The sequence below is a fragment of the Stenotrophomonas sp. HITSZ_GD genome (assembly GCF_029543105.1).
Classification (GTDB): Bacteria; Pseudomonadota; Gammaproteobacteria; order Xanthomonadales; family Xanthomonadaceae; genus Stenotrophomonas_A.
Genome location: NZ_JARQXB010000024.1, coordinates 1 through 41,186 on the forward strand (window position 1 = coordinate 1; position 41,186 = coordinate 41,186).

33 protein-coding genes are annotated in these 41,186 nt (G+C 69.5%); 19 read left to right on the forward strand and 14 right to left on the reverse strand.

Annotated elements, in window-relative coordinates; all coding sequences use genetic code 11:
- Positions 1-219: 219 nt before the first annotated feature.
- From yeiP to P6166_RS16300, 6 genes are all read right to left on the reverse strand, one after another.
- Complete coding sequence (gene yeiP / locus P6166_RS16275) at positions 220-786, reverse strand: elongation factor P-like protein YeiP (protein WP_277765485.1); 567 nt, start codon at positions 784-786, stop codon at positions 220-222.
- 30 nt (positions 787-816) lie between these two features.
- Entirely contained in the window at positions 817-1,587 is a 771-nt protein-coding gene (locus P6166_RS16280) for an SDR family NAD(P)-dependent oxidoreductase (RefSeq protein ID WP_277765486.1), read from the reverse strand.
- Positions 1,588-1,659: 72 nt separating this feature from the next.
- Positions 1,660-4,215 (reverse strand): EAL domain-containing protein, encoded by a 2,556-nt coding sequence (locus P6166_RS16285; protein ID WP_277765487.1) that lies wholly within the window; start codon positions 4,213-4,215, stop codon positions 1,660-1,662.
- Positions 4,212-5,105 carry a hydroxymethylglutaryl-CoA lyase gene (locus P6166_RS16290; protein ID WP_277765488.1) on the reverse strand — a complete coding sequence of 298 codons (894 nt, stop codon included), beginning with the start codon at positions 5,103-5,105 and terminating at the stop codon, positions 4,212-4,214. The genes P6166_RS16285 and P6166_RS16290 overlap by 4 nt, the downstream gene beginning before the upstream one ends.
- Before the next feature lie 31 nt (positions 5,106-5,136).
- Entirely contained in the window at positions 5,137-5,517 is a 381-nt protein-coding gene (locus P6166_RS16295; RefSeq protein WP_277765489.1) for a VOC family protein, read from the reverse strand.
- A 1-nt stretch (position 5,518) separates the two neighbouring features.
- Positions 5,519-6,313: an enoyl-CoA hydratase-related protein gene (locus P6166_RS16300; protein ID WP_277765490.1), complete on the reverse strand. Its 795-nt coding sequence runs from the start codon at positions 6,311-6,313 to the stop codon at positions 5,519-5,521.
- A gap of 114 nt (positions 6,314-6,427) precedes the next feature.
- On the opposite strand from P6166_RS16300, the gene P6166_RS16305 reads away from it, so the two are divergent.
- From P6166_RS16305 to P6166_RS16315, 3 genes are read left to right on the forward strand one after another with little or no spacing between them, the layout of a single operon-like run.
- Complete coding sequence (locus P6166_RS16305) at positions 6,428-6,676, forward strand: FeoA family protein (RefSeq protein WP_277765491.1); 249 nt, start codon at positions 6,428-6,430, stop codon at positions 6,674-6,676.
- Complete coding sequence (feoB, locus tag P6166_RS16310; protein WP_277765492.1) at positions 6,673-8,532, forward strand: ferrous iron transport protein B; 1,860 nt, start codon at positions 6,673-6,675, stop codon at positions 8,530-8,532. Before P6166_RS16305 ends, feoB begins: the two co-directional genes overlap by 4 nt.
- Positions 8,529-8,777 (forward strand): DUF6587 family protein, encoded by a 249-nt coding sequence (locus P6166_RS16315; RefSeq protein ID WP_277765516.1) that lies wholly within the window; start codon positions 8,529-8,531, stop codon positions 8,775-8,777. The genes feoB and P6166_RS16315 overlap by 4 nt, the downstream gene beginning before the upstream one ends.
- Positions 8,778-8,826: 49 nt before the next feature.
- Here the strand turns inward: P6166_RS16315 and P6166_RS16320 are convergent, their stop codons facing one another.
- A complete protein-coding gene (locus P6166_RS16320) occupies positions 8,827-9,588 on the reverse strand; it encodes a 3-oxoacyl-ACP reductase (protein WP_277765493.1) in 762 nt (253 codons plus the stop codon).
- A gap of 311 nt (positions 9,589-9,899) precedes the next feature.
- On the opposite strand from P6166_RS16320, the gene P6166_RS16325 reads away from it, so the two are divergent.
- From P6166_RS16325 to P6166_RS16360, 8 genes are all read left to right on the forward strand, one after another.
- Positions 9,900-10,589, forward strand: coding sequence for an MOSC domain-containing protein (locus tag P6166_RS16325; RefSeq protein WP_277765494.1), 690 nt, complete (start codon positions 9,900-9,902; stop codon positions 10,587-10,589).
- Between the two features lie 54 nt (positions 10,590-10,643).
- Entirely contained in the window at positions 10,644-11,366 is a 723-nt protein-coding gene (gene dapB / locus P6166_RS16330; protein WP_277765495.1) for a 4-hydroxy-tetrahydrodipicolinate reductase, read from the forward strand.
- Positions 11,367-11,560: 194 nt separating this feature from the next.
- Positions 11,561-12,691: a glutamine-hydrolyzing carbamoyl-phosphate synthase small subunit gene (carA, locus tag P6166_RS16335; protein WP_277765496.1), complete on the forward strand. Its 1,131-nt coding sequence runs from the start codon at positions 11,561-11,563 to the stop codon at positions 12,689-12,691.
- Positions 12,692-12,814: 123 nt separating this feature from the next.
- Positions 12,815-16,057, forward strand: coding sequence for a carbamoyl-phosphate synthase large subunit (carB, locus tag P6166_RS16340; protein WP_277765497.1), 3,243 nt, complete (start codon positions 12,815-12,817; stop codon positions 16,055-16,057).
- Between the two features lie 8 nt (positions 16,058-16,065).
- Positions 16,066-16,530 (forward strand): transcription elongation factor GreA, encoded by a 465-nt coding sequence (gene greA, locus P6166_RS16345; protein WP_207221066.1) that lies wholly within the window; start codon positions 16,066-16,068, stop codon positions 16,528-16,530.
- Positions 16,531-16,533: 3 nt separating this feature from the next.
- Positions 16,534-17,454 (forward strand): phosphoglycerate mutase, encoded by a 921-nt coding sequence (locus P6166_RS16350; RefSeq protein WP_277765498.1) that lies wholly within the window; start codon positions 16,534-16,536, stop codon positions 17,452-17,454.
- Positions 17,451-19,181 (forward strand): single-stranded-DNA-specific exonuclease RecJ, encoded by a 1,731-nt coding sequence (recJ, locus tag P6166_RS16355; RefSeq protein WP_277765499.1) that lies wholly within the window; start codon positions 17,451-17,453, stop codon positions 19,179-19,181. Before P6166_RS16350 ends, recJ begins: the two co-directional genes overlap by 4 nt.
- 133 nt (positions 19,182-19,314) lie before the next feature.
- Positions 19,315-20,049: a DUF481 domain-containing protein gene (locus P6166_RS16360; protein WP_277765500.1), complete on the forward strand. Its 735-nt coding sequence runs from the start codon at positions 19,315-19,317 to the stop codon at positions 20,047-20,049.
- A 16-nt stretch (positions 20,050-20,065) separates the two neighbouring features.
- Here P6166_RS16360 and P6166_RS16365 read toward each other — a convergent pair whose 3' ends face one another.
- The 4 genes from P6166_RS16365 to P6166_RS16380 all read right to left on the reverse strand — a co-directional run bounded on the left by P6166_RS16365 (position 20,066) and on the right by P6166_RS16380 (position 26,053).
- Positions 20,066-20,764: a hypothetical protein gene (locus tag P6166_RS16365; RefSeq protein WP_277765501.1), complete on the reverse strand. Its 699-nt coding sequence runs from the start codon at positions 20,762-20,764 to the stop codon at positions 20,066-20,068.
- Positions 20,765-20,907: 143 nt separating this feature from the next.
- A complete protein-coding gene (locus P6166_RS16370; RefSeq protein ID WP_277765502.1) occupies positions 20,908-21,459 on the reverse strand; it encodes a hypothetical protein in 552 nt (183 codons plus the stop codon).
- A 115-nt stretch (positions 21,460-21,574) separates the two neighbouring features.
- Positions 21,575-25,393: a transporter substrate-binding domain-containing protein gene (locus tag P6166_RS16375; protein WP_277765503.1), complete on the reverse strand. Its 3,819-nt coding sequence runs from the start codon at positions 25,391-25,393 to the stop codon at positions 21,575-21,577.
- Positions 25,394-25,399: 6 nt separating this feature from the next.
- The gene (locus tag P6166_RS16380; RefSeq protein ID WP_277765504.1) at positions 25,400-26,053 is read right to left on the reverse strand and encodes a response regulator transcription factor; all 654 of its coding nucleotides are present in this window, start codon (positions 26,051-26,053) and stop codon (positions 25,400-25,402) included.
- A gap of 390 nt (positions 26,054-26,443) precedes the next feature.
- On the opposite strand from P6166_RS16380, the gene aqpZ reads away from it, so the two are divergent.
- The 7 genes from aqpZ (at position 26,444) to P6166_RS16415 (ending at position 34,742) form a co-directional block, all read left to right on the forward strand.
- Entirely contained in the window at positions 26,444-27,184 is a 741-nt protein-coding gene (gene aqpZ, locus P6166_RS16385) for an aquaporin Z (protein WP_277765505.1), read from the forward strand.
- A gap of 37 nt (positions 27,185-27,221) precedes the next feature.
- Positions 27,222-27,386 carry a hypothetical protein gene (locus P6166_RS16390; RefSeq protein WP_277765506.1) on the forward strand — a complete coding sequence of 55 codons (165 nt, stop codon included), beginning with the start codon at positions 27,222-27,224 and terminating at the stop codon, positions 27,384-27,386.
- Positions 27,387-27,407: 21 nt separating this feature from the next.
- Complete coding sequence (locus P6166_RS16395) at positions 27,408-28,154, forward strand: DNA-binding response regulator (RefSeq protein ID WP_277765507.1); 747 nt, start codon at positions 27,408-27,410, stop codon at positions 28,152-28,154.
- A 304-nt stretch (positions 28,155-28,458) separates the two neighbouring features.
- Positions 28,459-29,584, forward strand: a protein-coding gene (prfB, locus tag P6166_RS16400) for a peptide chain release factor 2 (RefSeq protein WP_277765508.1) whose coding sequence is annotated in 2 segments (ribosomal slippage) — positions 28,459-28,533 and positions 28,535-29,584 — 1,125 coding nt in all. Because the reading frame shifts where the segments join, the coding sequence is not laid out codon by codon here.
- A 95-nt stretch (positions 29,585-29,679) separates the two neighbouring features.
- Entirely contained in the window at positions 29,680-31,197 is a 1,518-nt protein-coding gene (lysS, locus tag P6166_RS16405; protein WP_277765509.1) for a lysine--tRNA ligase, read from the forward strand.
- A 210-nt stretch (positions 31,198-31,407) separates the two neighbouring features.
- A complete protein-coding gene (locus P6166_RS16410) occupies positions 31,408-32,547 on the forward strand; it encodes a two-component system response regulator (RefSeq protein WP_277765510.1) in 1,140 nt (379 codons plus the stop codon).
- Entirely contained in the window at positions 32,544-34,742 is a 2,199-nt protein-coding gene (locus P6166_RS16415) for a response regulator (protein ID WP_277765511.1), read from the forward strand. The genes P6166_RS16410 and P6166_RS16415 overlap by 4 nt, the downstream gene beginning before the upstream one ends.
- Before the next feature lie 9 nt (positions 34,743-34,751).
- On the opposite strand, the gene P6166_RS16420 is transcribed toward P6166_RS16415, so the two are convergent.
- Both P6166_RS16420 and P6166_RS16425 read right to left on the reverse strand, forming a co-directional pair.
- Positions 34,752-35,621 (reverse strand): crotonase/enoyl-CoA hydratase family protein, encoded by an 870-nt coding sequence (locus tag P6166_RS16420; RefSeq protein WP_277765512.1) that lies wholly within the window; start codon positions 35,619-35,621, stop codon positions 34,752-34,754.
- Between the two features lie 178 nt (positions 35,622-35,799).
- Entirely contained in the window at positions 35,800-37,485 is a 1,686-nt protein-coding gene (locus P6166_RS16425) for a long-chain fatty acid--CoA ligase (RefSeq protein ID WP_277765513.1), read from the reverse strand.
- Positions 37,486-37,583: 98 nt separating this feature from the next.
- Here P6166_RS16425 and P6166_RS16430 point away from each other — a divergent pair, with 98 nt between their 5' ends.
- Positions 37,584-38,036: a nuclear transport factor 2 family protein gene (locus P6166_RS16430; protein ID WP_277765514.1), complete on the forward strand. Its 453-nt coding sequence runs from the start codon at positions 37,584-37,586 to the stop codon at positions 38,034-38,036.
- A gap of 43 nt (positions 38,037-38,079) precedes the next feature.
- On the opposite strand, the gene acnA is transcribed toward P6166_RS16430, so the two are convergent.
- Positions 38,080-40,842, reverse strand: a complete 2,763-nt coding sequence (gene acnA / locus P6166_RS16435) for an aconitate hydratase AcnA (protein ID WP_277765515.1) — start codon at positions 40,840-40,842, stop codon at positions 38,080-38,082.
- Between the last annotated feature and the right edge of the window lie 344 nt (positions 40,843-41,186).

The window sequence follows — 41,186 nt, forward strand, 5'->3', positions numbered from 1 at the left end:
GACCGTAGGCGACATGGATGTCGCCTACGAGCCTCCATGGATGGATTCACGGCGTGTCCCGAAAGGGCCCCGCCCCCACGGCCCGCGCGCGGAACACGGGCAGCCGATCCACGCAGCAAGTCGCAAACCGGCCATCCCCGGCAAAACCCAAGCCAAAAACAAAAAGGGCGGCCAACCCTGGCCGCCCTTTTCAAACAAAACCTACCCGCAGGAAAAAAATCAATCCGCCCGACCGCCAAACTCCCCGGTGGTCGTATTGACGAGGATGCGCTCCCCGTTGGTGATGTACTCCGGCACCATGATCTCGATGCCCGTATTGAGCTTGGCCGGCTTCGGCCGCTTGGTCGCCGTGCCGCCCTTCAGTTCCGGCGGCGTATCGACCACTTCCAGCGTCACGTGTTGCGGCATCTGCACCGCCACCGGCTGATCGTCGATCACCTGCACGTACAGCCCGCTCAGCCCCTCGGTGATGTAGCCCGCGTCCTCGCCGACCACGTCCGCGTCCAGCGTGTAGGGCGTGTAATCCTCATCGTCCAGGAACACGAAGGCCTCCCCGTCCTTGTAGGAGAACGTCGCCTGCCGGCGCAGCAGCTCCACCTCGGTCAGGTTGTCGTCCGCATCGAAGCTCGCGTCCAGCTTGGTGCCGCCCGGCACGCTGTACATGATGAAACGGAAGCGCACGTTGCCCCCGCGCCCCTGCGGCGAGCTGCGCTCGATGTCGCGGATCTGGTACACGCCGTTGTTGTATTCGACGACGTTGCCTTTCTTGATGTCGTTGGCTTTCATGTCTGGAATCGTGGCAAAGGTGACAGGGAATTATTTGGCCGCCAGCCGCACCGCCCCGTCCAGGCGGATCGTCTCGCCGTTGAGGTAGCGGTTGCGCAGAATGAAGGCCACGGTGTCGGCGAACTCGTCCGGCTGGCCCAGACGCGAAGGGAAGGGGATCGAGGCCGACAGCGACTGCTGCACCGCCTCCGGCATCCCGTCCACCATCGGCGTCCAGAAGATGCCCGGCGCGATCGTCATCACCCGGATGCCGAAGCGCGACAGCTCGCGCGCCATCGGCAGCGTCATGCCCACCACGCCCCCCTTGGACGCCGAATACGCCGCCTGGCCGACTTGGCCCTCGAACGCCGCCACCGAGGCGGTATTGACGATCACCCCGCGCTCGCCGTCTTCACCGGCCACGTTGTGCTGCATCACGTCCGCCGCGGCCTTGGCGACATTGAAACTGCCGACCAGGTTGACCAGCACGGTGTTGCGGAAGGTCGCCAGCGGCATCGGCGCTTCCTTGCCGAGTACGCGGCCCGCGCCGAGGATGCCCGCGCAGTTGACCAACGTGTTGAGGCCGCCGAGGAAGGCGGCCGCGTCGGCCACGTTCGCGGCGACCTGCGCCTCGTCGGTGACATCGGTGCGGAAGTAGCGGGCGTTGGCTTCGCCGAGCTGCGCCACGGCCGCGGCCGCCTTGTCGTCGTTGACGTCGAACAGCGCCACGCGGCCGCCATCGGCGACCAGGCGCGCGGCCACCGACAGGCCCAGGCCGGAGACGCCGCCGGTGACGATCGCGCGTACGGATTCAGGCTGCATGAGGGGATGAAAGTCCGGGAACAAAGAAGCGAGATTCTAGCCCAAGCCCCGCCGGCGCCGTGCTGCGCGGCATCAAGGCGTGAGCTGGGGCAACTGCAGTTCTTCCAGCCGCCGCGCGAATTCGTCCGGCGGCAGGCCGGGCGCGAACAGGAACCCCTGGCCCACCGGCACCCCGAGCTTGAGCAAGAATTGCCGCTGCGCCTCGGACTCCACGCCCTCGGCCACCAGCCCCAGCCCCAGGCTGCGCGCGATGCCGCACACCGCCTCGCACACCGCCACGTCCGAGCGGTTGCCCGGCACGCCTTCCACGAACAGCTGGCTCAGCTTGAGGCCGTGGATCGGCAGCCGCCGCAGGTAGTTCAGCGCGCTGTAGCCCTCGCCGAAATCGTCGATGGTCAGCACCACGCCCATGTCGCGCAGGTCGGCGAAGGTCTGCAGGGTCGAGGGCGCGTCCTCGATCAGCACCCGTTCGGTGAACTCCAGCTCCAGCGCCGAGCCCGGCAGCCCGAACTCGGCCAAGGCTTCGCGCACCTGCTCGGCCAGATCCTCGCCGACGAACTGGCGGTAGGACACGTTGATCGCCACCCGCACCACGCCCAGGCCCTGGTCCATCCACTCGCGCACCTGGCGGCAGGCCTCGTGCAGCACCCAACGGCCGATGCGCACGATGTCGCCGGTGCTTTCGGCGTGGCTGATGAACAGGTCCGGGCGCAGCTCGCCAAGCTGGTGGTTCTGCCAGCGGATCAGCGCCTCGGCGGCCACCACGCGGCCGTGCCGCAGGTCGACCTGCGGCTGGTAGACCAGCCGGAATTCCTCTTCGTCGGTGGCGCGGCGCAGCTGCGACTCGATCTGCAGCCGGTCCTGCTGGGCCCGTGCCAGTTCCGCGCTGAAGCTCTGCCAGCCGTTGCGGGTGCGGCGCTTGCAGTCGTACATCGCCATGTCCGCGTTCTGGATCAACTGCTGCGGGCGCGTGCCGTCCTGCGGCGCGCGCGCGATGCCGATGCTGGCGGTGACGGAGAACTCGTCCTTGCCGAAGCGGAACGGGGACGCGAACTGCTCGGTGATCGCCTGCGCCAACCGCTCCGGCTGGTCGGGCAGGTCGCGCGTATCGCACACCACCAGGAATTCGTCGCCGCCGAAGCGCGCGATCAACCCTTCGGTGCCCACCGCGCGCGAGATGCGCTGGGTCGCTTCGATCAGCAATTCGTCGCCGGCGTTGTGGCCGAGCACGTCGTTGATGGTCTTGAAGCGGTCCAGGTCGATGTACAGCACCGCCACCCGGGCATGCGTCGGGTTGGACAGCCGCGCGGCCAGGTCGCACAGCGCCGCGTCGCGGTTCATGATGCCGGTGAGCGGATCGGTACGCGCCTGGATGCGCAGCGTCTCCTCGGTCTGCTTGCGCTCGGTGATGTCCTGCAGCGTGCCGGCGATGCGCGTGGAGGCCAGGTCGCCGCTCTCCACCTCGCCGATCATGCGAACCCAGAACGAATGCCCGTCGCCGCGCTGGCCCTGCAGTTCCAGCTCGAAGCCCGATTGCCGCGCCACCGCGTCGATCAGCGCCGCCTCCAGCCGCGCCTGGCCGTCGCCGCGCAGGCAGGCCAGCAACTGGGTCATGGTCTGCGGCGGGTCGGGCTGGCCGAGGATGCGCAGCGATTCCTCGGTGAGGTACAGCCGCTGCTGGCTGCGGTTCCATTCCCAGCCGCCGATGTGCGCCAGCGATTGCGCGCGGTCGAAGATCGCGCTGTCGCGCTTGAGCTCGGTGATGTCGGAGAACAGGGCGAAGGCGTGGTCGGGCTGGTCGCGGCCGGTGGAGAACACCGGCACCGAGGTGACCGAGATCCAGATCATCCGTCCCTTCGGGCGGTGGTACAGGCCCATCGTGGTGCTGGCGATGATCTGCCCCTCGGCGAACGCGCGGCTCATCGGCCACTGTTCGCGCGGCAGGTGGCGGCCGTGCTGGTCCACGACCACCCAGTCGTCGGGCTGCAACAGGTCGCCCAATGCTTCGTTGGCGGCCACGCCGAGGATGCGGTGCGCGGCCGGGTTGGCCGAGACCACGCGGCGGTCGTGGTCGAACAGCACCACGCCCTTGTCGATGGATTCCATCAGCAGGCGGTAGCGCGATTCGGCCTGCCAGCGCCCGCTGAGGTCGCGCGCCACGGCCACGATGCACGGCTTGCCGTCGAGCTGGAACCCGGCCGAATGCACCTCCACCGGGAAGCGGCTGCCGTCGCCGCGCATGTTGGTGACTTCGATGACGTAGGTCTCGCCGCGCTTGAGCGTTTCCCACACCGGGTCCAGGTGGTCGCGCGGCAGATCCGGGTTGAGCAGCTCGATCGGCTGGCCGACGATGGCCTCGCGCGGGCGCTGGTAGGCGGCGATGCCGGCCTTGTTGAGGTCCAGCACGATGCCGGTCTCGCTGAGGATGCTCACCGGGTCGGGCACCGCGTCGAACAGCGCCTCGTAGCGCGTGTGCGAGGAATGCAGCGCTTCGGCGCAGCGCGCCAGCAGCGGGGCGGCGGGGTCGTCGGGATGGACGGCCAGGAAGCGCTCGATCTCGGCCAGCGTATCCGCCGGCGCGATGTCTGCACCGGGGGCGGCGGAACCGGAACGGGCGCCGGCGTTCATGTCGCCGCCAACGCGCGGCCGGCCTTGCTGCCGGTCTCGCGGCCGAGCAAGGCCGCCAGCCAGCGGCCGGTGGCCGCCAGCGCCTGCAGGTCGATGCCGGTGTCGATGCCCATGCCGTGCAGCATATACACCACGTCCTCGCTGGCGACATTGCCGCTGGCGCCGCGGGCGTAAGGGCAGCCGCCGGCGCCGGACACCGCGCTGTCCACCACGCGCACGCCTTCTTCCAGGCAGGCGGCGATATTGGCCAGCGCCTGGCCGTAGGTGTCGTGGAAATGCACCGCCAGCGCGGCCATCGGCACCTCGGCCGCGACCGCGGCGAGCATCCGGCGCGCCTTCAGCGGCGTGCCCACGCCGATGGTGTCGCCCAGCGAGATCTCGTAGCAGCCCAGTGCGTGCAGGCGGCGCGCCACGTCCACCACGGCCTGCACCGCCACCTCGCCCTGGTACGGGCAACCGAGCACGGTGGAGACGTAGCCACGCACCTTCACCCCCTCGGCGCGCGCCCGCGCCAGGATCGGGCGGAAGCGCTCGATCGACTCGTCGATGCCGGCATTGGTGTTGGCGCGGTTGAAGGCTTCCGACGCGGCGGTGAACACCGCCACTTCCGCCACGCCGGCAGCGCGCGCGCGGTCGTAGCCCTGTTCGTTGGGCACCAGCACGGGGTAGGCGATGCCGGGGCGGCGGTCGATGCCGGCGTACACCTCGGCGGCGTCGGCCAGCTGCGGCACCCAGCGCGGGCTGACGAAGCTGGTCGCCTCGATGGTGCGCAGGCCGGTGGCGGACAGGCGGTCGACCAGCGCGATCTTGTCGGCCGTGGCGACGGCGACTTTCTCGTTCTGCAGGCCATCGCGCGGGCCGACCTCGACCACGCGCACGAAATCGCTCATTGCAGGGCTCCTGTCCTTGGCGCCGGGCCGGTCACGGGCGGTGGCAGACCGCCTCGATGTTGTTCCCGTCCGGGTCCAGCACGAAGGCGCCATAGTAGTTCGGGTGGTAGTGCGGGCGCAGCCCGGGCGTGCCGTTGTCGCGGCCGCCGGCGGCCAGCGCCGCGCGGTGGAAGGCATCGACCTGCGCGCGGCTGTCGGCCGCGAAGGCGACGTGGGTGCCGCCGGCCGCCGCGGCCTGGGTGCGGATCCAGAACAACGGCTTGTCGCGGCCGAAGCCGGCGTGGTCGCCGGCGCCGGTCTGCTCGGCGGTGACCGACATCACCACCGTCAGCTGCAGCGGCGCCAGCGCGGCGCGGTAGAAAGCCAGGCTGGTGGCGAAATCGCGGCAGCCGATACCGATGTGGTCGAGCATGTCAGTCCTCCTGGGGCACCCAGGCCGCGGGGCGCTTGTCGAGGAAGGCCGACAGGCCTTCCTGGCCTTCCGCGGACACCCGCAGGCGGGCGATCAACGCGGCGTTGTCATGGTCCAGCCGGTCGCGGTCGCGGCCGGCGGCGACCTCGCGCACCAGCGTCTTGGCCGCGCCGACGGCGTGCGGCCCGGCCGCCATCAGCAGCCGGACCTGGCGCGCCACGGCCGCGTCCAGCTCCTGCGCCGGCACCACTTGGTGCAGCAGGCCGATCGCCTGCGCGGTGGCCGCATCGAAGGTTTCGGCGCTGGCGAACCAGCGCCGCGCCTGGCGCGGGCCGATGGCCGCGATCACGTAAGGCGAAATCACCGCCGGCAGCAGGCCCAGGCGGCTCTCGGTCAGGCCGAAGCGGGCCTGCTCGGTGCCGATGGCGATGTCGCAGCAGGCGACCAGCCCGACCCCGCCGCCGTAGGCCGCGCCGTGGACGCGGGCGAGGGTGGGGCGCGGCAATTCGTCCAGCGTGCGCATCAGTCGCGCCAGCGCCTCGGCGTCGCGGCGGTTTTCCGCTTCGCTGGCCGCGGCCATGCCGCGCATCCATTGCAGGTCGGCGCCGGCCGAGAAGGACGCACCGGCACCGGCCAGCACCACCACGCGTACGGACGCATCGGCGCCCGCCGCTTCCAGCGCGGCGGTGAGCTCGGCGATCAGGCGGGCATCGAAGGCGTTGTGCAAGGCGGGGCGCTGCAGGCGCAGCGTGCGCACCCCCGCCGCGTCTTCGATCGACAGTACCGCCTCGTGCATGGCATCCCGCTCCTGGAACGATGCATCCATGATAACCAGCGGGGTGGGAGTGGCCATGACGCGGCGCGGCGCGTGGTACAGTTGAGAACCATTCCTATCCTCACAGGGCGTTCTGTGACGCTGTCCGATATGCCGCTGCACCAGCCCGCCCTCGTCGAATCCGTGCACGACCGCCACGCCAACGACGCCATCGCGCGTCGCCTGCGCGAGCTGGGCTTCGTGGCGGGCGAGGAGGTGAAGGTCGTGGCGGTCGGCCCGGTGGGGCGCGAGCCGCTGCTGGTGCAGGTCGGCTACACGCGCTTTGCCCTGCGCCGCAGCGAGGCGGCGCGGGTGCAGGTGCGCCAGGCCGGAGAAGCGGCATGAACGCCGCCGCGACGCCGCTGCGCCTGGCCCTGGTGGGCAATCCGAACTGCGGCAAGACTGCGCTGTTCAACCAGTTGACCGGCAGCCGGCAGAAGGTCGCCAACTACACCGGCGTGACCGTCGAGCGAAAGGAGGGCCACCTGCGTGCGCCGTCCGGGCGCGAATTCGCCGTGCTCGACCTGCCCGGCGCCTACAGCCTCAACCCGGCCAGCCTGGACGAGGCGATCACCCGCGACCTGTGCCGCGGCTTCTACCCGGGCGAGGCCGCCCCGGACGTGTTGGTCTGCGTGATGGACGCCACCAACCTGCGCCTGCACCTGCGCTTCGCGCTGGAGCTGCGCGAGCTGGGCCGGCCGATGATCGTGGCGCTGAACATGGTCGATGCCGCGCAGCGCCGCGGCATCGTGATCGACCGCCAGGCGCTGGAGCAGGCGCTCGGCGTGCCGGTGGTGGAGACGGTGGCGGTGCGCCGCCATGGCGCGCAGGCCCTGGTGGAGAAGATCGACGCCCTGGCCCCGCACCTGGCCGCGCCGACCGCCGCGCCGCCGGAGGATGGCAACTATCACGCGCTGGTGCGGCAGATCCTGGCCGCCGCGGTACAGATGCCCGAGCGCACCAGCCGTATCGACGACGCGCTCGACCGTTGGCTGCTGCACCCGGTGTTCGGGCTGGCGACGTTCATCGTGCTGATGTTCCTGATCTTCCAGTCGGTCTACGCCTGGGCCACCCCGGTGATGGACCTGATCGACGCAGGTACCAGCGCGCTGGGCGCCTGGGTCGGCTCGGTGTTGCCGGAGGGGCCGCTGACGAGCCTGTTGACCGACGGCATCATCGCCGGCGTCGGCGGCGTGATCGTGTTCCTGCCGCAGATCCTGATCCTGTTCGCCTTCATCCTGGCGCTGGAGGAATCGGGTTACCTGCCGCGCGCGGCATTCCTGCTGGACCGGCTGATGTCGGCCGCCGGGCTGTCGGGTCGCTCGTTCATCCCGCTGCTGTCCAGTTTCGCCTGCGCGGTGCCGGGCATCATGTCCACGCGCAGCATCCAGGACCCGCGCGACCGCCTGGCCACCATCCTGGTCGCGCCGCTGATGACCTGCTCGGCGCGCCTGCCGGTGTATGCGCTGCTCATCGGCGCCTTCATCCCGCAGAAAACGGTCTGGGGCATCTTCAACCAGCAGGGCCTGGTGCTGTTCGGGCTGTACGCGGCGGCGATCGCCAGCGCGCTCATCGTCTCGTGGGTGATGAAGAAGTGGCGCCGCGACAAGAGCGAGCACCCGCTGCTGCTGGAGCTGCCGTCCTACCGCATCCCGCATCCGCGCGACCTGGCGCTGGGGCTGTGGGAGCGCGGCATGATCTTCCTCAAGCGCGTGGGCGGCATCATCCTGGCGCTGACCATCCTGCTGTGGGTGCTGCTGTCCTTCCCGGGCGCGCCGGCCGACGCCACGCTGCCGGCCATCGACTACAGCTTCGCCGGGCGCATCGGCCACGCGATGACGGCGATCTTCGCGCCGCTGGGCTTCAACTGGCAGATCTGCATCGCGCTGATCCCCGGCCTGGCCGCGCGCGAGGTGGCGGTGTCCTCGCTGGCGACGGTGTACGCGCTCTCGGCGGCCGACGACGATGCCGCCGCGCAGGCGCTGTCGCCGCTGATCCATGACGGCTGGTCGCTGGCGACCGCGCTGTCGCTGCTGGTCTGGTACATCTACGCGCCGATGTGCCTGTCCACGCTGGCCACGATCAAGCGCGAGACCAACTCGTGGAAGCAGATGGCCTGGGCGGCCACCTACCTGTTCGCGCTGGCCTACGTGGCCGCGCTGATCACCTACCAGCTGGCCAAGGCGATGGGAGCGGGCTGACCATGGGCCTGTGGCTGCAATATCTCGTCATCGCGCTGGCCGCCGTGGTCAGCGCGGGCGTCGTGTGGAAGAAGCAGTTCCCGAACAGCTGGCGGCGCACCCGCTCGGCACTGGCATTGGCGTTGCTGCGGCGTTCCTCTGCGCGGGCGCAGCGATGGGGGCGCCGGCTGGCGCCGCCGGCCAGCGGCAACGCAGGCGCCTGCGGCGGCTGCGACAGCTGCGGCCCCACGCCGCCCAAGCCCTGACTCCGGCGGCGGCACGCGGCACGCGGCGCGCATCGCCGCCGGCCGCTCGTCAATCGCGCACCAGGCCGCCGTCCACCACCAGGTTCTGCCCGGTCACCGCGCGCGACCATGGCGAGGCGAAGAACAGCACCGCATCGGCGAATTCCGCCGGGGTGGTGACGCTGCGCAGCGGCGTGGCCGCGGCGATGTAGTCGAACACCGCCTCGGGCGTGGCCGCGCTCGCATCGGTGGTGCGCAGCAGGCCGCCGGAGACCATGTTCACAGTGATGCCGTCCGGCCCGAGGTCGCCGGCCAGCGTGCGCGTCAGCGACAGCAGGGCGGCCTTGGCGGCGGTGTAGTCGTGGTAGGGCACCACGGGGTTCTGGAAGAGATTGGTGCCCACGTTCACCACGCGGCCGAAATGCCGCTCGCGCATGCCGGCCAGCGTGGCCTGCACGGTGTTGAGCGCGCCGCGCACGCTGCCCTCGAACTGCGCGGCGAAATCCGCCCAGCCGATGCTGTCCGGCCGCGCGCGTGCGTCGCCATTGAAGGAGAAATCGGCCAGCGCGTTGTTGACCACCGTACTCACCGGTTGGCCGAAGTGCGCCTGCGCGCGGGCGACCAGCGCCTGGACCGCGGCCGGGTCGGTGACATCGGCGGCCAGCGCCAGGGCGTGGTCGCCCAGATCAGCGGCGAGCGCTTCGGCGGCCTCGCGGCTGCGGTGGTAATTGATCACGACCCGCGCGCCCTGGGCGGCGAAGGCGCGCGCGATGGCCTGGCCCAGGCCGCGCCCGGCACCGGTGACGAGAACGAGCTGCTGGTTGAGCTGCATGGAAGCATTCCAAGGGGGATGCGACAGCTTAAGGGCTTTTCCGGGACTCATCCGGGCACCGCAGGATGCGGCGCACGCGGGTGGGGCGTCGGTGATGCTGGCGTGCTTCAGGTGGATTGCCGGCATGGGCAGCGGGGCGGGAGTTCGCACGCACGGAGGCGGTCACGCAGCGCGTCTGCTGCACAGGCGCTGGCGGATGCGGGTCGGCGTGCCGTGCTCGGCCCAACGCCGAGCCGCAATCACGATGCACGCTGGCCAGGCGCGCGTCGGCCCGGCGGTCGCATAATCGGCTGTCAGCGTGGAGGAATGCGATGGACGTGCGAATCGAACAGGTGCGGGTGGGCAAGGTCGTGGACTTCACCCGGCCTGGCAGCCGCAGCGCGATCGACAAGCGCCGGGTGGACGGGCCGGTGGCGGTGGGCGAGCTGGGCCTGGCCGGCGACGAACAGGGCGACCGGCGCGTGCATGGCGGCCCGGACAAGGCCATCCACCATTACCCGCATGATCACTACGCGGCCTGGCGCGCGGCGCTGGGCGATCATCCGCTGCTCGCCGCCGGCGGCGCGTTCGGCGAGAACCTCTCCAGTAGCGGCCTGACCGAGGCCGACGTCTGCCTGGGCGATCGCTTCGCCCTGGGAACGGCGGTGGTGGAGGTCTCGCAACTGCGCCAGCCGTGCTGGAAGCTGTCCGATCGCTTCGGCGTGGCCGACATGGCGCGGCGCGTGCAGGACACCGGGCGCACCGGCTGGTACTACCGGGTGCTGGCGCCGGGGCACGTGGCGGCAGGCGATGTCCTGGTGCTGAAGGCGCGGCCGCATCCGCATTGGCCGTTGGCCCGGTTGGCGGAGCTGCTGTACCGGCGCGGGGTCGAACCGGCCTTGCTGGAGGAGGTGTTGCGCCTGCCGCTGGTGCCCTCGTGGCGTACGCTCTTCGAGCGCCGCCTGGCACAGGGGCAGGTGGAGAGCTGGGACAAGCGCCTGCATGGCGCGACGCCGGGCTGACGCATGCACGCCGCAGGGCTTCCCAGTGTCTCTCCCAGCCGCTAGCCTGCGCCCATGAATACGCCGACCGCCCCCCTCAAATTGCTGATCCACGGCGCCTCCGGGCGCATGGGCCAGGCCCTGTTGCGTCTGGCCGCCGAGGATCCCGCGCTGGCGGTCGTCGCTGCGGTGGTCGGGCGTGCGCCGTCGCAGCGGGTTGTCGACGGCGTGCCGCATTTCGCCGCCAGCGAGCTGGCGGGCGCGCCGCCCTTCGATGTCGCGGTGGACTTCAGCCTGCCGCAGGGCTTCTCGCCATTGCTGGCGCTGTGCGTGCAGCGGGGCGTGGCGCTGGTCTCCGGCACCACCGGGCTGGCGCCGGAGCAGCGCGAGGCGCTGGCCCAGGCCGCCGCGCAGATTCCGCTGGTGTGGGCATCCAACTTCAGCCTCGGCGTCGCCGTGCTGGCCGACCTGGTCGAGCGTGCCGCCGGCACGTTGCCGGGTTGGGATTGCGACATCGTCGAATCGCACCACATCCACAAGCAGGACGCCCCTTCGGGCACGGCGCTCACGTTGGGGGAGGCGGCCACCGGCAGCGGTGCGCAACCGCGTTTCGCCAGCCTGCGCGCCGGCGATATCGTCGGCGAGCACCTGGTGCAGTTCACCGGCCTGGGCGAGCGCATCGAGCTGGTGCACCGTGCCACCAACCGCGACATCTTCGCGCGCGGCGCGCTGCATGCGGCCAAGCGGCTGCACGGCCGCGCGCCGGGGCTGTATCGCGTGCGCGATCTGCTTGGCTGAACGCGGCGCACGCCACGCCGCGATGGAATAGCGGCATTCCGTATTCACACTGGCAGTGCCGGGCGCTTGCCGCTACAATTCCCGCTTGCCCGAACCTAGCGTCGGACCGGTCCCCAGCACCGCGTCCGCGCTTTGCTGCAACCGGATTTTGGCCGGTGCATCTCGGAGTCCCCCGCAGCCACAGCGAGATTCCCGTGACCCAACCCGCAATCCTTGTCCTCGAAGACGGCACCGTGTTCGAGGGTGAATCCGTAGGCGCCTCCGGGCTGTCGGTCGGCGAAGTGGTGTTCAACACCGCCATGACCGGCTACCAGGAAGTCGTCACCGACCCGTCCTACGCCCGCCAGCTGGTCACGCTGACCTACCCGCACATCGGCAACACCGGTTTCACCGACCAGGACGACGAGGCCCGCAAGGTCTGGTCGGCCGGCCTGATCGTGCGCGACGTGCCGCGCCGCCCGAGCAACTGGCGCAGCCAGGCCTCGTTGCCGCAATGGCTGCAGGCGCGCGGCGTGGTCGCCATCTCCGGCATCGACACCCGCAAGCTCACCCGCATCCTGCGCGAGAAGGGCGCCCAGAACGGCGCGCTGATGGCCGGCGACGACATCGACGTCGACAAGGCGCTGGAAGCGGCGCGCAAGTTCCCGGGCCTGAAGGGCATGGACCTGGCCAAGGTGGTCAGCACCGACAAGGCCTACCCGTGGACCGAGGGCCAGCTGGACCTGGACCGCAATGAATTCGTCAACGCCGCGCCGAAGTACAAGGTCGTCGCCTACGACTACGGCGTGAAGCTCAACATCCTGCGCATGCTGGCCGAGCGCGGCTGCGAGGTCACCGTGGTGCCGGCGCAGACCCCGGCGGCCGAGGTGCTGGCGCTCAAGCCCGATGGCGTGTTCCTCAGCAACGGCCCCGGCGACCCGGAACCGTGCGATTACGCCATCGCCGCGATCAAGGAATTCGTCGCGCGCAAGGTCCCGACCTTCGGCATCTGCCTGGGCCACCAGCTGCTGGCGCTGGCCGCCGGCGCGAAGACCGTGAAGATGGGCCACGGCCACCACGGCGCCAACCACCCGGTGCAGGACCTGGACGATGGCCGGGTGATGATCACCTCGCAGAACCACGGTTTCGCGGTGGACGAGGCGACCTTGCCGGCCAACGTGCGGGTGACGCACCGTTCGCTGTTCGACGGCACCAACCAGGGCATCGCGCTGACCGACGCGCCGGCCTTCAGCTTCCAGGGCCACCCGGAAGCTTCGCCGGGCCCGCGCGACGTGGCGCCGCTGTTCGACCGCTTCATCGCGCTGATCGGCGAGCACAAGGCGTGAGCGGCGGCCGGCGCGCGCCTGGCGCCCGCCGGCCCCCATCCCCCGTGCACCGTCCGCTGCTCCCCACCGATCCATCCTGACAGGCGGCCGCCGCCCCGCGACCGCCCAGATCTCGAGAAGAAAATGCCCAAGCGCTCAGACATCCAGACCATCCTCATCATCGGCGCCGGCCCGATCGTCATCGGCCAGGCCTGCGAGTTCGACTACTCCGGCGCGCAGGCGTGCAAGGCGCTGCGTGACGAGGGCTACCGCGTGGTGCTGGTCAACAGCAACCCGGCCACGATCATGACCGACCCGAACATGGCCGACGCCGTGTACATCGAGCCGATCAACTGGCAGACGGTCGAGAAGATCATCGCCAAGGAGAAGCCCGACGCGCTGCTGCCGACCATGGGCGGCCAGACCGCGCTGAACTGCGCGCTGGACCTGGCCGACCACGGCGTGCTGGAGAAGTACAACGTCGAGCTGATCGGCGCCAAGCGCGAAGCGATCCGCATGGCCGAGGACCGCGAGCTGTTCCGCGTGGCCATGGGCGAGATCGGCCTGGAGTGCCCGAAGGCGGCCGTGGCGCACACGCTGGAAGAAGCGCTGGAGATCCAGACCCGCGTCGGCTACCCGACCATCATCCGCCCCAGCTTCACCTTGGGCGGCAGCGGCGGCGGCATCGCCTACAACCGCGAAGAGCTGATCGAGATCGTCAACCGCGGCCTGGAACTGTCGCCGACCACCGAGGTGCTGGTGGAGGAATCGGTGCTGGGCTGGAAGGAATTCGAGATGGAAGTGGTCCGCGACACCGCGGACAACTGCATCATCGTCTGCTCGATCGAGAACCTCGACCCGATGGGCGTGCACACCGGCGACTCGATCACCGTCGCTCCGGCGCAGACGCTTACCGACAAGGAATACCAGCGCCTGCGCGATGCCTCCATCGCGGTGCTGCGCAAGATCGGCGTGGACACCGGCGGTTCCAACGTGCAGTTCGGCATCAACCCGAACACCGGCCGCGTGGTGGTGATCGAGATGAACCCGCGCGTGTCGCGTTCCTCGGCGCTGGCCTCCAAGGCCACGGGCTTCCCGATCGCCAAGGTCGCGGCCAAGCTCGCCGTCGGCTACACGCTGGACGAGCTGAAGAACGAGATCACCGGCGGCCTCACGCCGGCTTCGTTCGAGCCGTCGATCGACTACGTCGTCACCAAGATTCCGCGCTTCGCCTTCGAGAAGTTTCCGCAGGCCGATGCGCGCCTGACCACCCAGATGAAGTCGGTGGGCGAGGTGATGGCGATGGGCCGCACCTTCCAGGAGTCGATGCAGAAGGCCCTGCGCGGCCTGGAAACCGGCAAGATCGGCCTGGACCCGACCGGCCTGAACCTCGCCGATGCCGACGACCTGACCACGCTGCGCCGCGAACTCAAGGCGCCGGGTCCGGAGCGCCTGTTCTACGTCGGTGATGCCTTCCGTGCCGGCATGAGCGTGGAAGAGGTCTACAACCTCTCCTACATCGACCCGTGGTTCCTCGACCAGATCGAGGAGATCATCGCCACCGAGCAGCAGGTCGCCGCGGACGGCCTGGGCGCCCTCGACGCCGCACGCCTGCGCAAGCTCAAGCGCGCCGGCTTCTCCGATGCGCGCCTGGCCCAGCTGACCGGGACCAACGAGGCCGGCGTGCGCGCGCTGCGCCGCGCGCACAAGGTGCGCCCGGTGTACAAGCGCGTGGACTCGTGCGCCGCCGAGTTCGCCACCAGCACCGCCTACCTGTACTCGACCTACGAGGACGAGTGCGAGGCGGCGCCGAGCAACCGCGACAAGATCATGATCCTCGGCGGCGGCCCCAACCGCATCGGCCAGGGCATCGAGTTCGACTACTGCTGCGTGCACGCCGCGCTGGCACTGCGCGAGGACGGGTTCGAGACCATCATGGTCAACTGCAACCCGGAAACCGTCTCCACCGACTACGACACCTCCGACCGCCTGTACTTCGAGCCGCTGACGCTGGAAGACGTGCTGGAAATCGTCGAGCTGGAACAGCCCAAGGGCGTGATCGTGCAGTACGGCGGCCAGACCCCGCTCAAGCTCGCCAAGGCGCTGGAAGCCAACGGCGTGCCGGTGATCGGCACCTCGCCCGATTCGATCGACCTGGCCGAGGATCGCGAGCGCTTCCAGCAGCTGGTGGACAAGCTCGCGCTCAAGCAGCCGCCGAACCGCATCGCGCGCAACGCCGACGAGGCGCTGCTGCTCTCGCGCGAGATCGGCTACCCGCTGGTCGTGCGCCCGAGCTACGTGCTGGGCGGCCGCGCGATGGAAATCGTCTATGGCGAATCCGACCTGGCGCGCTACGTGCGCGACGCGGTGAAGGTCTCCAACGACTCGCCAGTGCTGCTGGACCGCTTCCTCGACAACGCCGTCGAGGTGGACGTGGACATCATCGCCGACAAGGACGGCAACGTGCTGATCGGCGGCGTGATGGAGCACATCGAGGAAGCCGGCGTGCACTCGGGCGACTCCTCCTGCTCGCTGCCGCCGTACTCGCTGTCGGCCGCCACCCAGGACGAGCTGCGCCGCCAGGTCGTCGAGCTGGCCAAGGCGCTGAACGTGGTCGGCCTGATGAACACCCAGTTCGCCATCCAGACCAACGAGGACGGCACGGACACCGTGTTCCTGCTGGAAGTCAATCCGCGCGCCTCGCGCACCGTGCCGTTCGTATCCAAGGCCATCGGCGTGCCGCTGGCCAAGATCGCCGCGCGCTGCATGGCCGGCAAGACGCTGGCCGAGCAGGGCGCGACCAAGGAGATCGTGCCGGACTACTACTCGGTGAAGGAAGCGATCTTCCCGTTCGCCAAGTTCCAGGGCGTGGACCCGATCCTCGGGCCGGAAATGCGTTCCACCGGCGAGGTGATGGGCGTGGGCCGCAGCTTCGGTGCGGCGCTGGCGCGCGCGCAGGAAGCCGGCGGCATCAAGGCGCCGCAGCCGGGCAAGGCGTTCGTCTCGGTGCGTGACCCGGACAAGAAGCGCGTGCTGCCGGTGGCCCAGGCGCTGGTCGAACGCGGCTTCAGCCTGGTCGCCACCCGCGGCACCGGCGCGTGGCTGCAGCAGCACGGCCTGGAATGCGAGATCGTCAACAAGGTGGTGGAAGGACGTCCGCACATCGTCGATGCGATCAAGAACGGCGAAATCGTGTATATCGTCAACACCACCGAAGGCCGCGCGGCGATCGCCGATTCCTTCTCGATCCGTCGGGAAGCGCTGCAGCAGCGCGTGACCTATTCGACCACCATCGCCGGCGCCCGCGCGCTGGTGAATTCACTCGAGTTCCGCGGAACCGGCCCGGTGTGGTCGCTGCAGGAACTGCACAAGGAGCTGGAAGCATGAGAGCCCCCATCACTGCCAAGGGCGCGCAGCGTCTGCGCGAGGAGCTCGATCACCTGAAGTCGGTCAAGCGCCCGAAGGTGATCACCGCGATCGCCGAGGCCCGCGAGCATGGCGACCTCAAGGAAAACGCCGAGTACCACGCCGCGCGCGAGGAACAGGGCTTCATCGAAGGCCGCATCAAGCAGCTGGAAGGCGAGCTGTCCCACGCCGAGGTGATCGACGTGACCAAGCTCGGCGCCGGCAGCAAGATCGTGTTCGGCGCCACCGTCACCCTGGCCGACGTGGAGACCGACGAGGAAAAGCGCTACCAGATCGTGGGTGACCTGGAAGCGGACATCAAGCAAGGGCTGATCGCGATCTCCTCGCCGCTGGCGCGGGCGCTGATCGGCAAGCTGGAAGGCGACAGCGTCACCATCGACGCACCCGCCGGCCAGCGCGAGTACGAAGTGGTCAGCGTCGCCTACCTCGACTGACCGATGGCCACGGCGACCCTGCTGTTGCCGGCCCGCGGCCGCCTGCCGGGCAAGCTGGCGGCCGATTCCGTCGCCCGGGCGTTGGCCCGGGCCGACCATCGCGCCGCCGACAGCGGCGAGCGCGCCCAGTTGTTGCGTCACTTCTCGATCACCCCGGCCACCTGGCCGGTGGCGGCGCTCACGCGCCAGCGCGATGCCGGCGATGCGGCCGGCGCCACCTGGCTGCGCGCCGATCCGGCCTACGTGGTGCCGGACATGCACGGTGCGCGGATGATGGCGCACGGGGAGGCGATGGGCCTGGAGGCGGCCGACGCGGCCGCGCTGCTGCCCGACCTGCGCCCGCTGTTCGCCGATGCCGGCTTCGTGCTCGACGCGCCGGACCCCTCGCGCTGGTACCTGCGCTTGTCCCCGCAGGCCGAGCTGCCGGATTTCGCCGAACCCGACGACGCGCTCGGCGACGACCTGTTCGCGCACCTGCCGCAAGGCGAGGCCGGCCGCCGCTGGCGTGCGCTGCTGACCGAATCGCAGGTGCTGCTGCACCAGCACGCCTGGAACCGCCAGCGCATCGCGCGTGGCAAGCCGGCGATCAACTCGCTGTGGTTCTGGGGCGGTAGCCGTTTGCCGGACGCCGTGAGCGCGCCTTACGGCCAGGTGCGCAGCCGCGAGCCGCTGTTGCGCGCGCTCGCGCAAGCTGCTGGCGTGGCGACCGATGCCGAAGGTGAAGTGGATGCGCTGGTGGACCTGCGCCATCTGCGCTCGCTGCAGCAGTTCAGCGACGACGTGGTGCAGCCGCTGATGCAGGCCATGCGTCGCGGCGAACTCGGTCGCCTCACGCTGGACTTCCAGGACGGCGAAGTGCTCTCGCTGTCGGCGCCCCAGCGCTGGCGCTTCTGGCGCCGCCCGTGGACCGGCCTGGCCGGATGAAGGCAACGGCAAGGATCGTCCGCCGCGCGGCGGGCGTGGAAGGCGAGTGGCCCGACGATACGCTGCCGTTGCTGCGACGCCTGTACGCGGCACGTGGCGCGCGCGACATGCATGCCGCGCAGCCGAAGCTGGCCGGGCTGCTGCCGCCGTCGGCGCTGAGCAACATCGCACATGCCACCGCGTTGCTGGCCGATGCCATCGCCGCGCACCAGCGCATCCTCGTCGTCGGCGATTTCGATTGCGACGGCGCCACCGCCTGCGCGGTCGGCGTGCGCGGGCTGCGCATGCTCGGCGCCACCGACGTCCACCACGCGGTGCCCAATCGCATGGTGCACGGCTACGGCCTGTCGCCGGCGCTGGTCGAAGAGCTGGCCCCGCTGCGCCCCGACGTGCTGGTGACGGTTGACCACGGCATCGCCTGCCATGCCGGCATCGCCGCCGCGCGTGCGCGCGGCTGGACGGTGCTGGTCACCGACCACCACCTGCCGGGCGAACAGCTGCCGCCCGCGCATGCCATCGTCGATCCGAACCTCGCCGGCGATGGTTTCCCGAGCAAGGCGTTGGCCGGCGTCGGCGTGATCTTCTACGTGCTGCTTGCGCTGCGTGCCGAACTGCGCGGCCGTGGCGCCTTTGCCGATGCCGGGCCGGACCTGGGCGAGCTGCTCGACCTGGTGGCCGTCGGTACGGTGGCCGACCTCGTGCCGCTGGACGTGAACAACCGTGCGCTGGTGCTGGCCGGGCTGCGACGCCTGCGCCAGGGCAAAGGCTGCATCGGCCTGCGCGCCTTGATCGAAGCCAGCGGGCGCGATGCCGCGCGGCTTACGGCCAGCGACATCGGCTACGCGCTGGCGCCGCGGCTCAACGCCGCCGGCCGCCTGGAGGACATGGCGCTGGGCATCGAGTTGCTGCTGTGCGAGCAACCGCAGCGGGCGCGGGAGATAGCCGCGCTGCTGGAGGAGATCAACGCCGAGCGCCGCGCGGTGCAGCAGGCGATGACCGACGAGGCCGAGACGGCAGTGGCGCGCGCCCTGTTGCAGGCCGAGGGGCAGGCGCCGCTCGCCGCGTGCCTGTTCGATGCGCAATGGCATCCGGGCGTGATCGGCCTGGTGGCCTCGCGGATGAAGGACCGGCTGCATCGCCCGGTGGTGGCGTTCGCACCGGCCGAACCAGGCGCCGAACTGCTGCGCGGCTCGGCGCGCTCGATCGCCGGCCTGCACATGCGCGACGTGCTGGCGGCCATCGATGCGCGGCATCCCGGCCTCATCGAGCGCTTCGGCGGGCACGCGATGGCGGCCGGCCTGAGCCTGCCGCGCGCCGCGCTGCCCGCGTTCGGCGAGGCGCTGCTGGCGCAGGTGGAGCGGCTGGTCGATCCGTCCACGCTGCACGCCGAACTGCTCAGCGATGGCGAACTGGCGCCGCACGAGTTCGACTGGCGCCACGCCGAGGCTTTGCAGATGGCTGGCCCATGGGGGCAGGCGTTCCCCGAGCCCTTGTTCGACGGCGTGTTCGACGTGGTGCAGTGGCGGCCGTTGAAGGAGCGCCATGTGCGCTACACCTTGCGCCTGGCGGGGTTGCCGGCGCCCGTCAACGCGATCCACTTCGGCGGCTGGCGCGGCCAGCCGCCACCGCCACGCATGCATCTGGCCTACCGCCTGGTGCGCGACGACTACCGTGGCGGCGAGGCGATCCAGCTCATCGTCGAGCATGGCGAACCCGCCGGCGCGTAGGCGCTTTCGGCGTGGCAGGGGTGCGAAGCGTCCAATATCCGGCGCGGTGAGGCCTCACTAGATTGCCCGTTCCTTCAAAACCACGGGTAGTTCGATGCTTCGCAAGTGTGTTCCCGCCGCGCTCGCCGCGGCCATGGTCGTTTCCTTTCCGGCGCTGGCGCAGGACGCGCCGGCCAGTGCGGCGGGCTGGACCGGCAGCGGCGAACTGGGCCTGACCAGCGCCAGCGGCAATACGCGCGCGCAAAACATCAACGCCGCGTTGTCCGCCGGCCTCGACGACGGGCGCTGGCACCACGATGCCTCGGTGTTCTGGCTGCGCAACCGCGGCGAGGTGGAGGTCGACCGCAACCTGGACGGCGTGCCGGAATCAGAGATGGAGGACACCGCCAACCGCTACGGCCTGGCGTTCTCCTCGGCCTTCGACCTGGACAAGCGCAGCTATCTCGTCGGCTCGCTGCGCTATGACCATGACAACTTCGCCAGCTACCTCTGGCACGGCGTGGCGGCGGCCAGCTATGGCTACCGCTGGCTGGACGACGACCGCCTGCGCCTGGTCACCGAGATCGGCCCTGGCTTCCGCCGCAGCCACGATGCTTCCAGCGGCGCGGTGGAGAACGAAGGCATCGTGCGCGGACTGGCCGATTTCGGCTGGCAGCTCAACGACAGCACGCGCCTGCTGGACACCTTCCTGGTGGAATCCGGCCGCCTGAACACCTTCGTGCAGAACGACCTGGGCCTGCAGGTCTCGATGACCCAGGCGCTGGCGCTCAAGGTGGGTTACCAGGTCCGCTACAACAGCGATGTCGATCCGGGCTTCAAGAAGACCGATACGGTGACCATGTTGAACCTGGTCTACTCGGTGAAGTGAAGCCAGCGGGGCCGGCTCAGTCCCAGGGCTCGGCCGGCTCCGGCGGTGGGCTTTCCTGTCCATCGAGATCGTCCAGCCAGCGCGTCATGACTGCATGGCAGGCGTGGCGCATGCGCTGCAGCTGCTCGGTGGCCTGGGCGTGTAGCGCGTCGCGCGCTATCCCCGCCACGGTCAGGGCGGTCTGCAATGCCTGCAGTTGGGTGTGGAGGTAGTCATGGTCCGCCTCCATGTGGAATTGCAGGCCGAGCGTGGCCCGCCCATGACGGTAGGCCTGCGTCGCGCACGCGGGCGTCGTGGCCAGCGTCTCGAACCCCGGCGGCAACGCGGCCTCATGGCCATGCCAATGCACGACCGGCGTGGTGTGCCCGAGGGGCGCCAGGCAGGAGCGCTTGCCCGCTTCGGTCAGCCGCACGGGCGCCACGCAGATCTCCGGCCGGGGCAGGGCCCGGATATCGCCGCCCAGCGCGTGCGCGATGAGCTGCGCCCCGAAGTCGATGCCGAGCAACGGCAGGCCGTAGTGCGCACGCGCGCGGATCAGGTCGATGACCTCGCGCGGCAGGCGCGTCTGCGCGAGATCCGCGCGCAGCGGCAGGTGGCCGATGACCACCAGGATGTCCACCTCCAGCGGGTCGATGGACCGTACCCGTTCGGCCGAGAGCGGGGCGTAGCGCGTGCGATAGCCGCGGCTTTCGAGGATGGGACGCAACGACCCCATGCTGTCGTCCGAAACGCGGCGCAATGCGACGGCGGTCCGAGAGGCGCGCGGCTTCATGCGCGCTCCGCCGGCTCATGCACCGTGCGGGCGCGAGCGTTTGGGCATGCGGGCGGGAGAGGGACGATCGCGCTCACATCGGGGCGTCAGGCCGGCCGCACCCTGGGGCGCTTGGCACGCGGCGGAAGGAGCGTGGCGTGCGCGCGTTGATGCGGGGAGGCGGGGGGCAGGTCGGGCGTCGCATCGGCCTGTGCCTGGCGGCTGGAGAGCGACTCCCAATGCGTCTGCAAGCGCAGGTAGGCGGCATGCACCGCCTGCCGCGCCTCGTGCCACTCCACGCGCGAGCGGCGGCGGACACGGGCGTAGCGCAGGGCCATCATCCGCTCGTTCAACGCTTCCAGCAGGCAGTCGTGGCATTGCAGGAACAACCCGATGCCCAGGGTGAACGCAGGCACGTACTCGTTGAAGGGCAGCACGTCGCGATGCCACGCGGCGGTGCGCTGGTAGTGCCCGCGCCAGAAGGACAATTCGCGCTCCAGGTCCACGACGCTGGGAGAAAGTTGCGAGGCGCCCAGGGCCACGAAACTGTGTTCGACCAGTTCGCGGCACAGCCAATGCCGCCGCACCGTGGACGACCTGCGGGAATCTCCCTCGCCGATGGTGGCCGAGGCGTGCAGTGCGGAGCTGTTGGGAAGCATGGATCGAACCGGGTGCCGCGAAGAACATCGATACACGTCACGCTAACAACGCAACTGCGGCGGGGGTATTCGAATTATCGAAGAGGCAGGCGCCCCATCGTCCCGGTACGGCGCGTCACGCGTCCGGGTGGCGCAGTGACGCCAGTTCCTCGCATACCGCGTCGAGTTGCTGCAGGAACTGTTCGCAGGCCTCGCGCTGGTCGGCCAGCGACGTGCTTTCCAGCGCATGGCTCAGGTCGCGCCCGGCCACTGCCAGTTCGGTATAGCCGAAGTAGCCCAGGGCACCGCTGATGCGATGGATGCGCTGCGCGGTGGCCGGGCGATCGTCGCGCGCCAACGCGTCCTGCACCGCATGCCGGTCCTGCGTGGTGGTCTCCAGGAACGTGTCGAGCAGCAGCGGCAGGTGTTCGCCGTGCCGCGCGCGCAGCGCGCCTGCCCGGTCTACCGGCGGCCCGGGTGTCGCGGGGGTCGCGGCCGGAAGCCAGCGCGACAAGGCCGCGGCCAGCTGTGCCAGGTCGACCGGCTTGTGCAGGTAGGCGTCCAGATCCGCCGAGGGCGTGTCCTCCAGCACGTTCGCGGTCATGGCGAGGATCGGCACGCGCATGTCGCCGGCTTGCCGCGCGCGGATCTCGCGCGCCAGCGCGTGGCCGTCCATGCCCGGCATGCTGATGTCGGTCAGCACGAGGGAAGGTGCCTGCAAGGCCAGCCTGGCCAACGCGGCGTGCCCATCGCCGACGATGACGTGCGGATAGCCCAGTTCTTCTAACTGCAGGCCGATGAGCATCTGGTTGGTCGGGTGGTCTTCGACTACCAGCAGGGGGGCGATGTCGTGGCGCGGGGCGGGCCGCGGCGTCGCCTCCGCCGGCGGTGGCCGCAGGATCGCCAGCAGGGCGCGGTGCAGGTGCGACGGCAGCAGCGGGTCGCTCTCCAGCTGCAGGAGCGGGCCGAGATCCTGATCGTGCGGGCGCAGCACGATGCTGCGCGCCGCCAGCTCGGGCGGCGGCGGGGTATCGCCGATCCAGGCATCGCACGCCGCCGCGGTGTCGGCCGGCACCAGGCCCCAGCCCCGCAGCAGGCCGGACACGGCCTCGCGTAGTGCCACCTCGCGGATGTCCACGCGCACGCGGTGGCCCGCCAGGTCGGAATCGCGCAAGGACGCCCGCCGCACCGGCAGCGTCAGGGCCAACGTGAGCCGGGTACCGATGCCCGGCGTGCTCTCCAACTGGAGCGTCCCGCCCATCAGCGCGGCGAGCTGGCGGCTGATCGACAGGCCCAGCCCGGTGCCGCCGTGGTACCGCGTGGTCGTCGCATCGGCCTGCACGAACGGTCGGAACAGCCTGGCCTGCTGTGTCGGATCGATGCCCACGCCGGTATCGCGCACTTCGATGCGAACGCGTTGCTGCGCGTCCTCGCGCGGGGGCAGGGCGTCTTCCACCTCGATCGACAGCGATACGCGGCCGCGCGCGGTGAACTTCACCGCGTTGCCGATCAGGTTGAGCAGGATCTGGCGCAGCCGGTACGGATCGCCCAGATGCCGCGCGGCCAGCAGGTTCGAGATCGACAGGTCCAGCGCCAGCCCCTTGCCGCGTGCCTGCGGTGCGGACACCTCCATCACGCTGCTGGCGATGCCGCGCAGGTCCACCTCGATCGCCTCCAACTGCATCTGGCCCGCCTCGGCCTTGGAGAAATCCAGCACGTCATCGAGGATCTGCCGCAGCGCGGCGGCCGATTCGGCGCTCGTGGCAAGCAATTGCCGCTGCGCCGGCGACAACGGCGTGCGGCCCAGCAGCTCCAGCAGCCCGGCCAGCCCCGCCATCGGCGTGCGGATTTCGTGGCTCATCACGGCCAGGAAGTGCGCCTTGGCGGCCGCCGCGTCCACGGCGGTGGCGCGTGCGCGCTCCAGCGCCTCGTTCTGCGCATGCAGGTCGGTGGAGTCGTCCCAGTAGCCGGACCAATGCACCGCGTCCGCATCCACGCGACGCGGTACGGCGGTGAGCGATATCCAGCGCGCCCCCTCCGCGCCGGTGGCGCGGAAATCGCAGGCGACCGGCCGCAGGCTGCGGGCCGAGGACTCGAAGGCTTCGTGCAACACAACCTGGTCCTCCGCGCGGATGCGCCCGAAGACCGTGCCGGCGTCGGCCATGATCTGCTCGGCGTCCAGCCCGAACAGGGGCCTGGGGTTGCCGGTGACGTACACGAAGCGATAGTCGCCCTCGCGCGAGCGGCGCAACTTGAACACGACCGCCGGCAGGTTGCGCGAGATTTCGCGCAACCGGTCGTCGGCTTCGCGCCGGCGCGCGATCTCCGCGCGCAGGCGCAGGTAGGCGGCCACGAGCAGGCCGATGATCAGCAAGGCCAGCGCGCTGCTCCACAGCACCACCGGCCGGGCCACACCGTAGTCGTAATCCACCTTGAGCCAGCGCTTGCGGATGTCTTGGCGGGCAGCCTCGCCCATGTCGGCGGCCACGCGGTCCAGCAGCGGTACCAGCGGCGCGTAGGGCGCTCGCACGGCCAGGCCCATGTGGTCGGAGAATCCCGCCGGCGCAGCGACGTGCAGGTCGCCGAAATCGTGGTCGCGCAGTTGGTTGTCGACCGCGGCGAGGTTGCCGACATACGCATCGGCCGCGCGGGTCACCACCTGGCGCAGGCCTTCGCGGTCGCTGGCCACCTCCACCGGGATCATGCCGGGCAGGCTGCGCGCCAACCGCGATGCCACGTCCGGATCGCTGACGGCGATGCGCTTGCCGGCAAGATCGTCCAGCCCGCCCACGGTGTCGCTGTGGCGGCGGGTGACGATCACGCAGGGAAAGCTGACCAACGGACGGGTCAGTCGCCATGCCGGTCCATAGCCGGCGTCGTCGCTGGCCGGCGCGATGTCCGCCTTGCCCGCCGCGATGAGCGCGCGCGCCTCGCGCCAGTTGCGCGCCGGTACGGCCTGCAGGCGCAAACCCAGGCGGCTCTGCATCTGCTGCAGGTAGTCGCCGAGGATGCCGGACATCGCGCCATCGCTGCCACGCACCGTCAGCGGCACCCAATCGGGATCGTAGGCCACCCGCAGCACCGGCAGCGTGGACAGCCATTGCCGTTCGCGCGTGGAAAGCAACGGCGGCTCGCTCGCCCAGGCCAGGCGGGTATCGAGCCAGCGCCGGTCGATGGCCGCGCGCTCGGCCGGCGAAACGGTCTGCAGCGCCTGGTCGATCGCCATGGCCAGCGGGCCGCGGTCGTTGGGGGTAGCGAAATGCAAGGTGACCGGCGGCAGCCGCGCCGGCCCCAGCACCGCCAACGCGGGATGCGGCATGCGCTGCAGGGCCAGCGCGACGACGTGCGGATTGCCGATGTAAGCATCCGCCCGGCCATCGGCCACGGCCTCCAGCGCGGCCTGCAGGTCGGGCACCGTCAGCACGCGTGCATCCGGGTAGGCCTCGGGCAGGGACTCGCCCAGCACGTAGCCCGCTTCGATGGCGATGCGCAGGTTCGGCGCGGGGGCGAGCAGGCGCGCCGCGTCCTCGCGCCGGCCGACGACGGCGGGCCGCACGCTGTGATAAGGCCGGGTATAGGAGAGGCATCGCGTGCGCGACGCGGTGATCGACACGCTCATCACCACATCCACTTCGCCCTTGCACGCCGCTGCCAGCAGATGCGGCCAATCGGCATACACCTGGGGCCGCAGCGAGACGCCCAGGTGCGTGGCGATCGCGCGCAGGTAATCGGGGGAAAGGCCCTGCAAGCGCTCGCCGGGGCGGGCTTCGTAGGGTGGCCAGCCGTCGGCGACGGTGCCCACCGTCAGCACCGGATGCTGCCGCAGCCAGGCCTGCGCGGCCTGGCCGGGGTCAGGGGCGGGTGCGGTGGCGGGAGAGGCTGCCGCGCGCGCGGCCAGGCAGGCGACCAACGCGAGCCACGCCGCCCACCGCCGGAACTGAGGCACAGCGCCCATGCCGGCTCACCCCAGCCAGCCCTGCGCCCGCACGTATTCGAACAACGCCGCATCGGTGGATACCCCGAGCTTGCGCATCGCGTCCTTCTTCTGCTTGCTCACCGTCTTGGTGCCGCTGCCCAGCCGGTCGGCCACTTCGCTGGGCGTGGCGCCCAACGCCAGCATGCGCACCACCTCGGTCTCGCGCGGCGACAGCCGCGGCGGCGGCGACGCATCGCCGCCGGGCGTATGCAGCAACGCCAGCTTGTGGCGGAACGTGGCGCTGATGAAGCGGCGGCGCCGCGACGCCGAGAGGATCGCCGTCGGCAGTTCGTCCATCGACGAGCTCTTATCCACCACGGCCAGCACGCCGTGCGCCAGCAGGATCTGGATCATGCCGGGGTTGCCCATCATGGTGAGCACCACGATCGGCAGCAGCGGATAGCGCCGGCGCACCTCGCCGATCAACGACAGGCCATCGGCCTCGCCGGTATCGGGCATCGAATAGTCGGTGACCAGCACATCGCAGGCGGTATCGGCCAGGCGCGCGTAGGTTTCCTGCACCGAATGCGCTTCGGCCGCCACGTGCAGCTGCGGCGCGTTCTTGAGGATCGCACGAACCCCGGCCAACACCACCGGGTGATCGTCCGCGACGACAACGTTGAGGGCCTGCGTTTCCATGGGGCACCTTGGTTCGACTCAGCCGGGCAAGACGGCGCGGTAGGGGGAGCGGCCAGCGCCTACTTGCGGCGAACCGCGTAAACACCGCGTGAGGGCAAGACCGATGGCGCGCAGTGTGGCGGAGCACGGCTGAAAACAGCGGTGCAGACATCTCCATGAATGCGATGGATCGCATGGGCACCCACATTTCATAGCGCTATGAGGCGAGCGAACTGCGTCACACCGAGCGTGGCAGGGCCGCAGCGCGATCGCGGTCACGGCGCGCGCACCTTCTTGGATTCGTCGCATGGAGCTGGGTGCGGCCACTTCGTTCAATAGCCCGACCATCGCGGGCCGACAGCGCGACTTGCGCCGCGGCATCTGAGCGATGCCTCCATTCAACGGTGTCATATGCAGAGTTTGATCAAGAAGTGCGTGGCGGAATCCCTCGGAACTTTCTGGCTGGTGCTGGGCGGTTGCGGCAGCGCGGTATTGGCCGCGCAGGCCGGCGGCGATTTCAACCCGCTGGGCCTGGGCTACCTGGGCGTATCGCTGGCCTTCGGCGTGGCGGTGGCGACGGCCGCTTTCGCGTTCGGCGCGGTGTCCGGCGGTCACTTCAATCCTGCCGTGAGCTTCGGTTTGTGGGTGGCGGGCCGCTTCCAGGGCCGTCACCTGCCGGCCTACGTGGTGGCCCAGGTCGCCGGTGGCCTGCTGGCCGGGGCGCTGATGTGGGTGCTGGTCACCTCCAATCCGGATTTCCTGCCGTTCGCCGGCGCGGGCACGTTCGCCACCAACGGCTTCGGCGCGTTCTCGCCGGGCGGTTATCCGATGGCAGCCGCGTTCCTCGCCGAGGCCGTGCTGACCGGCGTGTTCCTGTACGTGATCCTGGCGGTGACGCGTCCCGGCGCGGCAGCCGGCTGGGCACCGCTGGCCATCGGCGCGACGCTGGCCCTGATCCACATGATCGCCATTCCGCTCACCAACACCTCGGTGAACCCGGCGCGCTCGACCGCGGTGGCGGCGTTCGTGGGCGAGAGCGCTGGCTACATGCCGTTGCACCAGCTCTGGTTGTTCTGGCTGGCGCCTTGCCTGGGCGCGCTGGCCGGCGCGCTGGTGTACCGCTGCGTCAACGTCGAGCGGGCCGAAGCGTGAGCATGCGGCACGCTTTCCCGGCTTTCCGGTGCGGCGCATGAAAGCGCCGCGCTGGACCACCCTTCTCGTCGCGATGGTGCTGGGCATCGGCGGCATCGCGGCGAAGCTGGGCTACCTGACATGGCTGGCACCCGTTTCCTTCGGGCTGCTCGCCTGCGGTTTCCTCGTGCTCGTGCTGGGTGTGCTGATACCCCGGCTCTAGCCGCTTCTGCTGGATGCAGTCATGCGTATTCTCGTCATTGAATCCCGCCGGGATGTCGCGGTCCCACTCGTCAACCACCTCGAAGACCTGCGCCACTGCGTGGACTTCGCCGCCGACGAAACGCTGGCGGTCCATCTGATCAACAACAATCGGTTCGATGCCATCGTGCTGGCCGAGCGCCTGGCCGAGCGTTGCGGCTTTCAGGCGCTGCGCCACCTGCGAAGCCTGATGCGCAAGCCGCTGCCGGTACTGATGCTGGGTGCCCCGGGCGCCGCCGCGCCCGCGCTGGGCGATGGCCACGGCCCGGACGACTATCTCGCGCCGCCTTATTCGCTGGATGCGATCACCGGGCGCCTGGGCATCCTGCGCCGGCGCAAGGGCAAGAGCGGGGCGCGCCTGCAGGTCGGCGAACTGGTGTTCGACCTGGGCGTGCAGGACGTGCGCCGGCAGGGGCGCGTGCTGCGCGTGGACGCGGCGCTGCTGCCGATGCTGCAGGCGCTGATGGAAGCATCGCCCAAGCGCGTGTCGTTCCGGGAACTGGGCAGCTGCCTGCTCGACGAACCGGCACCGGTGGCCGACGCGCGCGTGCGCGTCCGCATGCGGGCCTTGCGCGAGGCGTTGGATCATCCATTTCCGTTGCCGATGATCCGCAATCGCCGCGATGGTTTCTGCATCCTGCCCCCGGATACGACGATGCCGGAGGACCGCACGCCGTCCACGCGTCGCCAGGCCACACGCCGCGCGGCTGTCGGGTTGCACGCGCCCTGAGGGCGCCGGCGTCACCCGAAGCCAGCGAAATTTCCAATGGAGCGGAACGTGGCGGGCAGGGAAGAATGGCGCCCGGCAAAGGCACGCGATCGGGCACGCACCGGAGTCCGACCACCGCGTCTGCTGCCCGGTGCCTGCCGGTTCACGTTCCGCCGGCAGGCGCCGTTTTTACTGTCGCCCGGCCAGGGGGCGTGGAACGGGAATTTCGGGGGCTCGCGCGGGGCGAGGGCGTCAACAGTTTCCGAAGGCCGGAAAAGCTCGGATTTGTTAGAATCCCGTTTTCCTTGATCGAATCACCACGGACATGATCGAACTCAATCCCGTCCGCCAGCGCATCGCCGACCTGAAGGGTCGGCTGGATGCGCTCAGGGGGTATCTTTGACTACGACAGCAAGGTCGAACGTCTCGAAGAAGTAAACCGGGAGCTGGAAAGCCCCGATGTCTGGAACAACGCCGAACGCGCTCAGGCGCTGGGCCGCGAGCGCAGCGCGCTCGAGAAGGTGGTCGTCGGCATCAGCACGCTGACCGAAGGCCTCACCGGGGGCGAAGAGCTGCTCGAACTGGCCGAGATGGAAGGCGATGAATCCACCGCCGAAGCCGTCGTGGCCGATGTGGAGCGCTATGCCCGCGAAGTGGAGAAGCTGGAATTCCAGCGCATGTTCTCCGGGCAGATGGACGGCGCCAGCGCCTTCGTCGACATCCAGGCCGGTGCCGGCGGCACCGAGGCCCAGGACTGGGCGGAAATCCTGCTGCGCATGTACCTGCGCTGGGCCGAATCGCGGGGCTGGAAGACCGAACTGTTGGAAGTGTCCGGCGGCGAAGTGGCGGGCATCAAGTCGGCGACCTTCCGCGTGGAAGGCGACTTCGCCTATGGCTGGCTGAAGACCGAAACCGGCGTGCACCGCCTGGTGCGCAAGTCGCCGTTCGATTCGGACAACCGCCGCCATACCAGCTTCACCTCCGTGTTCGTCTCGCCGGAAGTCGACGACAAGATCGACATCCAGATCAACCCGGCCGACCTGAAGACCGACGTCTACCGTTCCTCGGGCGCCGGCGGCCAGCACGTCAACAAGACCGAATCGGCGGTGCGCATCACCCACGTGCCGACCGGCATCGTGGTGGCCTGCCAGACCGAGCGCAGCCAGCACGCCAACCGCGACCGCGCCATGAAGATGCTCGCGGCCAAGCTGTACGAGCTGGAGATGATGAAGCGCAACGCGGAGAAGGACGCCGTGGAAGCGACCAAGTCGGACATCGGCTGGGGCAGCCAGATCCGCAACTACGTGCTGGACCAGAGCCGCATCAAGGACCTGCGTACCGGCATCGAGCGCAGCGATACCCAGAAGGTGCTCGACGGCGACCTGGACGAGTTCGTCGAGGCCAGCCTGAAGTCCGGCCTGGAAGTCGGCGCCAAACGCATCGACGCCTGACCCGCCGGGGCGCCGCTGGCGCCCCGTGTCCGCCGGTGGCCGTGGCGCCGCCGGCCCGTTACCCTCCCTCACGAACTGATTCCCAAGCCATCGCCATGACCGAGCAGACCCCCGCGCCGCAGACCCCCGCCGACGAGAACAGCCTCATCGCCGAGCGTCGCGGCAAACTCGGTGCGCTGCGCGAGAAGGGCATCGCCTACCCGAACGACTTCCGCCGCGAACACTACGCCGGCGACCTGCAGGCCGAGTTCGCCGATGCCGAGCGCTGGACGGCCGAGGCCCTGGAAGCCGAGCCGCGCACCGTGCGGCTGGCCGGCCGGCTGATGGCCAAGCGCGTGATGGGCAAGGCCAGCTTTGCCCAGATCCAGGACGAGTCCGAGCGCATCCAGCTCTTCCTGCAGGCCAACGCGCTGGGCGAGGCCTACGATGCGTTCAAGGGGTGGGACGTGGGCGACATTGTGGGCGTGGAAGGCCAGCTCACCCGCACCCGCACCGGCGAGCTCTCGGTGAAGGCCACCTCGCTGCGCCTGCTGACCAAGTCGCTGCGCCCGCTGCCGGACAAGTGGCATGGCCTGTCGGACGTGGAGCAGCGCTACCGCCAGCGCTACGTGGACCTGATCGTGACGCCCGAGGCGCGCGAGGTCTTCATCAAGCGCTCCAAGATCATCCGTGCGATTCGTTCGTGGCTGGACGCGCGGCGCTTCCTGGAAGTGGAGACGCCGATGATGCATTACATCCCCGGCGGCGCCACGGCCAAGCCGTTCACCACCCACCACAACGCGCTGGACCTGCAGCTGTACCTGCGCGTGGCGCCGGAGTTGTACCTCAAGCGGCTGGTGGTCGGCGGGCTGGAGCGCGTGTACGAGATCAACCGCAATTTCCGCAACGAGGGCGTGTCCACCCGGCACAACCCCGAGTTCACCATGCTCGAGCTCTACGAGGCGTATGCCACGTACCACGAGATCATGGACCTGACCGAGAACGTCATCCGCGATACCGCGCAGTCGGTGCTGGGCACCACGCAGGTGGAATGGGACGGCGCGCAGATCGACCTCGGCCCGAAGTTCCGCCGCTGGCGCATGGACGAGGCGGTGCGGCACCACAACCCGCAGATCAGCGTGGCCGACTGCACCGACCGCGACGCGCTGCGCGCCCACTGCGAGCGCCTGAAGATCAAGTTCAAGCCGTCCTACGGCTGGGGCAAGCTGTTGCTGGAGATCTTCGAGGCCACCGTCGAGCACACCCTGGTGCAGCCGACCTTCATCACCGACCATCCGGTCGAGGTCTCGCCGCTGGCCCGCGCCAGCGACACCGAGCCGGGTTACACGGACCGCTTCGAGCTGTTCGTCAACGGCAAGGAGCTGGCCAACGGCTTCTCCGAGCTCAACGACCCCGAGGACCAGGCCGCGCGCTTCCGCGCCCAGGTCGAGGCGAAGGAGGGGGGCGACGACGAGGCCATGCACTTCGACGCGGACTACATCCGTGCGCTGGAGTACGGCCTGGCGCCCACCGGCGGCCTGGGCATCGGCATCGACCGGCTGGTGATGCTGCTGACCGGCAGCACCTCGATCCGCGACGTGCTGCTGTTCCCCTACATGCGCCCGGAGCAGTAAGCCGAGCGACGCGCCCGGCGGGCGTCTTCACGCGCGCCGCCCCGTGAAGGGCCCCGGGCTGGTGCGCATGGCATGTTTCGTGCATATCCTTGGCGGACAGGGGAGGCGGTTCCCGCCTTTCCGGGGCGGTTCGCCGAGCGGGGCGGACCTGGCCGGGGGCAGCGCCGGAAAACCGGCGTTCCCGCGTTCCCATCAGCAGGAGGATCGCGCATGCAGGATGTCGCGGGTTACCAGCGTTCGGGCGTATCGTTGCCCGTCAGCCAGGTCGGCTGGACGGAACGGACGGATACGGGCTTGAACATCGTCATCGTGGATGACCAGACCTCGGCGCGGACCATGCTCAGGCATGTGATCGAAGACATCGCCCCGGAGCTGAAGGTCCACGATTTCGGCGACCCGCTCGCCGCGCTGGCGTGGTGCGAGGCCGGCCATGTGGACCTGTTGCTGCTCGACTACCGCATGCCCGGCATGGATGGGCTGGAATTCGCCCGCCGCCTGCGCCGGCTGCCGAGCCACCGCGACATTCCGATCATCCTGATCACGGTGGTCGGCGACGAGCCGATCCGCCAGGCCGCGCTGGAAGCGGGCGTCATTGATTTCCTGGTCAAGCCGATCCGCCCGCGCGAACTGCGCGCGCGCTGCAGCAACCTGCTCCAGCTGCGCCAGCAGAGCGAAAACGTGAAGCAGCGGGCGCTGTCGCTGGAGCAGCGGCTGCTGGCCACCATGCACGAGGTCGAGGAGCGCGAACGCGAAACGCTCTCCCGCTTGGCGCGCGCCATCGAGTACCGCGATGCCGGCACCAGCGCTTACCTCGAACGCATGTCGCACGTCGCCGGGCTGATCGCCGAGCAGCTCGGCCTGTCCGAGGACGAGGTGAAGATCATCGAGGCCGCCGCGCCGCTGCACGACATGGGCAAGATCGCCATTCCCGACTCCGTGCTGCTGAAGGAAGGCAAGCTCGACGAGGCGGAGCTGGCGATCATGCGCCGCCATCCGCGCATCGGCTACGAGCTGCTGAGCGGCAGCCAGAACCGCTTCATCCAGGTCGGCGCGTTGATCGCGCTGCGCCACCACGAGCGCTATGACGGCAGCGGCTATCCGGACGGCCTCGTCGGCGAGGCCATCCCGTTGGAGGCGCGCATCGTCGCGGTGGCCGACGTGTTCGACGCGCTGGTCTCCCCGCGCCCGTACAAGGAAGCCTGGACGATCGAGGCAACCCTGGCCTACCTGTATGCGCAACGCGGCCGGCTGTTCGACCCGCGCTGCGTGGACGCGCTGATCCGCGGCCGCGAGGCCCTGCAGCACATCTGCGACCGCTTCTCCACCGCGTCGGCCAGGCCGGGCCTGTGAAAAGCTGGCCGGCCGTCGCGTGGGTGAAGCAGCGCCTGGCCCGGCGGCCGGACAGCGAGCACGCGCAGAACCTGATCCGCATCGTCATCACCGCCCTGTTCATGGGCTACCTCGGCTGGCGCTGGGCCCACCACGACCACGGCGACACGCTTCCGCTGACCTGGCTGATCCTGCTGTTCGAGCTCACCGTCGCGGTCGGCCTGATGACGGCGATCCTGATCCGCCCGCAGGTATCGCACGTGCGCCGCTGCATCGGCATGTTCACCGACTACGTGTGCATGGGCGCGATCATGGCGATCCAGGGCGAGCCGGCCGCGCCGCTGTACGCCGTATGCATGTGGGTGACGATCGGCAACGGCATGCGCTACGGCAGCACCTACCTGCGCGTGGCCACCGCGATGGGCGGCCTGTGTTTCCTGTCGGCGATCATCTTCTCGCCGTACTGGCAGGGCAACGCATACCTCTCCTGGGGCCTGCTGCTCGGGCTGATCGCCATCCCGCTGTACTTCGATTCGCTGCTGCACGCGCTGACCCGCGCGGTCAGCGAGGCGCGCCACGCCAACGAGGCCAAGAGCCGCTTCCTGGCCAACATGAGCCACGAGTTCCGCACGCCGCTCAATGGCCTGTCGGGCATGACCGAGGTGCTGGCCACCACCCAGCTCGACAGCGAGCAGCGCGAGTGCCTGGGCACCATCCAGGCCTCGGCGCGCAGCCTGCTCTCGCTGGTGGAGGAAGTGCTGGACATCTCGGCCATCGAGGCCGGCAAGGTGCGCATCGACCGCGAGGACTTCTCGCTGCGCGAACTGGTCTCGGCGATCGGCCTGATCCTGCTGCCGCAGGCACGCGGCAAGGGGCTGGATTACCGCGTGGACATCGCCGCCGATGTCCCGGACTGGGTGAGTGCCGATCCGGGCCACCTGCGCCAGGTGCTGCTCAACCTGGCCGGCAACGCGGTGAAGTTCACCGACGAAGGCTTCGTGCTGCTGCGCGTGCGCAACCTCGGCGAGTCCGGCGTGGTGCGCGGGCGCACGCGCCTGCGTTTCGAGATCGTCGATACCGGCATCGGCGTGCCGGCCGCGATGCGCGACCGCCTGTTCGATGCGTTCGAGCAGGCCGATGTGGGCCTGGCGCGCCGCTATGAAGGCACCGGCCTGGGCACGACGATCGCCAAGGGCCTGGTCGAAGCGATGGGCGGTGAGATCGGCCACCAGGACCACGCCCCGCGCGGCAGCCTGTTCTGGTTCGAAGTGCCGATCGATGCCGCCGCGCCGGCCGCCGACACCACGGCCGAGGCGGCCCGCGAGGCGGGCGAGGGCGCCGAGGCAGAGGGCGATTCCAACGTCATCGCCTTCACCAACCCGTTCCTGCGCCACCGCGCGCGCGTGCGCAGCATGCGCATCCTGGTCGCCGACGACCACGAAGCCAACCGCATGGTGCTGCAGCGCCTGCTGGAAAAGGCCGGCCATCGGGTGGTGTGCGTCAACGGCGCCGAGCAGGTGCTCGACCTGCTCTCGGACGCGGATTTCGACGCGGTCATCGTCGACCTGCACATGCCGGGCATGAGCGGCCTGGACATGCTCAAGCAACTGCGCGTGATGCAGGCCAGCGGCCTGCCGTACACCCCGGTGATGGTGCTCAGCGCCGATGTCACCCCCGATTCCATCCGCCGCTGCCAGCAAGCCGGCGCTTACGCGTTCCTGGCCAAGCCGGTGATGGCGGTGAAGCTGCTCGATACCCTGGCCGAAATCGCCGCCAACGGCCGCATGGCACCGGCCGGCGGCAACGTGCTGGTCCACGATGCGGCGCAGTCCAGCGATACGGTGCTCGACCCGGGCGTGCTCGACGAACTCGCCGCGCTGGGCATGGGCGATGGCTTCGAGAAGCAGTTTGTCGCCCAGTGCCTGAGCGATGCGCAAGATTGCATGAGCGCGATCAACGAGGCCGGCGAAGCGGGCCAGTGGGAACGCCTGCGCGAACACGCGCACGCCCTGCGTGGCGTGGCCAGCAACCTGGGCCTGGTGGCCGTGGCCACCGGCGGTGGCGAACTCATGCGCATGCCCGACTGGCAGGTGCAAGGCGAATGGCGCCAGCGCACCGCGCGCCTGCGCGAGCAGATCGGGCAAGGGCGGGCCGCGCTCGACGCGCGGACCCAGGCGAACCGGGTCCGCGGCGAGGAGCGCTCACCTCGTCCTTGAGCGGGTGGCTCAGGCCAGCGCTGGCTCGGCGCGGCGGCTCTGGGCACGGACCAGGCGGTCCATCGTGCGCAGGGACTTCTCGCCGAGCGTCATCGCCGTATCCACCCAGATCTCGGTGATGCGCATCATCTCCTCCAGCGGCACCGAGGTCGCCAGCTCGCGGACCTTGTGCATGGCCGCGCGCGCATGCGGGATGCGCTTGCTGTCGCGGATGACCTGCTCCACGGCCGCCACGCCTTCGCCGGTCGGCACGACCACATCGACCAGGCCCATCTCCTGCAGCTCGCGGGCGCTGTAGAGGTTGCCTTCCAGCATCAGCTTCTCGGCCAGGCGCGGGGCGATGCGCTGGCACATGAAGGAATAGGCGCCCATGCCGGGGAACAGGTCGAACAGCACCTCCGGCAGGCCCATCATCACGTGCTCCTCGGCCACGATGGTGTGGCAGCTCAGCGCCGCCTCGAAGCCGCCGCCGAGCGCGTTGCCCTGCACGAGGGCGATGCTGTGCGCCTGCACGCCGAGCCCGTCGTGGAAGGCATGCACGCCGGTGACGCAGCGGCGCGCGTAGTCGAGCAGGGTGGCACGGTCCTGCTCGCGGATGAGCCGGCAGAACAGTTCCAGGTCGCCGCCCAGGTTGAAGACGTCGCTGTCCGAGGCCAGCACCACGTGCGGGGTCAGGGCACCCTTGAGCGTGAGGCGGCGGCCCAGCTGGCGCTGGTAGTCGACGATCTCGTCGACCAGGCGGGTGGAGAAGCAGGCGCGGCCCGGCTGGGTGACCAGGTTGGCGTGCATGTTGATCCAGTACACGTCGCGTTCGGTCTCTTCGACGACGCGCAGGGTGCGGGTGGAAACGTGCTGGGGAAACGGGTGGACGACAGACATGTGGATTCTCCGTGAAGACCGTCCGGTCGGCCGCCTTGCGGACGGAGAAGTGAGGGGGATATTGGGAGGGGAGCTTGCGCCGACGCCCGATTCTATGCGCCCAAAGTGAAACGCCCGCAAGCTGGGGGCTTGCGGGCGCTTGACGTGCGGCGGGGACGGGCGGGCAATCCCGCGTGGCTCACGCCGCAGGCGTTGCGTCGCGCAGTTCGCGGCGCAGGATCTTGCCGACGTTGGTCTTGGGCAGTTCCTTGCGGAACTCGACGATGCGCGGGTGCTTGTAGCCGGTGAGGTTGGCGCGCGCGTGCTCCTTGACCTGCTCGGCGGTCAGGTTCGGGTCCTTCTTGACGATCACCACCTTCACCACCTCGCCGGAGCGCTCGTCCGGCACGCCGACCGCCGCCACTTCGGCCACGCCCGGCATCATCGCGATCACGTCCTCGATCTCGTTCGGGTACACGTTGAAGCCGGACACCAGGATCATGTCCTTCTTGCGGTCGACGATGTAGAAGAAACCCTGCTCATCCATGCGCGCGATGTCGCCGGTGTGCATCCAGCCTTCGGCGTCGATCGCCTTGGCGGTCTCGTCCGGGCGCTGCCAATAGCCCTTCATCACCTGCGGCCCCTTGATGCACAGCTCGCCGATCTCGCCTTGCGGCAGGCTGTTGCCGGCATCGTCCTTCACGCAGGCATCGGTGGAGGGAATCGGCAGGCCGATGGCGCCGTTGTACTCGGCCAGGTCCAGCGGGTTGATGCAGGCCGCCGGCGAGGTCTCGGTCAGGCCGTAGGCCTCCACCAGGGTCACGCCGGTGACCTTCTTCCAGCGCTCGGCCACCGAGCGCTGCACGGCCATGCCGCCGCCGAGGGTCATCTTCAGCGTGGAGAAATCGATCTGGTCGAAGCCGGGCGTGTTGAGCAGCCCGTTGAACAGCGTGTTGACGCCGGTGATGGCGGTGAAACGCGTGCCCTTGAGCTCCTTGACGAAGCCGGGCATGTCGCGCGGATTGCTGATCAAGTGGTTGCAGCCGCCCAGCTTCATGAAGACCAGGCCGTTCGCCGTCAACGCGAAGATGTGGTACAGCGGCAGCGCGGTGATCACCACCTCGTGGCCTTCCTCCAGCTTGCCGGTGGCCGCGATCCACGCATGCGCCTGCTGCATGTTCGCCACCAGGTTGCGATGGGTGAGCATCGCGCCCTTGGCCACGCCGGTGGTGCCGCCGGTGTACTGCAGGAAAGCGATGTCGTCGCCCTCGATGTCCAGCGCCGGCACCTCGTGGCGGCGGCCGAGCTTGAGCGTCTCGCGGAAGCGGATCGCGCCGTGCACCCGGTACTCGGGCACCAGCTTCTTGATGTACTTGACGACGAAATTGACGATCGGTCCCTTCGGGAAGCCGAGCATGTCGCCCAGGCCGGTGGTGATGACCTGGCGTACCGGCGTCTGCGCGATGACCTGCTCGACGGTGTTGCCGAAGTTGTCGATGGCCACCAGCACGCTGGCGCCGGCATCCACGAGCTGGTGCTTCAGCTCGCGGGCGGTATACAGCGGGTTGACGTTCACCACCGTCAGCCCGGCGCGCAGGATGCCGAAGGTGGCGATGGGATACTGCAGGCAGTTGGGCATCATCAGGGCGACGCGGTCGCCCTTCTTCAGCTGCAGCTCGCCGAGCAGGTAGCCGGCGAAATCGCGCGAGAGCGCGTCGACCTGCGCGTAGGTCAGCGTCTTGCCGAAGCTGGAGTAGGCGGGGCGGTCACCGAACTTCTTGACCGAGGTCTGGAACACGTCGGCAATGGTGTGGAACTCGTCCGCGTCGATCTCGGCCGGAACGCCGTGCGGATAACTTTGCAACCAAGGACGCGCCTGACTCATTCTTCCCCCCTCCAGGGTATTGGGTGATCGACCGCGGGGTGCAGCGCACCCGGGTCGCATGTGAGGATACCGTCCCGAATGGAAAAGGCGAAGAGCAGGTGAAGACGGCGTCCCGGATCGGCTGGTCGTGGCTTGCGTGGCTGATGGCGCTGGCGGTGCTCGCCGGTTGCCGGCACGAGCCGCCGGAGCAGCGGCTGCGCGGGGAGATTGCGCGGATGCAGGCGGCCCTGGAGGCGCGGCAGCCGGACGCGGTGATGGAAGGCGTCGCCGACGACTTCCGCGGCGAGGGCGGTTGGGATCGCGACATGCTGCGTCGCACCATGCAATTGCAGCTGCTGGCGCGCGGGCAGGTCGGGGTCACGCTGGGCCGGCTCCGGGTGGACATGGCACCGGGGCACGCCACGGTGCGCTTCGATGCGCTGCTCACCGGCGGCGACGGGCGCTGGCTGCCCGACGAGGCACGTGCCTACGAGGTCGAAACCGGCTGGCGCGAAGAAGGCGGCGATTGGCGCCTGGTCAGCGCCGAATGGACGCCGGTGGGCGAGGGCTGAACGTCGCCCTCCCGCCACGCGGGAGGGAGGGCGCGCGGTGCGATCAGGCCGCCTTGCGCGAGGCCAGCTGGCGCAACACGTACTGCAGCAGGCCGCCGTGCTTGAAGTACTCCACTTCCTTGGGCGTGAGCAGCATCACTGCGACCTCGAACTGCTTGACGCTGCCATCGGCCTTGCGCGCGGCGACGGTGGCGCGCTTGCTCGCCCCGTCCTCCAGCCCGGTGACGTCGAACACTTCCGAACCGTCCAGGCCCAGCGTCTGCGCGTTCTCGCCGCCGAGGAACTGCAGCGGCAGCACGCCCATGCCCACCAGGTTGGAGCGGTGGATGCGCTCGAAGCTCTCGGCGATCACCGCCTTCACCCCGAGCAGGTTGGTGCCCTTGGCCGCCCAGTCGCGCGAGGAGCCGGTGCCGTATTCCTTGCCCGCCACCACCACCAGCGGCACGCCGTCGGCCTTGTACTTCACGGCCGCGTCGTAGATGGCCAGCTTCTCCGGGCTGCCGCCGCCCGGCGGGTAGTACAGCGTGTTGCCGCCTTCCTCGCCGCCGAACATCAGGTTCTTGATGCGGATATTGGCGAAGGTGCCGCGCACCATCACATCGTCGTTGCCGCGGCGGCTGCCGTAGCTGTTGAAGTCCGCCGGCTGCACGCCGCGCGACTGCAGGAAGCGTCCGGCCGGCGAGTCCTTCTTGATGTTGCCGGCCGGGGAAATGTGGTCGGTGGTGATCGAGTCGCCGAACAGACCCAGCACGCGCGCGCCATGCACGTCCTCGATGCGCCCGGTCTGCATCGTCATGCCCTCGAAATAGGGCGGGTTCTTGATGTAGGTCGAGCCGGCATCCCATTCGTACAGGTCGCCATCGGGCGAGGCGATGGTGTTCCAGCGGGTGTCGCCCTTGAACACGTCGGCGTAGTTCTGCTTGAACATCTCCGGCCCCAGGGTGGCGGCGATGACATCGCCGATTTCCTTGTTGCTGGGCCAGATGTCGCGCAGGTACACCGGCTGGCCGTCGCTGCCGGTGCCCAGCGGCTCGGTGGTCAGGTCGATGTCGGTGGTGCCGGCGATGGCGTAGGCCACCACCAGCGGGGGCGAGGCCAGGTAGTTCATCTTGACCTCGGGGTGCACGCGGCCCTCGAAGTTGCGGTTGCCCGACAGCACCGAGGTCACCACCAGGTCGCCGGCGGCGATGCCCGCGCTGACTTCGGTGGGCAGCGGGCCGGAGTTGCCGATGCACGTGGTGCAGCCGTAGCCGACGACGTAGAAGCCCAGCTTCTCCAGTTCCTTGAGCACGCCGGCCTTTTCGAGATAGTCGGTGACCACGCGCGAGCCCGGGCCGAGCGAGGTCTTCACCCACGGCTTGCGATCCAGGCCCTTGGCGGCGGCGTTGCGCGCGACCAGGCCGGCGCCGATCATCACCGCCGGGTTGGAGGTGTTGGTGCAGGAGGTGATGGCGGCGATGACCACCGCGCCGTCCTTCAGGCGCACCTTGGCGTGGTCGATCTCGATATCGGCGTAGCCCTTGGCGAGTTGCTCGTTGCCGACCGCCGCGCCGCCGCCCTCGTTGACGAAGTTGGCCACGTCGGTGCTGCGCTTGTCGCGGCCGGCGGTGAGGCCGACCAGGCTCTCGCGGTAGTTCTTCTGCACGTCTTCCAGCAGCACGCGGTCCTGCGGGCGCTTGGGGCCGGCGAGCGAGGGCTTCACTTCGCCCATGTCCAGTTCCAGCGTGGCGCTGTAGGTGGCGTGCGCGCTGCCGGGTTCGTGCCACAGGCCCTGGGCCTTGGCGTAGGCCTCGACCAGGGCGATCTGTTCCTCGCTGCGGCCGGACAGGCGCAGGTAGTTCAGCGATTCGGCATCGATGGGGAAGATGCCGCAGGTGGCGCCGTATTCGGGCGCCATGTTGCCGATGGTGGCGCGGTCGGCCAGCGGCAGGTGCTGCAGGCCATCGCCGTAGAACTCGACGAACTTGCCGACCACGCCGAGCTTGCGCAGCATCTGGGTGACGGTGAGCACCAGGTCGGTGGCGGTGGCGCCCTCGGGCAGCTTGCCGGTGAGCTTGAAGCCGACGACCTGCGGGATGAGCATCGAGGAGGGCTGGCCGAGCATGGCCGCCTCGGCCTCGATGCCGCCCACGCCCCAGCCGAGCACGCCGATGCCGTTGATCATGGTGGTGTGGCTATCGGTGCCGAACACGGTGTCCGGGTAGGCGACGGCCTTGCCGTCCTTCTCGCCGGTCATGACGACGCGGGCGAGATTCTCCAGGTTCACCTGGTGGACGATGCCGGTATTGGGCGGGACGACCTTGAAATCGTTGAAGGCCTTCTGGCCCCAGCGCAGGAAGCCGTAGCGTTCCTTGTTGCGCTGGAATTCGATCTGCCCGTTGAGGTCCAGCGCATCGGGCCGGCCGAACACGTCGACCTGGACGGAGTGGTCGATGACCAGTTCGGAGGGAATTTGCGGGTTGATCTGTTCGGGCCGGCCGCCGAGCTTGACGACGGCATCGCGCATGGCGGCCAGGTCGACGACGCAGGGCACGCCGGTGAAGTCCTGCAGCACCACGCGCGCGGGCATGAAGGCGATTTCGGTATCCGGTTCGGCCTTCGGGTCCCACTTGGCGACCGCCTCGATGTGTTCCTTGCCGACGGTGACGCCGCCGTCCTCGTGCCGGAGCAGGTTCTCCAGCAGGATCTTCATCGAGTAGGGGAGGTGGGCGAGGTCGAAATGCTTGCCCAGCGCGGGGAGGCTGAAATAGTCGTATTGCTGGCCGTTGACCTCGAGCGAGGCGCGGGTGGAGAAGGAATCTGGCATGCGGGGTTCTCCTCTGAAACTCCATGCGGGCGGCCGAGCGGTGGTTCGGCGGCTGGCGGCGGCGCGGGTCACGGCGCCTGGGTTGTGCGCTCTACAGCTTACTCAGGAATGTGTAGGGGGAGTGTCATCTTGGTGCTGGGTTGGGGTGGGATGGTAGGTTTCGGTTTTCGAGGGGGTGGGGTGTTGGGGGCGGCCGGAGGCCGCTTTTTTTGGGGTCTTGGGGTGGTGTTGGGGTTGTTGGCCTTCGATGTTGATCGGCTGTTCTGGGATCGTGCACGGCCTGCGGGGGCTGGGCCCTTTCGGGACACGCCGTGAACCCATCCATGGGGGCTCGTAGGCGACAT

What these genes read in the sequence shown, in the direction of transcription:
- yeiP (WP_277765485.1), bottom strand. Translation starts at nt 786, where the DNA reads ATGAAAGCCAACGACATCAAGAAAGGCAACGTCGTCGAATACAACAAC.
- P6166_RS16280 (WP_277765486.1), bottom strand. Translation starts at nt 1,587, where the DNA reads ATGCAGCCTGAATCCGTACGCGCGATCGTCACCGGCGGCGTCTCCGGC.
- P6166_RS16285 (WP_277765487.1), bottom strand. Translation starts at nt 4,215, where the DNA reads ATGAACGCCGGCGCCCGTTCCGGTTCCGCCGCCCCCGGTGCAGACATC.
- P6166_RS16290 (WP_277765488.1), bottom strand. Translation starts at nt 5,105, where the DNA reads ATGAGCGATTTCGTGCGCGTGGTCGAGGTCGGCCCGCGCGATGGCCTG.
- P6166_RS16295 (WP_277765489.1), bottom strand. Translation starts at nt 5,517, where the DNA reads ATGCTCGACCACATCGGTATCGGCTGCCGCGATTTCGCCACCAGCCTG.
- P6166_RS16300 (WP_277765490.1), bottom strand. Translation starts at nt 6,313, where the DNA reads ATGCACGAGGCGGTACTGTCGATCGAAGACGCGGCGGGGGTGCGCACG.
- feoB (WP_277765492.1), top strand. Translation starts at nt 6,673, where the DNA reads ATGAACGCCGCCGCGACGCCGCTGCGCCTGGCCCTGGTGGGCAATCCG.
- P6166_RS16320 (WP_277765493.1), bottom strand. Translation starts at nt 9,588, where the DNA reads ATGCAGCTCAACCAGCAGCTCGTTCTCGTCACCGGTGCCGGGCGCGGC.
- P6166_RS16325 (WP_277765494.1), top strand. Translation starts at nt 9,900, where the DNA reads ATGGACGTGCGAATCGAACAGGTGCGGGTGGGCAAGGTCGTGGACTTC.
- dapB (WP_277765495.1), top strand. Translation starts at nt 10,644, where the DNA reads ATGAATACGCCGACCGCCCCCCTCAAATTGCTGATCCACGGCGCCTCC.
- carB (WP_277765497.1), top strand. Translation starts at nt 12,815, where the DNA reads ATGCCCAAGCGCTCAGACATCCAGACCATCCTCATCATCGGCGCCGGC.
- P6166_RS16350 (WP_277765498.1), top strand. Translation starts at nt 16,534, where the DNA reads ATGGCCACGGCGACCCTGCTGTTGCCGGCCCGCGGCCGCCTGCCGGGC.
- recJ (WP_277765499.1), top strand. Translation starts at nt 17,451, where the DNA reads ATGAAGGCAACGGCAAGGATCGTCCGCCGCGCGGCGGGCGTGGAAGGC.
- P6166_RS16360 (WP_277765500.1), top strand. Translation starts at nt 19,315, where the DNA reads ATGGTCGTTTCCTTTCCGGCGCTGGCGCAGGACGCGCCGGCCAGTGCG.
- P6166_RS16365 (WP_277765501.1), bottom strand. Translation starts at nt 20,764, where the DNA reads ATGGGGTCGTTGCGTCCCATCCTCGAAAGCCGCGGCTATCGCACGCGC.
- P6166_RS16370 (WP_277765502.1), bottom strand. Translation starts at nt 21,459, where the DNA reads ATGCTTCCCAACAGCTCCGCACTGCACGCCTCGGCCACCATCGGCGAG.
- P6166_RS16375 (WP_277765503.1), bottom strand. Translation starts at nt 25,393, where the DNA reads ATGGGCGCTGTGCCTCAGTTCCGGCGGTGGGCGGCGTGGCTCGCGTTG.
- P6166_RS16380 (WP_277765504.1), bottom strand. Translation starts at nt 26,053, where the DNA reads ATGGAAACGCAGGCCCTCAACGTTGTCGTCGCGGACGATCACCCGGTG.
- aqpZ (WP_277765505.1), top strand. Translation starts at nt 26,444, where the DNA reads ATGCAGAGTTTGATCAAGAAGTGCGTGGCGGAATCCCTCGGAACTTTC.
- P6166_RS16390 (WP_277765506.1), top strand. Translation starts at nt 27,222, where the DNA reads ATGAAAGCGCCGCGCTGGACCACCCTTCTCGTCGCGATGGTGCTGGGC.
- P6166_RS16395 (WP_277765507.1), top strand. Translation starts at nt 27,408, where the DNA reads ATGCGTATTCTCGTCATTGAATCCCGCCGGGATGTCGCGGTCCCACTC.
- lysS (WP_277765509.1), top strand. Translation starts at nt 29,680, where the DNA reads ATGACCGAGCAGACCCCCGCGCCGCAGACCCCCGCCGACGAGAACAGC.
- P6166_RS16410 (WP_277765510.1), top strand. Translation starts at nt 31,408, where the DNA reads ATGCAGGATGTCGCGGGTTACCAGCGTTCGGGCGTATCGTTGCCCGTC.
- P6166_RS16420 (WP_277765512.1), bottom strand. Translation starts at nt 35,621, where the DNA reads ATGTCTGTCGTCCACCCGTTTCCCCAGCACGTTTCCACCCGCACCCTG.
- P6166_RS16425 (WP_277765513.1), bottom strand. Translation starts at nt 37,485, where the DNA reads ATGAGTCAGGCGCGTCCTTGGTTGCAAAGTTATCCGCACGGCGTTCCG.
- acnA (WP_277765515.1), bottom strand. Translation starts at nt 40,842, where the DNA reads ATGCCAGATTCCTTCTCCACCCGCGCCTCGCTCGAGGTCAACGGCCAG.